This window comes from Kribbella sp. CA-293567, from assembly GCF_027627575.1.
GTDB lineage: Bacteria > Actinomycetota > Actinomycetes > Propionibacteriales > Kribbellaceae > Kribbella.
The window spans coordinates 2,273,615-2,331,285 of sequence record NZ_CP114065.1 but is presented as its reverse complement, the minus strand read 5'-3'; the positions used below and the strand labels follow the sequence as shown (position 1 = coordinate 2,331,285).

The 57,671-nt window shown below is 68.1% G+C and carries 49 protein-coding genes and 3 rRNA genes (2 of these 52 running past the window's edge); 12 read left to right on the top strand and 40 right to left on the bottom strand.

Features of this window, described 5'->3' with window-relative positions:
- On the bottom strand, nt 1–179 hold the 5' portion of the coding sequence (locus tag OX958_RS11260) for an FKBP-type peptidyl-prolyl cis-trans isomerase (protein WP_270137227.1). Its footprint begins 793 nt before the window's first position; the window shows 179 of its 972 coding nt (coding positions 1–179); its start codon is at nt 177–179; its stop codon lies off the left edge, out of view.
- Nucleotides 180–383: 204 nt separating this feature from the next.
- Nucleotides 384–1,745, bottom strand: coding sequence for a Pup--protein ligase (gene pafA, locus OX958_RS11255; protein WP_270137226.1), 1,362 nt, complete (start codon nt 1,743–1,745; stop codon nt 384–386).
- Between the two features lie 273 nt (nt 1,746–2,018).
- On the opposite strand from pafA, the gene OX958_RS11250 reads away from it, so the two are divergent.
- Nucleotides 2,019–2,819 carry a hypothetical protein gene (locus OX958_RS11250; RefSeq protein ID WP_270137225.1) on the top strand — a complete coding sequence of 267 codons (801 nt, stop codon included), beginning with the start codon at nt 2,019–2,021 and terminating at the stop codon, nt 2,817–2,819.
- A 115-nt stretch (nt 2,820–2,934) separates the two neighbouring features.
- Here the strand turns inward: OX958_RS11250 and OX958_RS11245 are convergent, their stop codons facing one another.
- From OX958_RS11245 to ald, 7 genes are all read right to left on the bottom strand, one after another.
- On the bottom strand, nt 2,935–3,687 hold the full coding sequence (locus OX958_RS11245) for a pseudouridine synthase (protein WP_270137224.1): 753 nt from the start codon (nt 3,685–3,687) through the stop codon (nt 2,935–2,937).
- On the bottom strand, nt 3,665–5,260 hold the full coding sequence (gene scpB, locus OX958_RS35275) for an SMC-Scp complex subunit ScpB (RefSeq protein WP_333486507.1): 1,596 nt from the start codon (nt 5,258–5,260) through the stop codon (nt 3,665–3,667). The genes OX958_RS11245 and scpB overlap by 23 nt, the downstream gene beginning before the upstream one ends.
- A 359-nt stretch (nt 5,261–5,619) precedes the next feature.
- A complete protein-coding gene (locus tag OX958_RS11235; RefSeq protein WP_270137223.1) occupies nt 5,620–6,699 on the bottom strand; it encodes a segregation and condensation protein A in 1,080 nt (359 codons plus the stop codon).
- Nucleotides 6,700–6,706: 7 nt separating this feature from the next.
- Nucleotides 6,707–6,994: a hypothetical protein gene (locus tag OX958_RS11230; protein ID WP_442913259.1), complete on the bottom strand. Its 288-nt coding sequence runs from the start codon at nt 6,992–6,994 to the stop codon at nt 6,707–6,709.
- An 86-nt stretch (nt 6,995–7,080) separates the two neighbouring features.
- Complete coding sequence (locus OX958_RS11225; RefSeq protein WP_270139034.1) at nt 7,081–7,956, bottom strand: ParA family protein; 876 nt, start codon at nt 7,954–7,956, stop codon at nt 7,081–7,083.
- Nucleotides 7,957–8,412: 456 nt separating this feature from the next.
- Nucleotides 8,413–9,354, bottom strand: coding sequence for a site-specific tyrosine recombinase XerD (xerD, locus tag OX958_RS11220; protein WP_270139032.1), 942 nt, complete (start codon nt 9,352–9,354; stop codon nt 8,413–8,415).
- Complete coding sequence (gene ald, locus OX958_RS11215; protein ID WP_270137221.1) at nt 9,351–10,466, bottom strand: alanine dehydrogenase; 1,116 nt, start codon at nt 10,464–10,466, stop codon at nt 9,351–9,353. The genes xerD and ald overlap by 4 nt, the downstream gene beginning before the upstream one ends.
- A gap of 523 nt (nt 10,467–10,989) precedes the next feature.
- Here ald and OX958_RS11210 point away from each other — a divergent pair.
- Nucleotides 10,990–11,820 (top strand): LLM class F420-dependent oxidoreductase, encoded by an 831-nt coding sequence (locus tag OX958_RS11210; RefSeq protein WP_270137220.1) that lies wholly within the window; start codon nt 10,990–10,992, stop codon nt 11,818–11,820.
- A gap of 14 nt (nt 11,821–11,834) precedes the next feature.
- On the opposite strand, the gene OX958_RS11205 is transcribed toward OX958_RS11210, so the two are convergent.
- Nucleotides 11,835–12,272 (bottom strand): cupin domain-containing protein, encoded by a 438-nt coding sequence (locus tag OX958_RS11205; protein ID WP_270137219.1) that lies wholly within the window; start codon nt 12,270–12,272, stop codon nt 11,835–11,837.
- 122 nt (nt 12,273–12,394) lie between these two features.
- Between OX958_RS11205 and OX958_RS11200 the strand changes: the two genes are divergently transcribed.
- Both OX958_RS11200 and OX958_RS11195 read left to right on the top strand, forming a co-directional pair.
- Nucleotides 12,395–15,799, top strand: coding sequence for a GH92 family glycosyl hydrolase (locus tag OX958_RS11200; protein ID WP_270137218.1), 3,405 nt, complete (start codon nt 12,395–12,397; stop codon nt 15,797–15,799).
- Nucleotides 15,800–15,827: 28 nt separating this feature from the next.
- Nucleotides 15,828–16,580: a peptidylprolyl isomerase gene (locus tag OX958_RS11195; protein WP_270137217.1), complete on the top strand. Its 753-nt coding sequence runs from the start codon at nt 15,828–15,830 to the stop codon at nt 16,578–16,580.
- Nucleotides 16,581–16,664: 84 nt separating this feature from the next.
- Here OX958_RS11195 and OX958_RS11190 read toward each other — a convergent pair whose 3' ends face one another.
- Complete coding sequence (locus OX958_RS11190; protein WP_270137216.1) at nt 16,665–17,702, bottom strand: saccharopine dehydrogenase family protein; 1,038 nt, start codon at nt 17,700–17,702, stop codon at nt 16,665–16,667.
- Between the two features lie 70 nt (nt 17,703–17,772).
- Here OX958_RS11190 and OX958_RS11185 point away from each other — a divergent pair, with 70 nt between their 5' ends.
- Nucleotides 17,773–18,720, top strand: a complete 948-nt coding sequence (locus OX958_RS11185) for a helix-turn-helix domain-containing protein (protein ID WP_270137215.1) — start codon at nt 17,773–17,775, stop codon at nt 18,718–18,720.
- Nucleotides 18,721–18,725: 5 nt separating this feature from the next.
- Here OX958_RS11185 and OX958_RS11180 read toward each other — a convergent pair whose 3' ends face one another.
- The 13 genes from OX958_RS11180 to OX958_RS11120 form a co-directional block, all read right to left on the bottom strand.
- Nucleotides 18,726–19,376 carry an NUDIX domain-containing protein gene (locus OX958_RS11180; protein WP_270137214.1) on the bottom strand — a complete coding sequence of 217 codons (651 nt, stop codon included), beginning with the start codon at nt 19,374–19,376 and terminating at the stop codon, nt 18,726–18,728.
- Nucleotides 19,373–21,118 (bottom strand): CTP synthase, encoded by a 1,746-nt coding sequence (locus OX958_RS11175; RefSeq protein WP_270137212.1) that lies wholly within the window; start codon nt 21,116–21,118, stop codon nt 19,373–19,375. The genes OX958_RS11180 and OX958_RS11175 overlap by 4 nt, the downstream gene beginning before the upstream one ends.
- A gap of 21 nt (nt 21,119–21,139) precedes the next feature.
- The gene (locus OX958_RS11170; protein ID WP_270137211.1) at nt 21,140–22,165 is read right to left on the bottom strand and encodes a glycosyltransferase family 4 protein; all 1,026 of its coding nucleotides are present in this window, start codon (nt 22,163–22,165) and stop codon (nt 21,140–21,142) included.
- The gene (murJ, locus tag OX958_RS11165) at nt 22,162–23,784 is read right to left on the bottom strand and encodes a murein biosynthesis integral membrane protein MurJ (RefSeq protein ID WP_270137210.1); all 1,623 of its coding nucleotides are present in this window, start codon (nt 23,782–23,784) and stop codon (nt 22,162–22,164) included. Before murJ ends, OX958_RS11170 begins: the two co-directional genes overlap by 4 nt.
- Complete coding sequence (locus tag OX958_RS11160) at nt 23,763–24,575, bottom strand: hypothetical protein (RefSeq protein WP_270137209.1); 813 nt, start codon at nt 24,573–24,575, stop codon at nt 23,763–23,765. Before OX958_RS11160 ends, murJ begins: the two co-directional genes overlap by 22 nt.
- A 1-nt stretch (nt 24,576) precedes the next feature.
- Nucleotides 24,577–25,524 carry a copper transporter gene (locus OX958_RS11155; RefSeq protein ID WP_270137208.1) on the bottom strand — a complete coding sequence of 316 codons (948 nt, stop codon included), beginning with the start codon at nt 25,522–25,524 and terminating at the stop codon, nt 24,577–24,579.
- The gene (steA, locus tag OX958_RS11150) at nt 25,521–26,702 is read right to left on the bottom strand and encodes a putative cytokinetic ring protein SteA (RefSeq protein ID WP_270137207.1); all 1,182 of its coding nucleotides are present in this window, start codon (nt 26,700–26,702) and stop codon (nt 25,521–25,523) included. The genes OX958_RS11155 and steA overlap by 4 nt, the downstream gene beginning before the upstream one ends.
- A gap of 100 nt (nt 26,703–26,802) precedes the next feature.
- Complete coding sequence (gene recN, locus OX958_RS11145; protein WP_270137206.1) at nt 26,803–28,530, bottom strand: DNA repair protein RecN; 1,728 nt, start codon at nt 28,528–28,530, stop codon at nt 26,803–26,805.
- A 3-nt stretch (nt 28,531–28,533) separates the two neighbouring features.
- The gene (locus OX958_RS11140; RefSeq protein WP_270137205.1) at nt 28,534–29,469 is read right to left on the bottom strand and encodes an NAD kinase; all 936 of its coding nucleotides are present in this window, start codon (nt 29,467–29,469) and stop codon (nt 28,534–28,536) included.
- Nucleotides 29,470–29,504: 35 nt separating this feature from the next.
- The gene (locus OX958_RS11135; protein WP_270137204.1) at nt 29,505–30,320 is read right to left on the bottom strand and encodes a TlyA family RNA methyltransferase; all 816 of its coding nucleotides are present in this window, start codon (nt 30,318–30,320) and stop codon (nt 29,505–29,507) included.
- A 16-nt stretch (nt 30,321–30,336) separates the two neighbouring features.
- Complete coding sequence (locus OX958_RS11130) at nt 30,337–31,455, bottom strand: hypothetical protein (protein WP_270137203.1); 1,119 nt, start codon at nt 31,453–31,455, stop codon at nt 30,337–30,339.
- 1 nt (nt 31,456) lies between these two features.
- A complete protein-coding gene (locus OX958_RS11125; RefSeq protein ID WP_270137201.1) occupies nt 31,457–32,014 on the bottom strand; it encodes a phasin family protein in 558 nt (185 codons plus the stop codon).
- Nucleotides 32,015–32,129: 115 nt separating this feature from the next.
- Entirely contained in the window at nt 32,130–33,242 is a 1,113-nt protein-coding gene (locus tag OX958_RS11120) for an HAD-IIA family hydrolase (RefSeq protein WP_270137200.1), read from the bottom strand.
- A 24-nt stretch (nt 33,243–33,266) separates the two neighbouring features.
- Here OX958_RS11120 and OX958_RS11115 point away from each other — a divergent pair, with 24 nt between their 5' ends.
- Nucleotides 33,267–34,430 (top strand): DUF1015 domain-containing protein, encoded by a 1,164-nt coding sequence (locus OX958_RS11115; protein WP_270137199.1) that lies wholly within the window; start codon nt 33,267–33,269, stop codon nt 34,428–34,430.
- A gap of 91 nt (nt 34,431–34,521) precedes the next feature.
- On the opposite strand, the gene OX958_RS11110 is transcribed toward OX958_RS11115, so the two are convergent.
- From OX958_RS11110 to OX958_RS11080, 7 genes are all read right to left on the bottom strand, one after another.
- Nucleotides 34,522–35,397 (bottom strand): hypothetical protein, encoded by an 876-nt coding sequence (locus tag OX958_RS11110; RefSeq protein WP_270137198.1) that lies wholly within the window; start codon nt 35,395–35,397, stop codon nt 34,522–34,524.
- Complete coding sequence (locus OX958_RS11105; protein WP_270137197.1) at nt 35,394–36,257, bottom strand: hypothetical protein; 864 nt, start codon at nt 36,255–36,257, stop codon at nt 35,394–35,396. Before OX958_RS11105 ends, OX958_RS11110 begins: the two co-directional genes overlap by 4 nt.
- An 804-nt stretch (nt 36,258–37,061) precedes the next feature.
- Nucleotides 37,062–37,179: ribosomal RNA gene (rrf, locus tag OX958_RS11100) — 5S ribosomal RNA — on the bottom strand.
- Nucleotides 37,180–37,328: 149 nt separating this feature from the next.
- A 23S ribosomal RNA gene (locus OX958_RS11095) occupies nt 37,329–40,455 on the bottom strand.
- 487 nt (nt 40,456–40,942) lie between these two features.
- Nucleotides 40,943–42,460, bottom strand: a 16S ribosomal RNA gene (locus OX958_RS11090).
- Together the 16S, 23S and 5S rRNA genes form the textbook arrangement of a ribosomal RNA operon.
- 559 nt (nt 42,461–43,019) lie before the next feature.
- Nucleotides 43,020–44,324: a tyrosine--tRNA ligase gene (gene tyrS / locus OX958_RS11085; RefSeq protein WP_270137196.1), complete on the bottom strand. Its 1,305-nt coding sequence runs from the start codon at nt 44,322–44,324 to the stop codon at nt 43,020–43,022.
- Nucleotides 44,325–44,393: 69 nt separating this feature from the next.
- Nucleotides 44,394–45,431, bottom strand: coding sequence for an App1 family protein (locus OX958_RS11080; RefSeq protein WP_270137195.1), 1,038 nt, complete (start codon nt 45,429–45,431; stop codon nt 44,394–44,396).
- A gap of 75 nt (nt 45,432–45,506) precedes the next feature.
- Between OX958_RS11080 and OX958_RS11075 the strand changes: the two genes are divergently transcribed.
- Nucleotides 45,507–46,466 (top strand): LLM class flavin-dependent oxidoreductase, encoded by a 960-nt coding sequence (locus tag OX958_RS11075; RefSeq protein WP_270137194.1) that lies wholly within the window; start codon nt 45,507–45,509, stop codon nt 46,464–46,466.
- On the opposite strand, the gene OX958_RS11070 is transcribed toward OX958_RS11075, so the two are convergent.
- The 8 genes from OX958_RS11070 to argC are packed head-to-tail and all read right to left on the bottom strand — an operon-like array spanning nt 46,463 to nt 54,386.
- Nucleotides 46,463–47,170, bottom strand: coding sequence for a DNA-3-methyladenine glycosylase (locus OX958_RS11070; protein ID WP_270137193.1), 708 nt, complete (start codon nt 47,168–47,170; stop codon nt 46,463–46,465). The genes OX958_RS11075 and OX958_RS11070 overlap by 4 nt on opposite strands.
- Nucleotides 47,171–47,179: 9 nt before the next feature.
- Nucleotides 47,180–48,595, bottom strand: a complete 1,416-nt coding sequence (gene argH / locus OX958_RS11065; protein WP_270137192.1) for an argininosuccinate lyase — start codon at nt 48,593–48,595, stop codon at nt 47,180–47,182.
- A 15-nt stretch (nt 48,596–48,610) separates the two neighbouring features.
- Nucleotides 48,611–49,132, bottom strand: coding sequence for an arginine repressor (locus tag OX958_RS11060; protein WP_270137191.1), 522 nt, complete (start codon nt 49,130–49,132; stop codon nt 48,611–48,613).
- The gene (gene argF, locus OX958_RS11055; RefSeq protein ID WP_270137190.1) at nt 49,129–50,061 is read right to left on the bottom strand and encodes an ornithine carbamoyltransferase; all 933 of its coding nucleotides are present in this window, start codon (nt 50,059–50,061) and stop codon (nt 49,129–49,131) included. Before argF ends, OX958_RS11060 begins: the two co-directional genes overlap by 4 nt.
- Nucleotides 50,058–51,260 carry an acetylornithine transaminase gene (locus OX958_RS11050; protein WP_270137189.1) on the bottom strand — a complete coding sequence of 401 codons (1,203 nt, stop codon included), beginning with the start codon at nt 51,258–51,260 and terminating at the stop codon, nt 50,058–50,060. The genes argF and OX958_RS11050 overlap by 4 nt, the downstream gene beginning before the upstream one ends.
- Nucleotides 51,257–52,165: an acetylglutamate kinase gene (gene argB, locus OX958_RS11045; RefSeq protein ID WP_270137188.1), complete on the bottom strand. Its 909-nt coding sequence runs from the start codon at nt 52,163–52,165 to the stop codon at nt 51,257–51,259. Before argB ends, OX958_RS11050 begins: the two co-directional genes overlap by 4 nt.
- The gene (gene argJ, locus OX958_RS11040) at nt 52,162–53,358 is read right to left on the bottom strand and encodes a bifunctional glutamate N-acetyltransferase/amino-acid acetyltransferase ArgJ (RefSeq protein ID WP_270137187.1); all 1,197 of its coding nucleotides are present in this window, start codon (nt 53,356–53,358) and stop codon (nt 52,162–52,164) included. Before argJ ends, argB begins: the two co-directional genes overlap by 4 nt.
- On the bottom strand, nt 53,355–54,386 hold the full coding sequence (argC, locus tag OX958_RS11035) for an N-acetyl-gamma-glutamyl-phosphate reductase (RefSeq protein WP_270137186.1): 1,032 nt from the start codon (nt 54,384–54,386) through the stop codon (nt 53,355–53,357). The genes argJ and argC overlap by 4 nt, the downstream gene beginning before the upstream one ends.
- A 96-nt stretch (nt 54,387–54,482) precedes the next feature.
- Here argC and OX958_RS11030 point away from each other — a divergent pair, with 96 nt between their 5' ends.
- The 4 genes from OX958_RS11030 to OX958_RS11015 all read left to right on the top strand — a co-directional run bounded on the left by OX958_RS11030 (nt 54,483) and on the right by OX958_RS11015 (nt 56,691).
- The gene (locus OX958_RS11030) at nt 54,483–54,845 is read left to right on the top strand and encodes a hypothetical protein (RefSeq protein ID WP_270137185.1); all 363 of its coding nucleotides are present in this window, start codon (nt 54,483–54,485) and stop codon (nt 54,843–54,845) included.
- Nucleotides 54,842–55,174, top strand: coding sequence for a hypothetical protein (locus OX958_RS11025; protein ID WP_270137184.1), 333 nt, complete (start codon nt 54,842–54,844; stop codon nt 55,172–55,174). The genes OX958_RS11030 and OX958_RS11025 overlap by 4 nt, the downstream gene beginning before the upstream one ends.
- A gap of 63 nt (nt 55,175–55,237) precedes the next feature.
- Nucleotides 55,238–55,789, top strand: a complete 552-nt coding sequence (locus OX958_RS11020) for a carboxymuconolactone decarboxylase family protein (RefSeq protein WP_270137183.1) — start codon at nt 55,238–55,240, stop codon at nt 55,787–55,789.
- Nucleotides 55,786–56,691 (top strand): RNA polymerase sigma-70 factor, encoded by a 906-nt coding sequence (locus OX958_RS11015; RefSeq protein ID WP_270137182.1) that lies wholly within the window; start codon nt 55,786–55,788, stop codon nt 56,689–56,691. Before OX958_RS11020 ends, OX958_RS11015 begins: the two co-directional genes overlap by 4 nt.
- On the opposite strand, the gene cpt is transcribed toward OX958_RS11015, so the two are convergent.
- Entirely contained in the window at nt 56,688–57,221 is a 534-nt protein-coding gene (cpt, locus tag OX958_RS11010; protein WP_270137181.1) for a chloramphenicol phosphotransferase CPT, read from the bottom strand. The genes OX958_RS11015 and cpt overlap by 4 nt on opposite strands.
- A 56-nt stretch (nt 57,222–57,277) precedes the next feature.
- On the opposite strand from cpt, the gene OX958_RS11005 reads away from it, so the two are divergent.
- Nucleotides 57,278–57,671 carry the 5' portion of a GNAT family N-acetyltransferase gene (locus OX958_RS11005; RefSeq protein ID WP_270137180.1) on the top strand. The gene runs 125 nt beyond the window's last position, so only the first 394 of its 519 coding nucleotides appear in the window; its start codon is at nt 57,278–57,280; the stop codon falls past the right edge of the window.

The window sequence follows — 57,671 nt, the reverse complement described above, 5'->3', positions numbered from 1 at the left end:
AGCAGCGCCTTGTCCGGCTCGCCTTCCTTGTGGGTCACGGTCGGCTTCTTGCCGAACTCCTCGGTCACCTTGATCCCGATCTTGCCGAAGTCGCCCCCGGCTTTGGAATCATCGGAGCCGCAGGCGGCCAGGGAAGTCCCCAGCGCCAGTACAGCAACCAGACTCAACAGCTTGCGCACGAACGAGCACCTCGAAAATCTCACGGCTGGGCCACGGCCGATGGCGGGCCCGGCCTGGATACACGGCCAGATGAACTCGCCCACCCTAGCCTGCGCGATCAAGCCGCACGCTGCCACCTCAGTCACCGTTCGGTCACGTCACGCAGCGTGCGGCAGCCACCGGCAGGCCCGATCGACGGACGCTGCCGGTGGCTGCTGCCGGCGTCACATGCTGGCGATGAGCTTTTCGACCCGCTCGTCGTGGGACTTGAACGGATCCTTGCACAGCACCGTGCGCTGGGCCTGGTCGTTCAGCTTCAGGTGCACCCAGTCGACGGTGAAGTCGCGGCGGCGCTCCTGCGCCCGCTTGATGAACTCGCCGCGCAGCCGGGCCCGGGTGGTCTGCGGGGGCACCGACTTGGCCTCGAAGACCCGCAGGTCGTCGACGACGCGGGTGACCGCGCCCTTGCGCTCGAGCAGGTAGTACAGACCGCGGGGACGGTGGATGTCGTGGTAGGCCAGGTCGAGCTGGGCCACCCGCGGGCTGGCCAGACCGAGGTTGTTCTGCTGGCGGTAGCGCTCGATCAGCCGGTACTTGATCACCCAGTCGATCTCGCGCTCGATCCCGGACAGGTCGCCGGACTCGATCGCCTTCAGGCAGCGCTCCCACAGGTTCAGCGCGCGCTCCACCGCCGGCGTCCCGAGCTCGCGGCGGTCGACGAAGTCGCGTGCCTTGGTCAGGTACTCACCCTGGATGTCGAGCGCGCTGGCCTCGCGGCCGTTGGCCAGCCGGACCTCACGCTTGCCGGTCATGTCGTGGCTGATCTCGCGGATCGCCCGGATCGGGTTGTCCAGCGTCAGGTCGCGCATCACGATGCCGGCCTCGATCATCCGCAGTACCAGGTCGGTGCTGGCCACCTTGAGCAGCATCGTGGTCTCGGACATGTTCGAGTCGCCGACGATCACGTGCAGCCGGCGGAACCGCTCGGCGTCCGCGTGCGGCTCGTCGCGGGTGTTGATGATCGGGCGGGACCGGGTGGTCGCGCTGGAGACGCCCTCCCAGATGTGCTCGGCGCGCTGGCTGACGGAATACACCGCGCCCCGCGGCGTCTGCAGCACCTTGCCGGCTCCGCAGATCAGCTGCCGGGTGACCAGGAACGGGATCAGCACGTCGGCGAGCTTGGCGAAGTCGCCGTGCCGGCTGACCAGGTAGTTCTCGTGGCAGCCGTAGCTGTTGCCGGCCGAGTCGGTGTTGTTCTTGAACAGGTAGACGTCGCCGAAGATGCCCTCGTCGTGCAGCCTCTTCTGCGCGTCGACGAGCAGTCCTTCGAGGATCCGCTCGCCCGCCTTGTCATGTGCGATCAGGTCGGTGACCGAGTCGCACTCGCCGGTCGCGTACTCCGGGTGGGAGCCCACGTCGAGGTAGAGCCGGGCCCCGTTGCGGAGGAAGACGTTGCTGCTCCGCCCCCAGGACACGACGCGCCGAAACAGGTACCGGGCCACCTCATCGGGGGTCAGTCGGCGCTGACCGCGAAAAGTGCAGGTGACTCCGTACTCGTTCTCCAGACCGAAGATTCGCCGGTTCACATCACCCACCCTACGACCCTGCTCCGACAATCGGGTCGAGTCACAGGCGCGCCGTCACCGCTTCGTTGTCCGGCAACCTTTCGCGATCGGCACGCATCGAACACTGGGAGTGGTGCTCGGCGACCATCGGGTTACGACGAAGGAGATGCGATGAGGGGAAGCCGCAGAGCGGTCTGGTCGATGGCGGGGTTTTTGAGCGGTGTGGTGCTGGCGGGATCGTTGTCCGTGGTACCGGCGGGTGCGGTGAGTACTGCGGCTGCGTGCAGTCTTTCGGTGGGGGCAGTGACGGCCGGTGGCGATCACCGCTTCCAGGGAGTCACCGCCGGTAAACCGCCCACGGCGAGTGCAGCGATGGTCCGCCCGAAGGACCTCTATCCGGACGGAGCCGCGCGGCTGCCCAGCTCGCTCGGCTTCGAGCCCGTCGTACCGGCCGGAGTGCAGCGAACCGGCATGGTGGCACTCGGGCCCCGGATGTACTACACGAGCTACACCACCGACGGGAACGGCGACGTCGTGCCCGGCTCGGACAGCTTGACGCTGATCGGCGGTGGGTGGACGCAGTACCACCGGTACTTCGAACGCAGCACGTACTCGGACAGCAGCTTCCTCCGGCAGAACACCTACGCCTTGGTGGGCGATGTGATCGCGCGCTGGACGGTCGGCAAGGACGGCTGGCGGTACTACACCACGTTCCCCGGCTTCACGTCGGTGAAGGCGATGACGCTGATCAGCCAGACCCGCACGTACGACACGTTCCTGGCTACCACCAACGGCGGCGCGCTCTACACGATCCGGGTCTCCACGGGAGCTACCGCGCCGGTGGTGAAGAAGGTCCGGGCGTCGACCTGGCAGGCGTTCGACGCCTTGATCGCGGAGAGGTGCGGCTCGCAGGGGACGCTGTTGCTGGGCATCGACCAGGACACCAAGACCGGCTACCTGTACGCCGTCGGCCACGGCAACGGCGCCGCCACGGTGATCCAGGGCCTCGGCAAGGTGCCCGCTACCTTCGCCGAGTCAAACTACTTCCGCTACTTCCTCCACACGCCCGAAGCCGGGCAGTTGTTCGGGGAGTAGTGCGGAGCTGAGCCACTGACCAAGCCCGTTCTCAGCGACCGGGCCGGGCTCGTTCACGCTCGAGCTACGCGAGAACGAGTCCGTTGGTGTGTGGCCCAGGTCCGGTTGATACGGGTCAGAGGCCGACGATGTCGAGCAACTGGCCGAGTTCCTTGCTGTCGAGCTCGCGGAGTTCGCCGGTGTGCAGGTTGCCCCGGCGTACCGGGCCGATCGCCGTACGGGTGAGGCGTTTGACCGGGTGGCCGATCGCGTCGAACATCCGGCGGACGATCCGGTTGCGGCCTTCGTGCAGGGTGATCTGGACCAGGGTGCGGCCCTTGATGCTGGACATCTCGCGGACGGTGTCGGCCTGCGCCGGGCCGTCCTCGAGGTTGACACCGTCCGTCAGGCGGCGCAGCGTGCCCGTCTTCACGTTGCCCTCGACCTCGGCGACGTAGGTCTTCGAGACCTCGTACGACGGGTGCGCGAGGCGGTGCGCGAACTCACCGTGGTTGGTGAGCAGCAGCAGCCCCTCGGTGTCGGTGTCGAGCCGGCCGATGTGGAACAACCGCTCGGACCGGTCCTGCACGTAGTCGGCGACGCAGGGACGGCCTTGCGGGTCGGCCATCGTGGTCACGACACCGCGCGGCTTGTTGAGCACGATGTAGACATGCGCCGTCACCGGCGGAATCCGCTCGCCGTCGACCCGGATCACCGACACAGCCGGATCCACCCGGGTACCGAACTCGGTGATCACCTGCCCGTCCACCTCGACCCGGCCCTGCCCGATCATCTCCTCGGCAGTCCGCCGACTCGCCACACCCGCCTGCGCCAACGCCTTCTGCAGCCGAATCCCACCTTCTTCTTCAGCCACGAGCAGCACTCTCATCCGTCTCACCACGGGCGACACCGTCATCGGTCTCATCCCCGCTCACTTCCACACCATCATCCCCGCCCCCACTCCCACCGCTCACCCCGGCAACCGCTTCGTCCACCCCACCAGCGCTCACGCCATCGACACCCGCTCCACCACCAACCGCTACTTCGTCCAACCCGCCAGCGCTCACGCCATCAACATCCGCTGCGCCAGCAATGGCGTCTTCGTCCAACCCAGCAGCGGTGACGCCGTCGACACCCGCCTCACCAGCAACCGCTACTTCGTCCAACCCGCCAGCGCTCTCGTCGTCGACACCCGCTTCACCGGCCACCGCGTCGTCTTCCCCGGAAGCGCTCTCGTCATCGGCATCGTCCTCGACGGCAACCACATCGTCGACCCCGCCAACACCTACGCCATCGACCTCGGCGCTCTTGTCCTCGACATCCGCGCCACCAGCAACCACTTCGTCTACCCCGCCAGCGCTCACGTCGTCGACACCCGCTCCACCAGCAACCGCTACTTCGTCCAACCCGCCAGCGCTCTCGTCGTCGGCATCACCCTCGACGGCAACCACCTCGTCTTCGCCGCCAACACTCACACCATCGACGTCCGCTTCACCAGCAACGGCTTCTTCGTCTACCCCAGCAGCGCCGACGCCGTCGACATCCGCCTCACCAGCAACCGCTACTTCGTCCAACCCGCCAGCGCTCTCGCCCTCGACACCCGCTGCACCGGCCACCGCTTCGTCTTCCCCGCCAGCGCTCTCGTCATCGGCATCGTCGGCGGCAGGTGCTGGGGCGGGCGGGGCCAAGTCGTTCTCCAGCGGGCCCGCGTCTTCCTCGGCCGGAGCAGACTCGGCGGAGGCAGCTGCCGCCTGCGCGGCCAGCTCTTCCTCCATGTCGTCCATCTCGGGGAGGTACGGCGCCAGTTCGGGCAGGTCGTCCAGGGACTGCATGCCCATCCGCTCGAGGAAGTACGACGTGGTCCGGTAGAGCGTCGACTGCGACTCGGTGTCGGGTCCGGCTTCTTCCAGCAGGCCTCGGCTGATCAGGGTGCGCATCACGCCGTCGACGTTGACACCACGGATGGCGGAGACGCGGGCACGGCTGACGGGCTGCTTGTAGGCGACCACCGCGAGCGTCTCCAGCGCCGCCTGGGTCAGCCGCGACTGCTGACCGTCGAGAACGTAGCGCTCGACGTACAGCGCCGTGTCCTCCCGCGTGTAGTACCGCCACCCGCCACCGACCTCGCGCAGGTCGAACCCCCGCCCCTGCTCGGTGTACTCCTCCGCCAGCCCTTCCAGCGCCGCCTTAACATCCGCGACGACCCGCCCGACCGTCCGCGCCAGCGTGAGCGCCGGCAGCGGCTCGTCGGACACCATCAAAATCGCTTCCAGCGCCCGCCGCATGGTGGCGTCGTCGATGGCGTCCGCAGCCACCACCACGTCCTCGTCGAACAGCGCCTCGACATCGCCCGCAACCGGTACGCCCACCGTCGAAACCCCAGCAGGTACGCCGCCAGCCTCGTCCTCGGCGGCAGTCTCCTCGGAGCCATCGTCGCCGGCAAACGCTGCGGCACTCGACACCTCGTCAGCGGTAGGCGCATCCTCGGAGCCTGCGTCCCCGGAGGCTGCGTCCCCGGTCACTGCGTCATCGGTCGCTGCGTCATCGGTCGCTGCGTCATCGGCGGGAGCATCCTCGGTGGGAGCATCCTCGGACCCTGCGTCCCCGGTAGGAACGTCCTCGGTGGGAGCATCCTCGGTGGGAGCATCCTCGGACCGAACGTCCCCGGTGGGAACGTCCTCGGCGGGAGCGTCCCCGGACGCTCCGTCCCCGGAGGCCGCGTCCTCGGTGGAACCTGCCGCTTCGGTGGTGGTGACCGACTCCAGTACGTCGGCTGTGGCGGCTTCGGACTGCGCCTGGAGGTCGGGGGTCTGGTTGTCGGTCACTGCTCCACCGTCTCGTGCTCCTCCGGCCCGGTTCCGGGCTCGGTGTCTGGCTCGGTTGCGGACTCGGGGGCGACCTCGGACTCCGGCTCGGGATCCGGCTCGGTCAGCAGTTCGCCGGGCTCGAGGAAGTCGGTCTCGTCGGAGACCACCGGGGCCTCGCCCTCACCGTCGGCCGGCGCCGCCACCTCGTCGAACTCGTCGCCCACCGCGATCTCACCGTCGTCGGTCCCGGTCCACCGGACCGTCAGCTCCCCCAGCGGCGTCTCCTGCTCGAACGACACCGCCGCCTCACGGAACAACTCCAGCAGGGCGAGGAACCGGCACACCGTCGTCACCGTGTCCGGCGAGTCCGCCACCAGCAGCCGGAACGTCGTACTGCGCTGCCGCCGCAACCGTTCGATGATCACCGCGGCCTGCTCGCGCACGGTGACGGCCGGCGCGTGCAGGTGCGCCAGCGAAACCCCTTCCGGCACCACCTCCCGCTTCGGCGCCAGCGCCCGGGCCGCGAGCTTCGCCAGCCCTTCCGGGTCGACGCCCAGCAACACCTCGGGCAGCAGGTCCGCGAACCGCGGCTCCATCCCGACCGCGCGCGGGAACCGCTTCGCCTCCTCGGCCATCCGCTGCTGCATCAGCCCCGCGATCTGCTTGAACGCGCGGTACTGCAGCAACCGCGCGAACAGCAGGTCCCGCGCCTCCAGCAGCGCCAGGTCCTCCGCGTCCTCGACGTCGCCCGACGGCAGCAGCCGCGCAGCCTTGAGGTCCAGCAGCGTCGCCGCGATCAGCAGGAACTCCGAGGTCTGGTCCAGGTCCCACTCCGAGCCGAGCGCCTTGATGTAGGCGATGAACTCGTCGGTGATCACCGACAGCGCGATCTCGGTGATGTCCAGCTTGTGCTTGCTGATCAGCTGCAGCAGCAGGTCGAACGGGCCCTCGAAGTTGACCAGGTGAACGTTGAAGCCCTTGCTCTCGGCCACCACCGGCGACTCCGGGTCAGGGATCCCGGGCAGCTCGATCGGTGGCTCCGAAGTCTCCGCGGCGTCGGCCGCGGCTGCTTCGGGAGCCGGGGCATCGCTCATCGCCCGGTCACTCCGGAGCCGCGGCCCGGAGGCGCTGCACCAGCACGGAGTCCGGTCCGTGGTCGACGAAGTCGGCCAGCAGGACGTCGATCGCCTCCCGGACGATCCGGCCGCGGTCGGCCGTCAGGCCGTGCTCGGCCCGCAACGCGAGCCGAGTCTGTTCGAGTCCGAGCAGCTCTTCCTCCGTCACGTACACGGTGATCTTCGTGTCGTGCCGGATCCGTCCACTGGACTTGCGGTCCTCGACGACGGCCGTGCGGGCCCGTCCGTTCGAACCGGGGCGGTCGTCGGACAACGACGATCCGTCAGTGGTGGTGCGCTTCTCGGGTCTGGACTGCCTGGGTGCCGCACCCCCGAACAGCTCGCTGGCACCTGGCAGACTCACCCGGCGGGACAACGCGCGAGCACCTCCTTGGCAAGGTCGCGGTACTGGGTAGCCGCAGAAGAGGACGGGGCGTACGTCGTGATCGGCTCGCCGACGACAGTGGTCTCGGGGAACTTGACGGTACGCCGGATGACGGTGTGGAAGACGCGCTCGTCGAAGGCCTGGACGACCCGGTCGAGCACCTCCCGGGCGTGCGTGGTGCGGCCGTCGAACATGGTGCCGAGGATGCCGACGATCTCCAGCTTCGGGTTCAGCCGGTCCTGCACCTTGCCGATCGTGTCGGTCAGCATCGCCAGCCCGCGGAGCGCGAAGAACTCGCACTCCAGCGGTACGACGATGCCGTTCGACGCGGTCAGCGCGTTCACGGTGAGCAGGCCCAGCGACGGCGCGCAGTCGATCAGGATCACGTCGTACAGCGGGATGATCGGCTCGAGCACCCGCGACAGCGTGTACTCCCGGGCGACCTCCTGGACCAGCTGCACCTCGGCCGCGGACAGGTCGATGTTGGCCGGCAACAGGTCGAGGTTCGGCACCTTGGTGGCCTGGATCACCTCGTCCGGGGTGATGTCGCGCTGCATCAGCAGGTTGTAGACCGAGATCTCCAGGTCGTGCGGCTGGACGCCGAGGCCGATCGAGGCCGAGCCCTGCGGGTCGAAGTCGATCAGCAGCACCTTGCGGCCGGTCTCGGCGATCGCGGCGCCCAGGTTGATGGTGGTCGTCGTCTTGCCGACGCCACCCTTCTGGTTGCACATGGCGATCACCTGCGCGGGACCGCGCCGGGTCGGCGGCAGTACGTCCGGCAGGTCGGGCAGCGGCCGTCCGGTCGGCCCGATCTTGCCGATCGCGCCGTTCGGCTCATTCACAGGGTGCATGTCCTCCGCGGTGAGCTTGGCCGTCGGCCGGGGCATCTCCGCATAGTTACTGGGTGGGGTGACGGTCCGGGGCGGAACCGGGGTCGTCGGTGCTGGTGGCTCCTGTGGTTCGGCGGGTGCCGGGGCAGGTGCCTCGTAGGGTGTCGCGGTGGGCGTGGCGGGCGCCGGGTCAGGGGTCGGCGACATCGGTTCCGTCGACGACGACAGGTGCTGGGTGCCCGGGAATGTCGACTCGTTCATGACTCGTCAAACCTTTCAACCGATACGGGCGATCCCAGCGACTGTAAGCGTGCATTCAAGCACTCTCAACCAGCCACTCCGCAGCGGGGTCGGCCGTCCTTCCGGACACGGGTGATCACTCCGCCAGAGTGACCGACCGTGACGGAATGATTGCACACCGCCGTTGATTTCGGCACATCGGCTCCCGGCGCGTCGGCCGGCCCGGCCGGGCTGCGGTCAGGTGGAGGTCAGCGCCCTCGGGTGCGAGGTCGCGTAGACCTCGCGGAGCTTGTCGACCGTGACCAGGGTGTACACCTGCGTCGTGGTGACGGAGGCGTGCCCGAGCAGTTCCTGGACGACCCGTACGTCGGCGCCGCCGTCCAGCAGGTGGGTGGCGAACGAGTGGCGCAGGGTGTGCGGCGAGATCTCCTTGGCGACGCCGGCCCGCTCCGCTGCGCGACGCAGTACGGTCCAGGCGCTCTGACGGGACAGCCGGCCGCCGCGGGCGTTCAGGAACAGCGCGTGCGACCCCCGCCCGCGCTGCACGAGGTCCGGCCGGCCACGCACCTGGTACGCCGACAGCGCCTCGCGTGCGTACGAGCCGACCGGTACGACGCGCTCCTTGTTGCCCTTGCCGCGCAGGAGCACCGCACCGGCCTCCAGATCGACCTCGTCCACGTCCAGCCCGACGGCCTCCGAGATACGCGCGCCGGTCCCGTAGAGGAACTCCAGCAGCGCAGCATCCCGAGTCGCCAGTACTGCGGGCTCTGCCTCCGCCCCGGCCGCCGCGGCGAGGATCCGGGTGACCTCATCCACCGACAGCGCCTTCGGTAGCCGCTTCGGCGGCGCAGGTGGCTTCACCGAGGTCGCCGGGTCGGTACTGGTCAGGCCCTCCCGCAGCAGGAACTTGTGGAACCCACGGACCGCCACGACGGTCCGGCCCGCACTGGAAGCGGTCAGTGGCGGGTGGTCGGCATCCCCCTCGCGCAGACGCATCAGGAAGTCGCCGACGACGGCCTCGGAGATCCTGCCGAGGCTGTCGATCTCCACACCCGCCAGGTAGGCGTCGTACCGGCGCAGGTCGCGGCGGTACGACGCCAGGGTGTTGGCGGCCAGCCCGCGCTCGACCGTCAGATGGTCGAGGTAGGAGCTGACCGCCCGCGTGATCTCCCGGCTCAGACCAGCACCTCGTCGAGCTTCAGCTGGTCGAGGCCGTGCGCCTCGGCCACCGGCCCGTAGGTGATGTGGCCGGCGTGCGTGTTCAGGCCGAGCGCGAGGCTGTGGTCCTGCTTCAGCGCCTCCCGCCAGCCCAGGTTCGCCAGCTCGACGGCGTACGGCAGGGTCACGTTGGTGAGCGCGTACGTCGAGGTGTTCGGGACCGCGCCCGGCATGTTGGCGACGCAGTAGAACAGCGAGTTGTGCACCTGGTAGACCGGGTCGGCGTGAGTGGTCGGCTTGGAGTCCTCGAAGCAGCCGCCCTGGTCGATCGCGATGTCGACCAGCACGCTGCCCGGCTTCATCCGCGAGACCAGCTCGTTGCTGACCAGCTTCGGCGCCTTCGCGCCGGTGACCAGCACGGCGCCGATCACCAGGTCGGCCTCGAGCACCGCCTTCTCGATCTCGTAGGCGTTCGACGCGACCGTGCGCAGGTGGCCCTGGTAGGTCCGGTCGGCGTCCCGCAGCCGGGCGATGTTGCGGTCGAACAACTGCACCTCGGCCTGCATGCCGAGCGCGATCGCGGCCGCGTTCATGCCCGCGACGCCGGCGCCGATGACGACGACCCGGGCCGAGTGCACGCCGGAGACGCCGCCCATCAGGACGCCGCGGCCACCGCCGTTGGCCATCAGGTGGTACGAACCGGCCTGCGGCGCCAGCCGGCCCGCGACCTCGCTCATCGGCGCGAGCAGCGGCAGTGACCCGTCCGGCAGCTGGACCGTCTCGTAGGCGATCGCGGTGATCCCCGAGTCGATCAGCGCGGTCGTGGTCTCCCGGCTCGCGGCCAGGTGCAGGTAGGTGAACAGCACCTGGTCCTTGCGCATCCGGTGGTACTCCTCGGCCACCGGCTCCTTGACCTTGAGCACCAGCTCGGCTTCGGCCCAGACCTCGTCGGCGGTGGGGACGATCCGGGCGCCCGCCGCGACGAACTCCTCATCGGGGAGCAGCGAACCGGTACCGGCCCCCTGCTGGATCAGCACCTCGTGACCGTTGCGCACGAACTCGTGCACGCCGGCCGGGGTGATCGCCACCCGGTACTCGTGATTCTTGACTTCCTTCGGTACTCCGACCTTCACAACTTGCCCTTCTTCCGTATCCAGGTGACGACTCGGGCTGAATGCTCTCCGAGTCGCAGCGGCCCACATCGTTGTGCTCCGCGGCCCGGGCGTTTCGAGGGGTTGGGAACGCCAGGTCGCTGCCGAGTGTACGACCGCCGGGTTCATACCACCCGACGGGTTGGTCCTGTCCGCCGCCGACGCGCAGGAATGCCGCGTGGCAGTCCCGTTAATCTTTACCGGCCTCTTTCCCGGCGGCTTTTTCTTAACCCGTTCAGCTACTTTCCGGTACCCCGCCGGGAAACCCCTGGAAGTTGATCGCCGAACAAAAACCGTGGTCGCGCACGATGGTTTCCGCCGCCCCGCGCGGCACCCTCGCCGATGGTTGCCCGGGCAACGAACGTTGAGTGCCGGCCCCGGGTCGGGGATGCTTGCAGCTGCCATCGTTGCCAGGTGAGGCGATCCAGGCTGGAATGGTGGTCCGCCCGCTGTTGCCGTTGTTGAACTGTGTCCGTTTTTTCAGGACCGACGAGAGGAGCACGACGTGGCGGTCGATCTGGGACGATTCGGGATCTGGCACCAGGCTGACAAGTGGGGGCCCGAGCTGGCCGCGGGGGTCGAGCAGGCGGGGTACGGCACGCTGTGGCTCGGCGGCTCCCCGCCCGGCGATCTGCGCGACGCGGAGGTCCTGCTCGCGTCCACCACCACGGCGGTGGTCGGGACCAGCATCGTGAACATGTGGAAGGACGACGCGGCCACCGTCGCGGAGTCCTACCACCGGCTGGAATCCGAGCAGCCCGGCCGGTTCGTGCTGGGGATCGGGATCGGGCACCGCGAGCACACCGGCGAGTACAAGACGCCGTACGAGACGATCGTCGACTACCTGGACGAGCTCGACGACGGCAAGGTGCCGGTGGACCGCCGGATGCTGGCCGCCCTCGGTCCGCGGGTGCTCAAGCTTTCCGCCGAGCGGACCGGCGGCGCGTTGCCCTACCTGACCACTCCCGAGCACACCAGGCAGGCTCGCGAGACGCTCGGCGCCGGGGCACTGCTGGCGCCGGAGCAGAAGATCGTGCTCGAGACCGACGACGAGATCGCCCGGGCGGTCGGCCGTGACTACCTGGCGACCTACCTGAAGCTCAGCAACTACACCAGCAACCTCAAGCGGCTCGGCTTCGGCGACCACGACTTCGCCGACGGCGGCAGCGACGAACTGGTCGACGCACTCGTGCTGCACGGCACCGCGGTCGAGATCGCCGAAGGGCTCAAGGCGCACCTCGAAGCCGGCGCCGACCAGGTCGTCATCCAGCAGCTGGGCAAGGAAGGACCGGACCTGCTGCCGGGCTACGAGGCGCTGGCCACGGTGCTGATCTAGCGCAGGATCCTGATTCAGCGCAGGGTGAAGTCGGCGAAGTCGAACCCCGGGGAGACGATGCAGGACACCAGGACCGGCTGATCCCCTGTCGGCCGAGCAGCTTGCCAAGCACCCGCCGGTACTACGGCCTGCGGGTGCTGGCCTGCCTTGACGTCAGGTCCCAGCGTGATGGCCTGCGGCTCGCCCGGGTCGTCCCCCGTGCCGCCGAGTTCCAGCGTCAGCGGCCCACCGCTGTGCCACAACCAGATCTCCGCCGACCGCACCCGATGCCAGCGCGACTCCTCCCCCGGCGCCAGCAGGAAGTAGATCGCCGTCGCACTGGCCCGGTCACCGTCGTACCCGTCGGGCCGGAACGACACCTCCGACCGCCACGTCTCCCGGAACCACCCACCCTCCGGGTGCTGCTCCAACCCCAGCACAGCTGCCAACTCCGGCCGCTCGTCAGTCGCCATGCCCAGACCGTAGCGGGCCGACCGAAATCGGCCGATCTCACGCTCCGGGGTTGCCAGGTAGCAGATCGTCGGCTATCTATTGCTGACAACGATGTCACGCCGCCCGTGAATCGACGTCGAAGGTGGGGAACCCCTTGAAGAAGTCCGCCCTGCGCCGCCGCGCGTCCGTAGTACTGGCTGGGTCCTTGATCGCAGCCGTCTCGCTGACAACCTCAGCACTTGCCGGGCCTAGTCCGGCTCCACCTGGCTCCAGTGGGAAGCCGCAGCCGACCACTGCCACGCCAGACGCCACGCCACCCGGTCTTCGCTCGGCCCAGGCCGTCGGGGCGTCACGGATCACCCAGAGCTCCGCGGACCCGACAGAGCACGTCGACCCGCTCATCGGGACATCCAACCTGGGCAATGTCTTCCCCGGGGCCGTCGCGCCGTTCGGGATGTTCTCCTTCAGCCCAGAGACGAGCAGGGGGAACGCTTACCGCACAGCGGCCCCCGGCGGCTATCTGTACGACGCCACGAGGATCCGCGGCTTCAGCCTGACCCACATGTCGGGCACCGGGTGTGCAGGTGGCTCCGGCGACATCCCCGTCTTCCCGCACGCCGGTGAGGTCATCACCTCTCCTCAGGCCGACGCCAAGGACGCTCTGTACGCCAGCACGTTCTCCCACGCCAACGAGGTCGCCAACCCGGGCTACTACAAGGTGGGGCTCGACTCTGGCGTCACCACCGAGCTGACGGCGAGCACCCGCACCGGCGCCGCCAAGTTCACCTTCCCGGCCGACAAGGCCGCCTCGTTGCTCTTCCGCACCTCGAACTCGCAGGTCGGCAGCAGCGATGCCCAGATCGCGATCGACCCGGCCAAGCGGACCATCACCGGCTCGGTGACCGCCGGCAACTTCTGCGGCTACCTCGCGTCCGTCGGGCGGCGCAGCTACTACACGCTGCACTTCGTGGCCGAGTTCGACCAGCCGTTCGCCAAGACGGGCACCTGGAAGGACACGACTGTCACCCCTGGCAGCACGAGCGCCCAGGGCGGTACGTCGTACGGGGCTGACGGCTGGATGCCCGCCAACAAGGGCTCCGGCGGGTACGTCGGCTTCGACGCCAAGACGGTCAACATGCGTGTCGGCATCTCCTACGTGAGCAAGGAGAACGCCCAGGCGAACCTGCAGGCCGAGAACCCGGCCGGCACCTCGCTGGAGAAGACAGCGGCCGCCACGAAGCAGGCCTGGCGTGACCAGCTGAGCAAGATCGAGGTCACCGGCGGCACGACCGCCTCGCGAACCACCTTCTACACGGCGCTCTACCACGCGCTGCTGCACCCCAATGTGTTCAGCGACGTCAACGGCGAGTACTGGGGCTTCGACCAGAAGAAGCACTTCGTGAAAGCGCCGCAGCAAGCGCAGTACGCGACCTTCTCCGGCTGGGACGTCTACCGCTCACAGGTCCAGCTACTGGCTCTGCTGGAGCCACGCAAGGCCGGTGACATCGCCCAGTCGCTGCTGAACCAAGCGAACCAGAATGGCGGCATCTGGGACCGCTGGACCCACGCCTCCGGCAGTACTGCGGTGATGACCGGCGACCCGTCCGCCCCTGCAGTGGCAGGCATCTACGCCTTCGGCGGCACCAACTTCGACGCCCGCGCCGCCCTGAAGTCGCTGGTGAAGGCCGCAACCGTGCCGACGGCCAAAGACCTCAGCTCGGCCGGCAAGCCGGTCATGTCGATCGGCCAGCGCCCGTCGCTCGACAAGTACCTCGCGCTGCACTACATCCCCACCAAGTCCAACGCGTGGGGTGGCGCGGTCGAGACGCTCGAGGACACCACCGCGGATTTCGCGATCGCCCAACTGGCGCTGAAGACCAACGACGGCCCGACGTACGACAAGTTCCTCCGGCGGTCGCAGTACTGGCAGAACGTCTTCAACCCGGAGAACGGCGGCTACATCCAGAACCGGGACGAGAACGGCGCGTGGCCGGGCTTCGAGCCGTCGACCGGGGACGGGTTCGCCGAAGGCAGCAGCGCGCAGTACACCTGGATGATCCCGCACAACCGGGCCGGGCTCTTCGACGCGATGGGCGGCACGGAGAAGGTCAACCAGCGGCTGGACGCGTTCTTCAAGGACGCCGACGGCAACTGGGCACTGACCAGGGCCGGAGCACTGCACGCCGAGATGGACAACGAGCCGTCCATCAACACTCCCTGGATCTACAACTACAGCGGCCAGCCGTGGAAGGCACAGGAGACGCTTCGGCAGGCCATGAACCAGCTGTGGAACACCACCACCGGCGGCATTCCCGGCAACGACGATCTGGGCGCCATGTCGTCCTGGTACGTCTGGACCGCTCTGGGCCTGTACCCCGAGGTGCCGAGCCGCGCGGACCTGCAGGTGGCCGCTCCGCTGTTCCCGAAGGCGGTCATCCACCGCGAGCGTGGCAAGTCGATCGAGATCAACGCGCCCGAGGCACCCGCGCAGTACGTGCAGAGCTTGAAGGTGGACGGGCAGCCGTCGACCAAGCCATGGCTGGACGAGGACGTGGTGAAGAAGGGCGGCAAGCTCGACTTCGTCCTGGGCGCTACGCCCAACAAGTCCTGGGGCACCGGGCCCAATGACACGCCGCGCTCTTGGCGGACCGGGGAGATCCCCTTCCAGACCTCCACCGACACGAGCCGGGTAGTGGTCGCGCCGGGGACCACCAGCGCTCCTGTGGCCATCAAGGCCCACCGCCTCAGCGGCAAGGCCACCAGCGTGAAGTACTCCGTGACCGCACCCGCCGGACTCACTGCGTCTCCTGCAAGCGGCACCTTCACAGTGGACCCAACCACTGGCATCGGCAGCGCACCAGTGACTATCACCGCAGCCCCCGGTACGCCGGACGGCCGGTACTCGGTCACTGTCGCTCTCCAAGCAGCAGACGGCACCGCACTCCCCCGATTGGGATTCACTGTCGTCGTAGGCGAGCCCAACTCCTTCTCCGTACTCCGCGAAGGCGTCGCGGCCTCAGACGACACTGGCGACCACAACGAAGCCGACTACGACGGTGGTGGCGTCAGCTACTCCCGTCAGGCGTTGGCAGCTGCGGGACTCGCTCCCGGCGCCACTGTCACCAAGGAAGGCCTGACGTTCACCTGGCCCGCAGTACCGGTCGGCGATCCCGACAACGTGCCTGCGGACGGGCAACTCCTCAAGCTGAACCTCCCGGCCGGGGCGACCAAGCTGTCCTTCGTCGGCAGCGCGGTCAACGGCAACCAGCAGGGCACGGCCACCCTGACGTACTCCGACGGCAGCACCGGCCCGGTCGACCTGTCCTTCAGCGACTGGACCCTAGGCGGAGGCGGCGACACCGTGCGCTTCGGCAACCTGGTCGTCGCCACCACGCCGTACCGGAACGAGGCGGGTGGCGGCAAGGACAATGTCACCACCCACATCTTCGCTACTGCCCCGTTCACCTTCCCGGCGGGCAGGACACCGGTTAGCGTGACGCTGCCGAAGAACCGCGACCTGCGGATCTTCACGCTGGCCACCGGCTGATCCCGATCGCCCCAGAAGGAGACCATCGATGAGAGCAACCAGTGTCATCGCCTGCGCGGCGCTGACCGTCGCAGGGCTGCTGTCCACCACCGGTACCGCGCTCGCTCAGCCCACCGCGACTGCGACACCGCAAGCAGCAGCTCCGCCGACGACCACCAACGGCCCGTGCGGCTATGTCGCCACTCCTGACGACCCGTCGCCCCGGCCGGTGTCGCTGCCGCCGGACCCCAAGCGCACCCCGGACAAGGGCATCGTGAAGGTGCTGCTGGCCACCAACCAGGGGCCGATGCTGCTGTCGCTGGACCGGGCGAAGGCGCCCTGCACGGTGCAGAGCTTCCTGCACCTGGCCAAGAGCCGCTTCTACAACTTCACCACCTGCCACCGGCTGACGCTCTACGACACCCTCAAGGTGCTGCAGTGCGGCGACCCGACCGGCACCGGTGAGCGCGGCCCGGGCTACTCGTACAAGGACGAGCTCCCGACCGACCTGCCGAACTGGCCGGGCGACGCCACCGGCACCCGCAAGGTCTACGCCCGTGGCACGCTGGCGATGGCCAACGCCGGCCCGAACACCAACGGCAGCCAGTTCTTCCTGGTCTTCGGCGACTCCCGCCTCCGCCCGGACTACACCGTCTTCGGCTCGGTGGACCGCCTCGGTCTCAAGGCGATCGACCGGGTGGCCGCCGCCGGCGTCAAGCCCACCCCGGAGACACCGGCTCCGGTGGACGGCAACCCCAACCGCAAGACCGACATCCTGCTGGCTCTCCGGCTGAGCCACTGACCGACAGAGCCACTGACAGCGAGCAATACCGAGAACAGCCGCCGGGACCCATCAGTCCCGGCGGCTGTTGTCTTGAGCCGCGGGCTACAGCTTCGGCATGCCGCTGATCGACAGAGTCGGCGTCAAGGACCGGAGGAAATCCTCGGCGCCGAACAGTTGACCGGCGGAGGCGACGCCGATGGTCCGGGTCTGTCCGGCCAGGATGCGCTGGACGGCCTCTACAGCCAGCGGTGCCGTGATGGCGTAGATGTCCTGGCCGTTGGCTGACGTGCGGCGTTCGTCGCCTCCACTGCGGACCACGACGTCCACTACGAACGTCTGGTCCGAGCGGCCCGAGCTGTCGACGGCCGTTGGCTCCGGGGTGTCCTCGTCGGACAGGTCCTTGGCCGCCTCGATCGACATGTACGTGCGCACCTCGGAGACCGTCAGGTGGCTCGGGATCGTCACCACGTCGGTCATGGTGAACCCGGCGATCACCTCTCGCCGCCCCACCGGATCCGGGAAGTCCCAGGCCTGCTGCACCGGCCGCTCGTCGTGGTACTGCAGCTCGCCGTCCCGGAAGCGGACCCGGCGGCCGCCGCGACGGTCGTGGGACACCTGCCCTGCGGTACGGGTGCCGGGGGTCGGGTGCCAGCTGTTCAGGCCGTAGGCGACGTGCACCTCGTCTGCGCCGGCCCACTCGCCCATAGCCGCAGTCGCGAGCAGGTCGCCGAGACCGCCGTAGAAGGCCATCGCCGGTACGACGGCAACGCCTGCCTCACGGGCGGCCTCCGCATAGTCGGCGAACATCGCGACGTTCGCCTCGATCTCCGCCGCGACATCGACGTACGGGATCCTGGCACGCAGTGCAGCCTCGACCACGGGTCCTGCCGTCACCGCGAAGGGACCAGCGGCGTTGATCACCGCTGCTGCTCCGGAAAGCGCCTGATCCAGCGCCTCAGGGTCATCGATGGCGGCTGGGCGAACGGTGAGGCCGTCCCACTCCGCGGCCAGTGTCCTGAGCTTGGCCGCGTCCCGCCCGGACAGGATCGCGGTGAACCCTCGCTGGACGAGTTCGGCGACGATGAAGCGGCCGGTGTGCCCGGTCGCGCCGTAGACCACTACTGCCTTCGCTGTCTGCATAGCTCAACTGTGGCGGCCGACCGGTACTTTCCGTGATGGTCCGAACGACAGCATGCGTACACTTTCGGACATGCACACGATCGCGCTGGCGACCGCCGGCCACCTGCTCCACTTCGAGCTGGGTGTGGCCTACGAGATCTTCCGGACACCTCCGGAGGAGATCGCCCGCGACGACTGGTACGACGTGCTGCTCTGTGGCCCGGGTCCGGTGACGGTCGGCCCGTTCACCCTTGACCCGGAGTACGGACTGGATCGGATAGTCACGGCCGACACAGTGCTCGTGCCCGCGTGTGCCGACGTCGACGTCGCTGCACCGCCGGAGCTGGTCGAGGCTATTCGCGCGGCTCACGACGCCGGCGCCCGAATCGCCTCGCTCTGCACAGGCGCTTTCGCGCTGGGCGCAGCCGGGCTGCTGGACGGCCGGCGCGCCACTACCCACTGGGCGCACACAGCAGAACTCACTGCCCGCTACCCAGCGGCCACCGTTGACCCGGACGTGCTCTACACCGACAACGGCAGCGTGCTGACCGCAGCGGGGAAAGCGGCAGCGGTCGACCTCTGCATCCACCTGATTCACCTCGACCATGGCGCGATCATCGCCAACACCGTTGCCCGCCGGCTGGTCATGCCCCCACACCGGCCCGGCAGTCAGGCACAGTTCGTCGCCACGCCCATGCAGCCAGCTGGCGACCACCTACTGGCCGGCCTGCTCGCCTGGGCCCAGGAACGCCTCGACGAGCCGCTGACAGTGACCGACCTGGCCCGGCAGGCCAACATGAGCCCCCGCAACCTCGGCCGCCAGTTCCGCTCGGTCACCGGCCAGACCCCGCTCCAGTGGCTCCTGACCCAACGCGTACGCCGGGCGCAGGAGCTTCTGGAGGCAACTCCCAACAGCATCGAGTCAGTAGCCGTCGCGACCGGCATGGGCACGGCCACTACGCTCCGCCGCCAGTTCAAGCGAGTAGTAGGTGTCCCCCCAGACTCCTACCGCCGTTCCTTCCGCACCTCCCCCGCCTGACCCGCTCAGTCCTTGGCGGGCCAAGGTGAGTCGGCGGGACGGAGGTTGTCGAAGCCGGGGCCGTTGAGGGCTGCCCAGGCGGCGAGGGCGCCCATGACGAGGATCGGGTTGTGGAGGTCGCCGGCCAGGACCGCGCCCACGACGTCCACCAACGGAGCCCAGACGGTCTCCATGTCCGCTTCCTCGTGGAGGCGGTCGTAGGTCTCGGAGGCCTCCGACAGGTCGCGGGCCAGAAAGATGCGCACGGCCTCGTTGGTCAGGCCGGGCGAGGTGAAGGCGTCCACCAGCACCCGCCAGTCGGCAGCCTTGGTGGCGGCCTCCTCCCAAAGCTCACGCTCGGCGCCCAGCCGGTAGGCCTCCCCCTGTACGTCGAGGAGGCCGGCGGGTGGCTCGAGCAGGCGGTGGCCGACCGGATGCCGGTACTGCCGGACCAGCAACATCCGGTTGTCCTGGTCCAGCGCGACCACCCCGACAGCGCCGGGGTGCACGACCACATCGCGAGTGAAGGTGTCGCCGCCGCCCAGCGGGACGATCTGGTCACGGCGGACCGAGATCACCCGGCCGGTCGAGTGCACCACCTCCGACGACGCGACCTCCCACGACTCCGCCGCATCGGCCAGCCCGGCGCCGAAGCGGAGTACCGGGTGGTCGGTCATCGCGCCTTCGCCGCCTCGACCTTGGCGTCGGCCTTGGCCGCGCTCTTCGCCGCGGGCTTCCCGGCCGGCTTGGTCAGGTCCTCGACCGGCAGCCGCGACTCACGCTGGCGAACCAGGGCGGCCTCGATCAGCCCGGAGAACAGCGGGTGCGGCTTGGTCGGCCGCGAGCGCAGCTCCGGGTGCGCCTGGGTGGCGACGAAGTACGGGTGCAGCGAGCGGTTCAGCTCGATGAACTCGACCAGCTCGTTGTCCGGCGACGTGCCGCTGAACACCAGCCCGGCCGCCTCCAGCTTGTCGCGGTAGGCGTTGTTGACCTCGTAGCGGTGCCGGTGGCGCTCCTGCACCGACGGCGCGCCGTACAGGCTCCGGACGATCGAGCCCTCGGCCAGGTTCGCCGGGTAGAGCCCGAGCCGCATCGTGCCGCCGAGGTCCCCGGCGCCGTCGACGATGTGCTTCTGCTCCTCCATCGTCGCCACCACCGGCTGCTCCGCGTCCGGGTCGAACTCCGACGAGTTCGCCTCCAGCAGGCCGGCCAGGTCGCGGGCGACCTCGATCACCATGCACTGCAGGCCGAGGCAGAGGCCGAGGATCGGGATACCGGTCTCGCGGGCGTAGCGGATCGCGCCGATCTTGCCCTCGATCCCGCGCACCCCGAAACCGCCGGGGATGCAGATCGCGTCCACGTCACCGAGCAGCCGCGCGGCCGCCTCGGGGGTGGCGCACTCGTCGGAGGCGACCCAGCGCAGGTTGACCTTGGCGTCGTTGTCGAAACCGCCGGCCCGCAGCGCCTCGGCGACCGACAGGTACGCGTCGGGCAGATCGATGTACTTGCCGACCAGCGCGACCGTGACCTGGTCGGCGGGGTGGTGCACGACCTTCAGCAGTTCGTCCCAGCGGGTCCAGTCGACGTCGCGGAACGGCAGGTTGAGCCGCCGGACCACGAACGCGTCCAGGCCCTCGCCGTGCAGCACCTTCGGGATGTCGTAGATGCTCGGCGCGTCCGGCGCGGCCACCACGGCCTCGACGTCGACGTCGCACATCAGCGAGATCTTGCGCTTGACGCCGTCCGGGATCGGCCGGTCCGCGCGGCAGACGATGGCGTCCGGCTGGATACCGATCGAGCGCAGCGCGGCGACCGAGTGCTGGGTCGGTTTGGTCTTCAGCTCACCGGCCGGCGCCATGTAGGGCACCAGCGAGATGTGCAAGAAGAAGACGTTGTCCCGGCCGACGTCGTGGCGGACCTGGCGGGCCGCCTCGAGGAACGGCAGCGACTCGATGTCGCCGACGGTGCCGCCGATCTCGTGCAGCACCACGTCGACGTCCGGGCCGGCCATCGCCAGCATCCGGTCCTTGATCTCGTTGGTGATGTGCGGGATCACCTGGACGGTGTCGCCCAGGTACTCACCGCGGCGTTCCTTCGCGATCACCGACGAGTAGACCTGGCCGGTGGTGACGTTGGCGACCTGGGACAGGTCCCGGTCGAGGAAACGCTCGTAGTGCCCGATGTCCAGGTCGGTCTCGGCGCCGTCGTTGGTGACGAACACCTCGCCGTGCTGGAACGGGTTCATGGTGCCGGGATCCACGTTGAGATACGGATCCAGCTTCTGCATGGTGACCCGGATGCCGCGCGCCGTCAGCAGACTGCCGAGGCTTGACGCTGTCAGCCCCTTGCCGAGACTGGAGGCGACGCCACCGGTGACGAATACGTGCTTGGTCTGCTGCCCGAACGAAGCTCTGTCCACGGGCTTTAAGGCTACCTCTTGTCAAGCAGTGGTCGCGACGAGACCCGCGTAGAGATGCAGCAGATTCTTTGCGACTTCGTCCTCGTCCGGCCATCCGGCCGCCAACTTCCCGCCTGCTGTCCGCATAGCGGCCGCTTTCGCCGGATCAGAAAAAACTTCCAGTACGCCGTCCGCGAGCCCCGCCGCGTCGCCCGCGGCAGCCAGAACGGCGCTGTCCTCGACCAGTTCGGGGATTCCGCCGACCGCTGTCGCCACCACCGGTACGCCGGCCTGCACCGCCTCCTGCAGCACCAGCGCCCGCGCCTCCCAGTGCGAGGTCAGCAGGAACACATCAGCCGCCCCCAGCAGATCGGCTACGTCACTGCGGTGGCCCAGCAGGCGTACCGGGAGGCTTTCAGCGTCGATCCTGGCCTGCAGGTTGTCCTTGAGCGGCCCATCGCCCACCACAGCGAACACCACGTCAGGCTGCTCGGCGGCCACTGCCGCTGCAACCGACAGCAGAGTCGGGTAGTCCTTCTGCGGAGCCAGCCGGCCCACTGAGAGCACCAGCGGCCTGTCCCCCACCCCTAACGCCTCCCGCACCTCCGCGGACGGCGTACGGACCTCTGGCAGCGCAGGAGCCGCCACTGGCGCCAGCTGCGCGTCGCGCGCTCCCAGCGACTTGGCGAGCTCCACCAGGTCGCTAGACGCCCCTAGAGTCAGGTCGGCTCCGCGCGCGACCAGTCGCTGCCCCAGCCGCATGACCAGCCCACGAGGCCCAGTAGTCAGTACTGCGTTGTGCCACGTCACCACGAGTGGCCTGAGCTGCGCCCGGTCGCGCAGCGCCGCAGTACCGGCTCGGTAGCCGTGGGCGTGCACCACGTCGCAGCCGCGCAGCCCTGCTGCCTGTACGACGACAGTGGCGTCGCCGAAGTCGAAGTGCTCCGCAGTACCGGGTGGGGCGCAGACGACGACCTCGTTGCCCGCCTCGATGAAGCGCGGCACCAGCGAAGCGACGTGCTGCCCGATCCCGCCCCGGGACTCCGCCAGCAGCAGGCCGATCTTCATGACTTCTCCTCCACAGCAGTTGGCACACCCCGGCGCAGCAGCGCGCGGGCATCCGGCCGGTCCAGTGCGACCGCGACGCCGACGTACACGATCACGACGGCCAGGCCGGACAGTAGCGAGAACACCAGAGCGCTACCCCAGCCGCCGTCCTCAGCAGGAAGCGCAATAAGCCAGCCAGCAGCTCCGGCGAGCACGGCGCCGACCAGTGCGGCAAGGGTCGCGCGGAGCAGACCGTCGAGCACTCGGGGTCCGGCCAGCCGGCGCAAGACCACCAGCAGCGCGACCGCTCCACCGACCATGCCGACCGACATGGCCGCCGCTAGGGCACCCACTGCGTCCAGCCCGTCCCAGCGCAGTGTCAGCAAGACACCCGCGACAGCGACCGCCAGCCAAGCCGCACCCGTCACCACGGCGACCTGGCGACCAGCGTGACGGGCGTAGAGCACGCGGCCGACATGCATCAACAGTCCGAAGGCGATGATCGCCGGGGCGAAGGCCACCAGACCGTTGGCCAGCGAGGAGGCTTGTGCGTCCTGCACCCGCCCGTCGTTGTAGGCAAAGATCCGGGCCACCGGAACCGCCGTACCCACCAGCAGCGCAGCGCCTGCGCCGCCGGCCAGCATCACTGCCCGGTTGGAGGTCGCCGCGAACAGGTCGAAGGCCGCCGAGTCGCGGGCGTCGAAAGCCGCCGCCAGGCGAGGGAACACGGCCGTGGTGATCGGCACCGCCAGTACGGCGTACGGGAGGAGGTAGATCGCGTTGGCCCAGGTGTAGACGGCGATGCTGCCGGCTGCGCCCCGGTGGTTGGCCAGGTAGGTGGTGACGACGAAAGCCAGTTGCTGCGCGACCAGTACGGCGAGACCTGCTGCTGCGAGCTTGCGCAGTACGGGGCCGACGCCTGGGTCCAGGCGAAGAGTCGGCCTGATCGGCAGGCGCAGCAGGAGCATGGGCACGAGCACTGTGAGCGCCAAGGCGAAGACGCCGGCCGTCGTACCCCAGGCGAGGAGGTCAGCGGCTCCGCGGGATGCCTGGTCGGCAACGGGAGCTGCTGCGGCGAAGAGGAAGTAGGTGGCGACCACTACGAGACTGGAGATCAGCGGAGCCACAGCACCGGCGGCGAAACGCTTGTGGGACTGCAGCACGGCAGTCGCCACCACAGCGATCGCATAGCCGAAGACCTGTGGCACGAAGATCAGCAACATCCTGGTCGCGGTGCCGGTGGAACCGCCGCACTCCGGCCCCGCGTCCAGCATCGCCGAGGTGTACCGGGAGGCGAGAAGCCAAGCCAGCAAGGCGAACGGGGTCAGCAGGATCAGCGACCAGGTCAGCAGCGCGCCGATGATGCGCCCCTGCGCCGCCCGGTCGCCACGAGCCACCGGCCCGGCCAGGACCGGGATCACCGCACCGGCGAGCGCTCCACCGACGACGATCTCGAAGACGACGTTCGGCAACTGGTTCGCCGTCGCGTACGCGTCGGCCAGACAACCGGCGCCCACCGTCTTGGAGAACACCAGCCACCGGCCGAACCCGACCACCCGCGCCAGAACGGTGACGCCTGCAACCAGCAAGGCGGCCCGAGCGATCCGCCCGCCCGTGCTCACCGGGGCCGTCGGCCCCACTGGTCGATCTTGTCCAGCACCGGGGTGTTCGCGATCACCTTGGTGAAGCTGACCTTCTCGCTCGCCAGGTTGAGCGCGACCACGGCACCCAGAGCCAGCACCTTCAGCGGTCGCGGCAAGGCCGACGCCAGCGCCGTGCCGGTGATGGCGCCGAGCCCGTTGGCCCCGCAGTCACCGAGCATCGAACGCTCGCCGAGATCCGACGGAGCGGCCGCGGCCGCGGCGCCGATCACTGCGGCGGCGGGGCCACCGGCGACCAGCGCGACCGGTGCGCTGACCGCCGTGATGCCCTTCAACGCGCGGCCCGGACGCAGGTCCAGCAGGTTCGCGAGGTTCGCCGTACCAGCGATCAGGGCGCCGTCGGTGAGGATCTCGACCGCGGCACCGAAGCCCTTCGTACGCCGCGGCAGCAGCGCGGCCGCAGCCAGGCCGGCGGCGCCCACCCCGAGGATCTTCACCGCGCCGCTCGTCACCTCGCCACGACGCAGCGCGGTCAGATGACCGCGGAAACCCTTGGTATCGGTCGCACCGGCAAGATCGTCGTACGCACCGACCGCCCCGGACACCGACCCCGCCAGCAGAGCCGCGGCCTTGACCCGGCCGTCCGACCGGCTCGCGGCCACACCTGCCAGCGCACCCAGCACCGCGACGGGACCTTCCAGCAGCGTGACCGTCTCGCCCCGGTGGTTGGTCCGCTCGAACGGCGCCCGGTTCTCCTTCGGCAGCTTCGCCGACGCGCGCTCCAGCCCGGCCGTCGCGGCAGCAGCGATCACCGCACCCAGCAGACCCATCTCAGTTGCTGCCCTTCACCATGTCGGCCGACGGCGCGACGCCGTTCTTCGCATCGACCCCGCCGTACTGCCCGGCCTTACCGCCGGCCTGCTCGGCCAGCGCGAAGACGACCGTCATCTGACCGCTCGGGAGGTCCGCGGCGTCGACCGAGGACAGGCCCTTGGTCGCGTCGGAGTCACCGCGCAGCGCCTTCAGCAGCCCGCCGTTCTGCGCCGAGGCGGGCATTCCGGCGACCACGACGCCGGCGCTGGCCGCGTCGAGTCCCTCGGCGAAGTCCACCGCGTCGTTGTACGACGAGTTGTCCGGGGCCGGCGTCGGCGGCTTGGCGGCGACCACCACGATCAGGCTGCCGCGGTCCTTCGGCGTCGGCTTCAGCGAGATCAGCTTGGCGCTGGTCAGGCCGTTGATGATCTTGGTCGACTCCAGGTCGACGGTCTTGGCCTCTTCCCTGGCCGCCACGCCGCGGGCCAGGATCATCCCGGCGCGCTGGTAGGTGTTGCTCTCGGCCGGGAACTGCAGGTCGCTGGTGACCAGATCGTTCACCAGCGGCTCGACCAGCTGACGCTGGCCCGGGTCGAACAGCTTGCTGTCCAGCGAGACGCGGGTGGTGACCTGGCCACCGGCCTGCTCGATCGACTCGACGATCGCGTTCGTCATGTCGCCGGCGGCGTTCGGCATGGTGACCAGCACGATCCGCTTGTTGGTCAGCTTGCCGTCGGTCAGCCCCGCGGTCACCTTGGCGACGTAGTCGTCGCGGTACTTGTCCAGCGCCTTGGCCTGCAACAGCTGCTCGCGCTGGTCCTCGACCGTGGCCCGGTCCTTGTCGGCCTGGGCCTGGACCAGGTCGCTGCCGGCGCCCTTCAGCGGTCCGGCACCCAGCACCACACCGGCGCCGAGGGCGAAGAAGATCGCCACGATGGAGACGATGTGATAGCGAAAGTCGATCACGTGAACAGCTCCCGGATCCAGTAGACAAAGTCGTTCCAGCGCGCCCGCAGGATCGACCACAGCACGTCGTCGGCGCCGATGGCGACCATCGCCACCCCGAGCGCGAACAGGCCGGCCGCGATCAGCGCGACCACCTGGAGGGTCGACACCCGGCTGCGGTAGAGCCGGCCGACGCCCTTGGCGTCCACCAGCTTCGCACCGACCCGCAGCCTGGTGATGAAGGTGCTCGCCATCCCGGAGCGCCCCTTGTCCAGGAACTCCACCAGCGAGTTGTGGGTGCCGACCGCGACGATCAGCGAAGCACCCTTGGAATCGGCCAGCAGCATCGCGACGTCCTCGCTGGTGCCGGCGGCCGGGAACTCGATCGAGTCCACCCCGAGCCGCTCCATCCGCTCCGAGCCCGGCGCGTGGCCGTTGCGGTAGGCGTGCACGACCACCTCGGCGCCGCACCTGAGCGTCTCGTCGGTGACCGAGTCCATGTCGCCGACGATCAGGTCGGGGACGTAGCCGTTCTCCACCAGCGCGTCGGCGCCACCGTCGACACCGATCAGCACCGGCCGGTACTCGCGGATGTACGGCCGCAGCGCGACCAGGTCCTCGCGGTAGTCGTAGCCACGGACCACGATCAGCACGTGCTTGCCGTCCATCGGCGTGTGCACGGCCGGTACGCCGATGCCGTCCAGCAGCAGGTCGCGCTCCTGGCGCAGATACTCCAGCGTGTTGGCGGTGAAGGCCTCCAGCTGGGTCGACAGCCCGGCGCGGGCGTCGTCCATCAACTGGGCGACGCTCTCGCTGTCCTGGTTGACGCCCTTGGCGACGACTTCCTCACCGCGGTACAGGATGCCGTCGTGCAGCCGGACCCGCTCGCCCTCGTGCAGCACCGAGAAGACCTCGCGGCCGACCCCGTCGACCAGCGGAACCCCCGCCTCGACCAGGATCTCGGGGCCGAGGTTCGGGTAGCGGCCGCTGATCGAGTCGGCGACGTTGACCACCGCCGCGACCTTGCAGTCGACCAGCGCCTCGGCGCTGACCCGGTCCAGGTCGACGTGGTCGATCACCGCGATCTCGCCCGGCTTGAGCCGTTTGGTGAGATTCTTGGTACGGCGATCGAGCCGGACCACCCCGGCGGTCCCGGGCAGTTCAGGTGGGCGTGCTCTCCGCAGACTGGGCAGTTTCATCGCTTACTCATCCTGCCATGTCAAGAGCCTTCCCCCCGCCTTTTGGGCGGCCACCTCCCCGGCGACGCGGCAAATCATCCTTTCGAACCACACCCGGTGGTCAGGACTTCTTCTTCTTTCTGCCCTTACCGTGACGCTGCGCGGCCAGCGCCAGCAGTTCCTCGGCGTGCGCCTGGGCGGCGTCGGAGTTCTCCAGGCCGGCCATCATCCGGCTGAGCTCCTTCAAACGCGCGTCGTCGTCCAGCGCCACCAGACCACTGGTGGTGACCGAGCCGTCGTCGCTCTTCAGCACCACCGCGTGACGGTCCGCGAACGCGGCGACCTGCGGCAGGTGCGTCACCACGATCACCTGCGCCTTCTCGGCCAGCTTCGCCAGCCGCTTGCCGACCTCGACCGCGGCCCGGCCACCGATCCCGGCGTCGATCTCGTCGAACACCAGCGTCGGCACCTTGTGCGTGTCCGACAGGATCACCTCGAGCGCCAGCATCACCCGCGACAGCTCACCGCCCGAAGCCGCCTTCTGCAGCGGCCGCGCGGGGCTTCCCGGGTTCGCCGCGAAGCAGAACTCGGTCTCGTCCGCGCCGAACGGCCCGGGGGTGCTCTCGTGGATCTCCACCGTCAGGGTCGCGTGCGGCATCGCCAGCCCGCTCAGCTCCTCCGACACCAGGACGCCGAGCCGGCCCGCCGCCTCACGGCGCGCGGTGCTGATCCGGTCGCCGAGATCCTTCAGCTGCGCGCGAAGCTCGGTCAGCTCCGCGGTGAGCTGCTCGACCCGCTCGTCGCTGCCTTCCAGCTCGGCCAGCCGGACCGCGGACCGCTTGGCCCACTCCAGCACTTCCTCGACGGTCCCCTGCTCGGCCCCGTGCTTGCGGGCGAGCGCGGTCAGCAGCGCACGCCGCTCGCTCACCACCGAGAGCCGGGCCGGATCGGTGTCCACGTCCGCGGCGTACGACGAAAGCTCGCCGGCCAGGTCGGCGGCGAGGTAGCCGAGCTCGCTCGCGCGGTCGGCCAGCTCCGCCAGTTTCGCGTCGTGCTCGCGCTCGCCGTCCAGGGCCTGCTTCGCCAGTGACAGCAGACCGAGCACGTCACTCGGCCGGGTCGACTCCAGGTCCTCGGAGGCCAGCGCGTCGGCCGCGGTCGTGGCCGCGGTCCGCAGGCCGTCGGCGTACGCGAGTCGCTCCTCCTCGGCCGCCAGCTCGACGTCCTCACCCGGGATCGGCTCGGCCTTCGCGATCTCCTGCAACCCGAAACGAAGCAGATCCGCCTCGGCCAGCCGGTCGCGCTCACGGGTGGTCAGCTCGGTCAGCTCGGCCTCGACCTCCCGGTGCCGCCGGTACGCCGTGGTGTACTCCCCCAGCGGAACCAGCACCGGCTTGCCCGCGAAGGTGTCGAGCGTCTCGCGCTGCTTGGCCGGCTGCAGCAACCGCCACTGGTCGGCCTGACCGTGGATCGCGACCAGGTCACCGGTCACCTCGGCCAGCACCGAGACCGGCACCGAAGCGCCGCCCAGGAAGGCCCGCGACCTTCCCTCGGACGACAACTCGCGCGCGATCAGCAGCTCGTCGTCGTCCAGCTCGCCGCCCCGGTCCTCGGCCTGCTGCACGATCGACCTCGGCACGTTGCTCGCGCGCCCCTCGACCCGGGCCCGCCGCACGCCGTGCCGCACCAGCCCGCTGTCGGCCCGGCCGCCCAGCAGCATGTTGACGCCGGTCACGACCATCGTCTTACCGGCCCCGGTCTCGCCGGTGACCGCGGTGAAGCCCGGATCGAGCTCCAGCGTGGCGTCCTCGATCACGCCCAGTCCGGTGATGCGGATCTCCGAGAGCATGTGCTACTTCTCCTCTTGGTCACTGCGGTCGCGCTCGGCGCGTCCGCGCCAGCCGAGCACCGGTAGATCGAACTTCGCCACCAGCCGGTCGGTGAAGGACGCCTCGTGCGCCCTCGCCAGCCGGACCGGCATCTTCCCGCGCCGGACCTGGATCACGGCGCCCGGCGGCACCTCCACCATCCGCCGGCCGTCGCACCACAGCACCCCGCGCCCGTGCCAGGCCGCGATCAGCTCGATCGACAGCTGCGAGGTCGGTGCCACCACGATCGGGCGGGAGAACAACGCGTGCGCGCTCAGCGGAACCATCAGGATCGCCTCGACCTCGGGCCAGACGATCGGGCCACCGGCCGAGAACGCGTACGCCGTACTGCCGGTGGGCGTCGCGACCACCACCCCGTCGCAGCCCCAGCGCGACAGCGCCCGGCCGTCGACCTCGACCATCACCTCGAGCATCTTCTCGCGGGCCGCCTTCTCCACGCTGGCCTCGTTCAGCGCCCAGGTGTCGAAGATCAGCTCGTCGTCGTGCCAGACGTCGACCGCGAGCGTCATCCGCTCCTCGACGGTGTAGCTGCGCTCGACCACCACCTCGACGATCCGCTCCAGGTCGTCGCGCTCGGCCTCGGCCAGGAAGCCGACATGGCCGAGGTTGACCCCCAGCACCGGCGTACCGTGCGGGCGGGCGAGTTCGCAGCCGCGCAGGATCGAGCCGTCGCCACCGAGCACGATGATCAGCTCGACGTCCTGGGCGGCCTTGGCGGGATCCTCGGCGATCTCGACCGGTTCGAGCTTCATCGCCTCGAACTCGTCGGTGAGCAGCCTGACCAGCAGACCGGCGTCGGTCAGCAACCGGTGCGCCTCACGGGCCACGTCGACGGCCAGCTCACGGCCGGTGTGCGTCACCAGCAGCACGCGCCGGGGCTCTGGCGCCGGGTCAACCACGGGGTCCTGCCCTTCACCGATGGACGCAGCAGCAGTCACTGCGGGCCGCTCTCGATGGCGGTCCGGAGCATCGTCTCATCGAGGGGCGGGGCCGTACGCCGTATCCACAGGAAGTATTCGACATTTCCTGACGGACCGGGCAACGGACTGGCCGCCACGCCGGCCACGCCCCAGCCCAGACCGGCCGCCTTCGCGGCCACGCCACGGACGGCGTCGGCCCGCAGTACCGGGTCACGGACGACGCCGCCCTTGCCCAGCCGCTCCTTGCCGACCTCGAACTGCGGCTTGACCATCAGCACCAGGTCGCCCTCGGGGTCGACCACGGCCAGCAGCGCGGGCAGCACGATCGTCAGCGAGATGAAGCTGAGGTCGCTGACCACCAGCTCGACCGGTTCGCCGCCGATGTCGTCCAGGGTGAGCGTGCGGACGTTGGTGCGGTCCATCACGGTGACCCGCTCGTCGGTCTGCAGCGCCCAGACGAGCTGGCCGTAGCCGACGTCGACGGCGATCACGCCGGCCGCGCCGTTCCTGAGCAGGACGTCGGTGAACCCGCCGGTGGACGCGCCCGCGTCCAGGCAGCGGCGGCCCTTCACCTGTACCTCGCTGAACGCGGCCAGCGCGCCGACCAGTTTGTGCGCGCCTCGCGACGCGTACCCCGGGTCGTCAGTCTCGGACGTGTCGACCAGGATCGCCGCGTCCGTACCCACGCCCGTAGCCGGCTTGGTGGCCACCGTCCCGGCGACCTTGACCTTGCCCGCCAGCACGAGTTCGCTGGCCTGATCCCGCGACCGTGCCAGCCCACGCCGTACCAGCTCGGCATCCAGCCGGGAGCGCTTCACTCCTTTAGCCATGGACCCTCGCGGTCACTCAACTCCGGTCGCCACGGTCGGCGTCCGCCTCCACCAGAGCACTCTGCAGCCGCTCGTGCAGATCCGCGTAGACCTCGGCATGCTCCTCCACCGGCCGCTCCCGCAGCTCGTCCAGCCGCGCCATAGTCTCCTCGACCAGCGGGTGCAAACCGTCTTCCCGCTCGTCGCTGACAGCAGTCGCTGCGGTGGTCGCAGGAGTCGCCGCTGGAGCAGGAGTTGCCAGGCTCGGAGCCGCAGGAGTCGGTGCCGGAGTCGCTGGCTGCGGAAATGTCTGCGGCCGCGGGAACGCCTGACCAGGAGTCGGCGCGGCAGGCCGCGGACTGGCAGGGGCATCGGATCGCGAGTACTGCGAGCCGTCCGACCGCGACTGCTCCTGCGAGCCAGCTCGCGAGTACGGCGACGTCTCCGCCTGCGAGTGCTGGGTGCCTGGCCGAGCGTGCTGCTGAGCGTCGGCTCGCGAGACCAGGCTCTCCGGCCGCGACTGCTGCTGCGCCTCCGGTCGCGCGTGCTGGCTCTCCGGCTGCGACTGCTGCGGCGAACCGGCTCGCGAGTACGGCGACGTCTCCGCCTGCGAGTGCTGGGTGCCTGGCCGAGGGTGCTGCTGAGCGTCGGCTCGCGAGACCTGGCTCTCCGGGCGCGACTGCTGCTGCGCCTCCGGTCGCGCGTGCTGGCTCTCCGGCTGCGACTGCTGCGGCGAGTCGGATTGCGGGTGCTGGTGTGCAGGGGCGCTCGGTAGGGGACTTGCTGGTTGTTCAGGCTCGTCGTACGACTCCTCCGGACCGTCGTCCACGAAGGAGTGCCGGGTCGGCTCGTCGAGGGAGGCCTCGAAGGCTTGCTCGGTGTCGTCCGCCGTACCGAAATCCGGTTCCGGCTCAGGAGTGGGATCGCCGTAGACCGTGAAACCGGCCAGCAACGGATCAGTGTGCGGGCGGCCCTGCAGCGTCGGGTTGACCCACGCGCTCGGGCGATCGGGCTCGTACCGCGAACCGGTCCGCGAGTCCGGACCGGGCTCGGCGTCGTAGTCGGGTTCGCTGCTCTCGCCGGGCTCGGGCACGTGCCCTGGCTCGACGTCGGGGTCGACCGCCGGGGGGAACTGCTCGCCGGGGTAGTCGGTCACGTCACGCCTTCTTCGCCGGGGCCTTCTTGGCCGTCTTCTTCGCCACCGTCTTCTTGGCGGCAGACTTCTTCACGGCAGCCTTCTTCGCCGGCGGCACCGCGACGGCGGCTTCCTTGACCGGCGGCACCGCGACTGCCTTCTTGGCAGCGGCCTTCTTCGCCGGAGCCTTCTTGACCGGCCCGTCCGTCGAGGCCGGAGCCGACGCCGTGGCAGCGAAAGTCGCCGCCACCAACGCGTCGTTGGCATCGGCCAGCTCGCGCTCCAGCCCGTCGACCCGCCGGCTCAGCGCCGCGACCTCCTCGGACCGGACGAACCCGAGCCGCGCCACCGCGCCCTCGACCTCGTTGGCCACGATCGCCTGCAGCAGCTGGCGATTGCTCTTGCTGGTGGCAACGATCTCCTCGGCCAGGTCGCTCACCTTGGTGGTCACACCGGACGTCAGCGCGTCCGCGCCGCTCTGCTGCAGCAACGCCTTCGCGGCCTGCTGGGCCCGCTGCTTCGTCACCTCGGTCAGACCGTTCGCGAGCTGAACGTAGCCACGCAGTGCATCCATCACCATGAGAGAAACCTCCGTTGATCTCGGCCCTGCTCCGCCACCCCGGTCAGGCCTGGTACCAGCAACGGTATCGCGCCCGTCCCGCATTACCAGCCCACCCATGCCTGCAGCAAGAGGGCTATTTGCTCAGACCCACCCGGTGCAACGCCTCGTCGATCGTGATCGACCCCGGCTCCGGCGCCCGCTTCGGCAACGGCCGCCGCGCCCGGGACGCGCCCTTGGCCGCCGTCTTCGCAGCCGGCTTGGCCGGTGCGTCCACCGCGGCCCAGGTCGCCGACAGGATCGCCCGCAGTCCGTCGTACGGTTCGCCCTCACCGGTGACCGCGACTGCCCCGTCGACGACCGAAGCGGTCCAGCCCTCGCACGTGTGCTTGGCGCCGTCGACCGTCACGCCCGGGTGTTTCTCCCGCAGCGCGCCGAGCCCAGCCCCGATGTACGTCGGCCGCTCGTTCTTCGGCGCCGCCGCCAGATCATGCGCATCGTGTACGCCGGTAGCGACCCACAGACTCGCGATTCCCACGGCGTGCGCACCGGCGATGTCGGAGTCCAGCCGGTCCCCGATCATCAACGGGTTCTTCGCCTCGAGCCGCTCGATACTCGTCTCCAGCAACGGCGTCTCGGGCTTGCCCGCCACGATCGGATCCACCTCGACCGCGGCCCGCACGGCCTGCACCAGCGTCCCGTTGCCCGGCGCCTTGCCGCCTGCCGTCGGGATGGTCAGGTCGAGGTTCGTCGCGTACCACTTCGCGCCCTCGTTGATCGCGTGCGCGCCGTCCGCGAGCATCACCCAGTTCACGTCCGGGTGGAAGCCCTGGACCACGGCGACCGGATGCGCGTCGCTGCTCCGGACCGGTCGCAGTTCGTACTCCTCCAGCGCCGAAAACAGCCCCTCGCCACCGACCACGAGGACCGGTGAACCCTTCGGGAACTCCTTGGCGATCAGCTTCGCCGCCGCCTGTGCGGAGGTGACGACGTCGTCGGCGATCACGTCCAGCCCGAACGACGCGAGGTGCTCGGCGACCACCGAGGCCGGCCGGCTGGCGTTGTTGGTGATGTACCCGATCCGCAGGCCGTCCTTGGCCGCCTTGCGCAGGTTCTCCGGTGCGTCCGGCACGGGGTCCGGGCCGACGTACACGACGCCGTCCAGGTCCAGCAGCGCTACGTCGTACCGGCCGGCGAGCGGTTCGTCACACGGCGACAGTGGAGCGGGCGATTCCGGTGCCTTGGTCATGCTTCCCCCCGTACGATCTGGCCCATGTCAGATGTGTCCGCCGGCGTACTGCGGCTCGAGCCGCTGCGGGCCTGGCGCTTCGTCGCGGGCAAGGTGAGCGCACTCGGCGCGGTCACCTCGCCGCCGTACGACGTACTGGAACCCGCTATCGTCCGGCGGCTGACTGACTCTGATCTCCACAACATGGTGAGGCTCATCCTTCCACGCGATCCCGAGCTCGGTCCCGGCCGGTACGACGAGCCCGCGCGCAGGCTGGCCGACTGGCAGCATCGGGGGGTGGTGATCCAGGACCGGACGCCCGCGCTCTACGTGTACGAACAGCAGTTCCAGGGCGCCGTGCTGTGCGGTCTCGTCGGATCCCTCGGGCTGGATCCCGCTCGTCGGGTGGTGCTGCCGCACGAAGACGTGATGCCGCACTGGGTCGACGACCGGTTGGAGCTGATGGAGGCCACGGACGCCGATCTGGAACCGATCCTGCTCGCCTACAACGGCGGCCGGGTGGCCGGTGACGCCGTCGACGAGGCCCGGACGGGTGAGCCGTGGCTGGTCGCCGACACCGAGAACGGCGCGCATCACCGGATCTGGCGCATCGATGATCCCGAGACCCTCAGCGGTATCGCGAAGGAACTGGCGGCCCACGAGGCGCTGATCGCCGATGGTCACCACCGCTACGCGGCGTACCTGGAACGCAATCGGCGCGAACCGGGTCGTGACGGCACACAAGTCGGCCTGGCCATGCTGGTCGACAACAACCGGCACCCGCTGACGCTGGACCCGATCCATCGCGTCGTACCGGGGCTGACCCTCGAGGTGGTGTCTTCCCGCACGCCGTCCGGCTGGCAGGTGCTGCCTGGCCGAGTGGAGGGCGTGCCAGACCGCATCGCCATCACTGACGGGACCTCCTGGGTGACGTTGCAGTCCACGGAGGGGCAGGTGACTCCGACGGTTGCCCTGCTCCATCAGGAGCTGCTGCCGGCTTGGGGGGTGCCTACTGATGAGGTCACCTTCCACCACGCGCTTGCTGACGCAGTAGCTCTCGCCGGGCCACAGCAGGCGACCGTGGAACTGGTGGCGCCTCTCCTGGATCAGGTGCTCAACTCGGCTGTGCGCGGAGTCGTGCTGCCGCAGAAGGCGACCTCGTTCGGCCCCAAGCCGCGGGTAGGCCTGCTGTTCCGGATGCTCAGCTAGTTCCTGGACAACGACGAACGGCCCGGGCAGGCAGCAGATTTCTCCACCACCCACCCGGGCCGTCCCAGTCGGTCAGCCGGCTGAATCCGCCCTACGACTTCTCACCGTTCTCCGGCACCTCGGCGTCATCGGCGTCATCGGCGTCATCGGCGTCATCGGCGTCATCGGCGTCATCGGCGTCATCGGCGAGGAGGGTCTCGTCCTCGTCCGCCGTGTCAAGCTCCGACTCGTCGTCCGCGACCAATTCGTCGTCGTCGGTCAACTCGTCCGAGTCGTCCTCCGCCGCGTCGGTGTCGTCACCGAGCACCTCGACGATGACGTCGTCCTCGTCCTCGTCATCCAGATCGGTGAACGTCAGCCCCTCCAGCTCGGCCGCACGCTCAGCCGCACCGGTCGAACCATCCTGATCCGCACCAGCCGCCCGGTGGAACCAAACCAGCGCGTCCTCGGTCCGCCCAGCCTCCGCCAGCGCATCGGCGTACGCATAACGCAGCCGCGGCAACCACTCCGCGCGCGTCCGCTTCGTCAGCTCCGGAATCTCCAGCGTCTGGATCGCCGCCGCCGTCTGCCCCATGTCACGCCGGGCACCGGCCGCCACGATCAGCATCTCGATCTGCGAACCCTCTTCCAGATCGATCACCTGCTTCTCCCGCGACAACGCCAGCGCCTTCTCCGGCCGGCCGAGCGCCCGCTCGCAGTCCGCCATCGCCGGCAGCACCTCGTGGTTGCCCGTCATCCGCCGTACCGCACGGAACTCGGTCAGCGCCTCGTCGTAGTGCTCGGACAGGTACGCCGTGATCGCCACAGCTTCCCGTACGCCGCCCAGTCGCGCCGCCAGCCGCCGCGCCGTCTTGGCGTGCGCGTAAGCAAGCTCCGGGTCGTTCTCCAGCAACTGTCCGGACGCCACCAGGTGCTGCGCGACCAGGTCGGCCAGCGTGCGCGGCAACGACCGAAGCTCGGCCTTCACGCCACGGTCAAGCTCCGCACCGGTGATACCGGCCGGGATGACCGGGTCGTCCTTGCGCGGACCGACTCTCTCTTCGTCGTCCCGCCCGACGCCACGTCCACCGCGCTCCCGCTCGTTCCGCCCACGGCCACCGCGCTCCTCGCGACGAGGCCCGGACCGGTCATCACGACGCGGCCCACGGTCGTCCCGCTGCGGCGCCGCACTCTGGTACCCGGTCCGCTCGTCACGCCGCGGCACAGAGCCGGTGCGGTCATCGCTCCGCGGCCCGGTCCGCGCACCACCCTTGAACCCGGTCGGCCGCCCATCGCGCGGCGGCACACTCCGCTGCCCACCCTGGTATCCACCAGTCCGCGGCGCACTCCGGTCATCCCGCCCAGCACCACGAGGCGCCCCACGGTCATCGCGCCGAGGCGCACTGCGCTCGTCACGGCTGTACCCACCACGGTCGTCACGCTGGGGCGCACTGCGGGGCGCACCACGGTCGTCACGGTTGTACCCGCCACGGTCATCGCGCTGCGGTGCACTGCGGGGCGCACCACGGTCGTCACGGTTGTACCCGCCACGGTCATCGCGCTGCGGTGCACTGCGGGGCGCACCACGGTCATCGCGGTTGTACCCCCCACGGTCGTCCTGACGCGGCGTGCTGCGGTCATCCCGCCCGTAGCCACCCCGGTCATCACGACGCGGAGCGCTACGGTCGTCACGACCGGCGCCACCACGGTCATCGCGCCGAGGCGCACCACGGTCGTCACGGTTGTACCCGCCACGGTCATCACGCTGCGGCGCACTGCGAGGCGCACCACGGTCATCGCGGTTGTACCCGCCACGGTCATCGCGCTGCGGCGCACTGCGGTCGTCACGGTTGTAGCCACCGCGGTCGTCGCGGCGCGGGGCGCTGCGGTCGTCGCGGTTGTAGCCGCCACGGTCGTCTCGCGGGGCACCACGATTGTCGCCGCGCGGCGCGGAGCGGCCGTCGGAGCCTAGACCCGAACGGCTGTCGCGGTTGTACCCACCACGGTCATCACGCTGCGGCGCACTGCGGTCGTCACGGTTGTAGCCACCGCGGTCGTCGCGACGCTGCCCACGGTCGTCACCACGCTCCGGCAACTGCCCACGGAACGGATCGCGACCCGGGTCACCCTTGTCGTCCCAGCGCGTGTTCCGCTTGGGAGCCGGCTTGTCGTCCCGCCGCGGCCCACCGCCGTAGCCGCCACCGCCGGCACCACGCGGGCCACCACTGGAGCTACCACCACGAGGACCACCGGTCGACCCACCACGAGGCGCCCCAGAAGAGCTGCCACCGCGCGGACCACCGGATGAACTACCGCCGCGGGGCCCACCCGAAGAACTGCCGCCGCGAGGCGCACCTGACGAGCTGCCGCCCCGAAAACCGCCGGAGCCCGATCCTCCGGAGCTGGATCCACCAGAGCTCGACCCGCCGGAGCGAGGACCTCCAGTGCTTCCGGACCGTCCACCGCCGGCACGACCCGATCCGCCGGACGAACCACGGCCAGAGCGATCGCCCGGGCCAGAGCGGGGGTTGCGAGGTGGCGTAGCCACGGTGACTCCTATCGGTCGTACGAGAAAAAACGGCGCTCAGACAAAAGTACAGGCACATGCATTAAGGGCCACCCAGTGGATGGGTGGCCCTTAACAGTGTGAATGTCCGGCGACGTCCTACTCTCCCACGACCTACCGGTCGCAGTACCATCGGCGCTGTCAGGCTTAACTTCCAGGTTCGGAATGGAGACTGGGTGTTTCCCTGACGCTATGGTCACCGTAACTCTATAGAAATATCAACCAACCACACCTCGTCACCGTGCTCACCCGTACTGGGTGGGCCGGGCTGGGGTTGACCGTATTCCGGGAACCGTATAGTGGACGCAAACTTCTTTTCGCAGCAGTCTGTTGCCAACCATTGGTTGGGTGTTTGAGACAAGCCCTCGGCCTATTAGTACCAGTCAGCTCCACACCTTACGGTGCTTCCACCTCTGGCCTATCAACCCAGTGGTCTACTGGGGGCCTTACCCGATTAACTCGGTGGGAGACCTCATCTTGAAGCGTGCTTCCCGCTTAGATGCTTTCAGCGGTTATCACTTCCGAACGTAGCCAACCAGCCGTGCTCCTGGCGGAACAACTGGCACACCAGAGGTTCGTCCACCCCGGTCCTCTCGTACTAGGGGCAGCTCTTCTCAAGTCTCCTGCGCGCGCAGCGGATAGGGACCGAACTGTCTCACGACGTTCTAAACCCAGCTCGCGTGCCGCTTTAATGGGCGAACAGCCCAACCCTTGGGACCTACTCCAGCCCCAGGATGCGACGAGCCGACATCGAGGTGCCAAACCATCCCGTCGATATGGACTCTTGGGGAAGATCAGCCTGTTATCCCCGGGGTACCTTTTATCCGTTGAGCGACGGTGCTCCCACATGCCACCGCCGGATCACTAGTTCCGACTTTCGTCCCTGCTCGACATGTCTGTCTCACAGTCAAGCTCCCTTGTGCACTTACACTCGACACCTGATTGCCAACCAGGCTGAGGGAACCTTTGAGCGCCTCCGTTACCTTTTAGGAGGCGACCGCCCCAGTCAAACTACCCACCAGGCACTGTCCCTGATCCAGATAATGGACCGAAGTTAGACAGCCAGAACAACCAGAGTGGTATTTCAACGATGACTCCACCCGAACTGGCGTCCGAGTTTCACAGTCTCCCACCTATCCTACACAAGTTGTACCGACCACCAATACCAAGTTGTAGTAAAGGTCCCGGGGTCTTTCCGTCCTGCTGCGCGTAACGAGCATCTTTACTCGTAATGCAATTTCGCCGAGTCCATGGTTGAGACAGCGCCCAAGTCGTTACGCCATTCGTGCAGGTCGGAACTTACCCGACAAGGAATTTCGCTACCTTAGGATGGTTATAGTTACCACCGCCGTTTACTGGCGCTTAAGTTCAAAGCTTCGCCGGCCTAAACCAGCTAACCTGTCCCCTTAACGTTCCAGCACCGGGCAGGCGTCAGTCCGTATACATCGAATTACTTCTTCGCACGGACCTGTGTTTTTAGTAAACAGTCGCTTGGGCCTGGTCTCTGCGGCCATCAACGCTTCCGAGAGCAAGTCTCGTCACGCATCCGGCCCCCCTTCTCCCGAAGTTACGGGGGCATTTTGCCGAGTTCCTTAACCATGGTTCACTCGATCGCCTTGGTATTCTCTACCTGATCACCTGTGTCGGTTTGGGGTACGGGCGGCTCTAACACTCACTACGAAGTTTTTCTCGGCAGCATGGGATCATCCACTTCCCCTCAACGGGTCCGCCTCGGTTCTCAGGCTATATGAGACACGGATTTGCCTATGCCTCGCCCTACCACCTTGCCCGCGGATCAGCTTGCGCCTACCATCGCCGCGGTTGGACTGCCCTCCTGCGTCACTCCTTAGTGCACCTAATACCAGTTCGGGTCAACGACTCCACCAATCAACCCGAAGGTCTCATGGCTTTGTGGTCTTAGCATCACCAGGTTCGGTCGGGTCGTGTTAATGCCGGTACGGGAATATCAACCCGTTGTCCATCGACTACGCCTGTCGGCCTCGCCTTAGGTCCCGACTTACCCAGGGCAGATTAGCTTGACCCTGGAACCCTTGATCATTCGGCGGACGGGTTTCTCACCCGTCATTCGCTACTCATGCCTGCATTCTCACTCGTGCAGCATCCACAACTAGATCACTCTGCTGCTTCACACGCTGCACGACGCTCCCCTACCCATCCACACACCTGGACACCAATCAAGTCGGTGCCGAGTACAAATGTGAATGCCACAGCTTCGGTGGATTGCTTGAGCCCCGCTACATTGTCGGCGCGGAATCACTTGACCAGTGAGCTATTACGCACTCTTTCAAGGGTGGCTGCTTCTAAGCCAACCTCCTGGTTGTCTGGGCAACTCCACATCCTTTTCCACTTAGCAATCGCTTAGGGACCTTAGCTGGTGATCTGGGCTGTTTCCCTCTCGACGACGGAGCTTATCCCCCGCCGTCTCACTGCCGCGCTCTCACTTACCGGCATTCGGAGTTTGGCTGATTTCGGTAAGCCGGTAAGCCCCCTAGACCATCCAGTGCTCTACCTCCGGTAAGAAACACGCGACGCTGCACCTATATGCATTTCGGGGAGAACCAGCTATCACGGAGTTTGATTGGCCTTTCACCCCTATCCACAGGTCATCCCCCAGGTTTTCAACCCTGGTGGGTTCGGTCCTCCACGCGGTCTTACCCGCGCTTCAACCTGCCCATGGATAGATCACTCCGCTTCGGGTCTAGAGCATGCGACTAAAGCGCCCTATTCAGACTCGCTTTCGCTACGGATACCCCTCACGGGTTAACCTCGCCACATACCACTAACTCGCAGGCTCATTCTTCAAAAGGCACGCCGTCACACCCACACAAGGTGAATGCTCCGACGGATTGTAGGCAATCGGTTTCAGGTACTATTTCACTCCCCTCCCGGGGTACTTTTCATCTTTCCCTCACGGTACTAGTCCGCTATCGGTCACCAAGAAGTATTTAGGCTTAGCGGGTGGTCCCGCCAGATTCACACGGGATTTCAAGAGTCCCGTGCTACTTGGGAAAACACTCGGAAGTCACTGTCTTACGCCTACGGGGCTGTTACCCACTACGGCTCAACTTTCCAGAAAATTCGACTTCAACAGTGATTTATAACTCCCTGACCCCACGGCATTAAGGCCTGAATGCTCCCACAACCCCATGTACGCAACGCACGCCGGCTATCACACGCACATGGTTTAGCCTCATCCGCTTTCGCTCGCCACTACTCACGGAATCACTATTGTTTTCTCTTCCTGCGGGTACTGAGATGTTTCACTTCCCCGCGTTCCCTCCAGAACCCTATGTGTTCAGGCACTGGTAACTGGCTTTAGAGTGCCAGCTGGGTTTCCCCATTCGGACACCCCCGGATCACAGCTTGGTTGCCAACTCCCCGGGGCTTATCGCAGGCTCCTACGTCCTTCATCGGCTCTTGGTGCCTAGACATCCACCGATTGCCCTTAGTAGCTTGTCAAAAAAACAACAAAAACAACTACTGAAGATGCTCGCGTCCACTATACAGTTCTCAAAATACGGGCAGGAAAACCAGCCCTACATCACCACTACCCTCGGACAATCCTCGCAAAGGGAAAACCCACCCCTACAAGCATCACCACCAGGAGTTTGGTGAGAGCCGGCCCCAGCCACACAGCTACACCCAGATCCGCAAAGATACAGGTAGTAGTAGTGACCCAGAAAAACCAGTCCAAGAAAACCCGAAGGTTCCCATGGCCCGATTCTTCAGGACCCAACAGCGCGCCTCGGCCACTCACCCAATCCTTGCCTCTGTTCCACGCTCACTTCCCCGAAGAGAAGATCGCAGTACTAAGACACTCAGACGAGTTCCTGGCCTAATGGTCAATGTTCCACATTCCGAAGCATCATCGCCCTGGAACGGATGTCCAGGAAACGACGAGTAGACAACCACACTCTTACGAGCCATGGCTGTCAATGCTCCTTAGAAAGGAGGTGATCCAGCCGCACCTTCCGGTACGGCTACCTTGTTACGACTTCGTCCTAATCGCCAGCCCCACCTTCGACGGCTCCCTCCACAAGGGTTAGGCCACCGGCTTCGGGTGTTGCCGACTTTCATGACGTGACGGGCGGTGTGTACAAGGCCCGGGAACGTATTCACCGCAGCGTTGCTGATCTGCGATTACTAGCGACTCCGACTTCATGGGGTCGAGTTGCAGACCCCAATCCGAACTGAGACCGGCTTTTTGGGATTCGCTCCACTTTGCAGTTTCGCAGCCCTTTGTACCGGCCATTGTAGCATGCGTGAAGCCCTGGACATAAGGGGCATGATGACTTGACGTCATCCCCACCTTCCTCCGAGTTGACCCCGGCAGTCTCCTATGAGTCCCCACCATAACGTGCTGGCAACATAGGACGAGGGTTGCGCTCGTTGCGGGACTTAACCCAACATCTCACGACACGAGCTGACGACAGCCATGCACCACCTGTATAGGACCCTTACGGACCCCCCATCTCTGGAGGATTTCCCTATATGTCAAACCCAGGTAAGGTTCTTCGCGTTGCATCGAATTAATCCGCATGCTCCGCCGCTTGTGCGGGCCCCCGTCAATTCCTTTGAGTTTTAGCCTTGCGGCCGTACTCCCCAGGCGGGGCGCTTAATGCGTTAGCTGCGGCACGGAGGACGTGGAATGTCCCCCACACCTAGCGCCCAACGTTTACGGCGTGGACTACCAGGGTATCTAATCCTGTTCGCTACCCACGCTTTCGCTCCTCAGCGTCAGGTAAGGCCCAGAGAGCCGCCTTCGCCACCGGTGTTCTTCCTGATATCTGCGCATTCCACCGCTACACCAGGAGTTCCGCTCTCCCCTGCCTACCTCTAGTCTGCCCGTATCGGAAGCAGGCTCGGAGTTGAGCTCCGAGTTTTCACTCCCGACGTGACGAACCGCCTACGAGCCCTTTACGCCCAATAATTCCGGACAACGCTCGGACCCTACGTATTACCGCGGCTGCTGGCACGTAGTTGGCCGGTCCTTCTTCTGCAGGTACCGTCACTCTCGCTTCGTCCCTGCTGAAAGAGGTTTACAACCCGAAGGCCGTCATCCCTCACGCGGCGTTGCTGCGTCAGACTTTCGTCCATTGCGCAATATTCCCCACTGCTGCCTCCCGTAGGAGTCTGGGCCGTGTCTCAGTCCCAGTGTGGCCGGTCGCCCTCTCAGGCCGGCTACCCGTCGACGCCTTGGTAGGCCATTACCCCACCAACAAGCTGATAGGCCGCGAGCCCATCCCCCACCGCCAGAACTTTCAACCCCGAGCCATGAAGCCCGAAGTGATATCCGGTATTAGACCCCGTTTCCGAGGCTTATCCCGAAGTGAAGGGTAGGTTGCTCACGTGTTACTCACCCGTTCGCCGCTCGTGTACCCCCGAAGGGGCCTTACCGCTCGACTTGCATGTGTTAAGCACGCCGCCAGCGTTCGTCCTGAGCCAGGATCAAACTCTCCGTTGAAATCTATATGTAACCCGCCTCCAAAGAGGCGAGGAACAGACTACTTTGAGTGACCCTTTGATATCTCAGAAACAATCAAACTGACTTGAATCATAATTTCTCAAAGGAATCCGAACACAAACAAAGAACAACCCCCACCAAGAAACCAGATAGGCCCCTGATGAAAAAGATCGCCCAATGCCGTGAAACGGGATAAAACAAATTTCGGCATTGACTTTCGGCACGCTGTTGAGTTCTCAAGAATCGGACGCACACCGCGTCGATGACCTCTCGGCCAGGACTCCGGGGCAACCTGCGCTACTTTACCGGACCAGATCAACCGAGTCAAGACTCAGATTTTTCCGATCCGTACCCCGCATCAGAGGCTACCGACCCGGATCAAAGACACGGTGCGGCTCAGCTACTCTGGGGGCTTCGGAGCGACCGGCCGCTTGCGCGTCCCGCACTCGCTCCAACAAGAAGAACATTACGTGGCGGACAGGTAACCGGTCAAATCGGATCCCGGAGGCCTGAATCACAGGGCTGTAATTTGCCTCCGGCACCCGCTTCATGGCATAGCTCAGTCCGCGGCCGACGAGGTCAGCACGCCGGCGAACGAACGCTTCCCGCGCCGCAGTACCAGCACACCCCCGGGCAGCAGATCCTCGCCGGTAGGGACGTACTCGGGATCGCTGACCTTCGCGTTGTTCAGGTACGCGCCACCTTCGGAGATCGTCCGGCGCGCGGCGGACTTGCTGGCCACCAGCTCCGAGAGCACCAGCAGGTCGGTGATGGTGGGCATCTGCTCGTCCGGCTTGAGCTCGTAGTGCGGCGCCTCTCGCAGCGCTGCCACCAACGTCGACCCCTGCAGAGCCTGCAACTCCGACTGGCCGAAGAAGGCCTTGGCCGCGAGCTTGACCTGCTCGGTCTCCTCGGCGCCGTGCACCAGCGTCGTCACGTCCTCCGCCAGCAACCGCTGGGCCTCCCGAGCATGCGGGCGCTCGGCAGTCGCCTCCTCGAGCGCCGCGATCTCCTCGGCCGTCCGGAAGGTGTAGAACCGCACCAGCTGCATCACGTCACGGTCGTCGGTGTTGAACCAGAACTGGTAGAACGCGTACGGCGAAGTCAGCTCACGGTCCAGCCACACGGTCCCCGACTCGGTCTTGCCGAACTTGGTCCCGTCCGCCTTGGTCACCAGCGGCGTGGCCAGGGCATGAGCCTTCCCGCCGTCCGAGCGCCGGATCAACTCGACCCCGGCGGTCAGGTTCCCCCACTGGTCACTGCCACCGGTCTGCAAGGTGCACCCGTGGCGCCGGTAGAGCTCCAGGTAGTCCAGGGACTGCAGCAGCACGTAGCTGAACTCCGTGTAGCTGATTCCCTGCTCCAGCCGGGCCTTCACCACCTCCCGCCCGAGCATCCGGTTCACCGGGAAGTGCTTGCCGATGTCGCGGAGGAAGTCGAGCGTGTTGAGGTCCTTGGTCCAGTCGTAGTTGTTGACCATCCGGGCCGGGTTCGGCAGCGACTGGTCGAAGTCGACGAACCGCTCCACCTGGCCGCGGACCTTCTGCACCCACTGCTCGACCAGGTCCCTGGGGTTGAGCACCCGCTCGGCCGACTCCTTGGGGTCACCGATCAGGCCGGTGGCGCCGCCGACGAGCCCGATCGGGTTGTGGCCGGCCAACTGGAGCCGCCGAAGCGTCAGCAGCTGCAGCAGGTTGCCCATGTGCAGACTCGGCGCGGTCGGATCGAACCCGACGTACGAGGTGATGGGTCCGGCGGCCATCGACGCACGGAGCGCGTCCGGGTCGGTGGAGTGCGCGATCAGGCCACGGCTCTCCAGGTCGTCGAGCACCTGGGTGCGGCTAGCGGTCCCGCTGTCGGTCACTTGTCTCTCCTCGTGTCACGTCAGATCACGACAAGTGTCCTGCACCAGCCCCGGCCTGCGGGCGCGGGGTCAGCCTGACTCGGGCCGCGACAGTACTGCGCGCAGCTGGGCGACCAGTGCGTGTCCGTCGGGCCCGTGCACCGTCGCGGCCGTCGGGCGATGGGGATCGTGAGCGCCAGGGTCCGGGTTCGGCAGAGGCAGACCGTGGGACAGCACCTGCTCGGCAGGCGTCAGCTGACGGATGCCGATGGCGCGTACGTGATCCGGGTGCGTCTGGGCGAAGTCGCCGTACAACTGCGGATCGTGCTGCCCGTCGTCGCCGACCAGCACCCACTTCACCTGCGGGAACTCGGCGGCCAGGCGGCGCAGTGCCGTGCTCTTGTGCTCGCGCCCGCTGCGGAACCAGCCCGTGTTGGTCGGTCCCCAGTCGGTCATCAGCATCGGTCCGGCGGGATAGCCGTGCCGGTCGAGGAACCTGGTGAGCGTCGGTGCCGTGTTCCAGGCGCCGGTCGACAGGTAGAAGATCGGCGCACCCGGATGGTCGGCCAGCAGTTCGGCGTACATCTCCGCCATGCCCGGCACCACTCTGCGCGCCTGCTCCTCGCGGACGAAGGTGTTCCAGGCCGCGATCAGTGGCCGCGGCAGCATCGTCAGCATCACCGTGTCGTCGATGTCGCTGACCAGACCGATGGTGGCGTCCGGGTCGGGCACGAAGACCTTCCCCCGCGCCTGCCGCTCGCCGTGCACGCCCAGACTGACCTCATGCCAGCCGGGCGGCAGCGCCACCGGCACGCTGAGGTCCACGAAGCCGCCACGGTCAGTGGTGGCCTCGAAGGTCTCGCCGGCCACAGTGACCGACACCTGTACGGCGGTCGCCGGCGCGGTGACGAAGACCCGCCAGCCACGGACCACCTGGTCTTCGTCGTACCGGGGCTGGTTGCGCGGGTCGCGGCTGAGCACGACCCGGGCCAGCACCCGGGTGAACTCCGGAGTGCCGTAGCCGACGTGCGGAATGATCCGTTCCCGCCAGCCACGGCGGCGCAGGAGAACCCCGATTCCGACGTTGAACCAGTCCTCCAGGCGGGAGGAGTAATGCGGACGGGCCATGTCCGAAACCTACCCGTTCACCGGGCCTGTACGCGCACCGGGCGGACTGTCCCCGGCGACCTTTACAGTCTCGACATGACTCAGACCTCCGCAGCTCTCGGAATGTGCTTCCCGCGGACCTACCCGGCCGCCCTGGTCACCGACGTCGCCCGCCGTCTCGACGCCGGCGGCGCGGACGAGCTGTGGCTGATCGAGGACTGCTTCTACACCTCCGGTCCCTCGCTGGTCGCGGCCGCCCTGACAGCGACCGAGCGGCTCACCTGCGGGCTCGGCATCGTGCCTGCCGTCGCCCGGACCGCGGCCATCACCGCGATGGAGTTCGCCACGCTCACCGCGCTCGGCCCGGGGCGGTTCCTCCCCGGCATCGGGCACGGCGTGCAGGCGTGGATGGGGCAGATGGGAGTCCGGCCGAAGTCGCCGCTGACGGCGCTCGACGAGGTGACCACCGCGGTGACCCGGCTGCTGGCCGGCGAGAACGTGACGATGCAAGGCCAGTACGTCGTCCTGGACGATGTGCAACTCGATGCGCCGCCGGTCATGCCACCGCCGATCCTGCTCGGCGTCCAAGGGCCGAAGTCGCTCGCTCTGGCCGGCCGGATCGCCGGTGGCGTCGTGCTCGCGGAGCCGGCCAGCCCGTCGTACATCAGGGCGGCGATCGAGCACGCCGGTGCACCGGAGAACTTCGAGGTGGCGGTCTTCAGCGCGCTCTGTGTCCGTAACGACCGCAAGTCGGCGTACGAGTGGACGGCGCCGTGGCTGGCGGGGCTGATCGAGGCAAAGAGCCCGGCGCTGCCGCCGCTGCCGTTCTTCGACGATCTGGTCAAGCTGCACGGCGAGAAGGGTGCCGACGGACTCGCCACGATGCCGCAGGACTGGTGGCAGGAGATCGGGCCGATCGGCACTCTCGACGATGCCGCCGAGCACATCGCGGCGGTCGAGGCGGCCGGTGCTCAGCACATCGCGCTGTTCCCGGACCCTGACGTCGAGCACGGTCTTCCTCAACTCGACTATGTGCTGGAGCTGGCCAACCGCTAGACGCGTTTCTTGGGCATGTGCGGCTTGTACGGCGAGACCGTTGGGTCGCCGGGGATCCAGAAGCGCCAGGGCCAGTCGGGTGCGTCGCGCAGGCCTACCCGGGGGCCGGTGGCCGGGGCGCCGTCGAAGCCTGGGCCGGGCAGCAACTGGACTGCTGACCCGCGGGCCAGCAGGTCGATGCCGTTGGATTCGCGGGCGATGCCTAGAGCGACACACATGCGGGCGGGGCCGCGGGCGAGATCCCGGTCAGGATGCGGCTTGACGCGGGGTGTCGAGGCAGGTGTTGCGAGCAGCGGGTCGGGTCGGCCTGCGTCCGTTACTCGCGGCTTCGCCGCATCGTGCGGTGGCGGGGTAGCGAAGCCTCGTCTTTCCCGGGCCAGCTCGATGCCTTCGACTACCTCGCCGGCTCGCAGCAGTACGGCGGACGGCTTGCCGTCCGGGCCGGCGACGACGTTCATGCAGAAGTGCATGCCATAGGTGAAGTAGACGTAGAGATGACCCGGCGGGCCGAACATCACCGCGGTCCGCGGGGTCTCACCGCGGTACGCATGCGAGCCGGGGTCGTTCGCGCCGTCGTACGCCTCGACTTCCGTGAGGCGTACGGCGACTGTGCCCTCGTCCGTGGTCCGGCGCAGCATCATGCCGAGTAGCTTGGGTGCGACGTCCAGGACGGGACCGGCCAGCAGGGTACGGCGTACGGGCATGCAGGGACTTTAGGCGAGACGCTCCGCGTGGGAGGCAGCCCGGTCACGCAGTTCGGCGAGCTGCTCCGCCACCCGGACGCCCGCCGTACCGCCGCGGCCGTTGCGGGAAGCAACCGAGCCCTCGACGCTCAGCACCGAGCGGACCTCAGGCGTCAGCTCCGGCGAGATCGCCGCAAGGTCCTCGTCGGAGAGGTCCCACAACTCGATGCCGCGCTTCTCACAGGCCTGGACGCAGGCCCCGGCGACCTCGTGTGCCACCCGGAACGGCACCTTCTGCCGGACCAGCCACTCGGCGATGTCCGTCGCCAGCGAGAAGCCCTGCGGTGCCAGCTCCTGCAGCCGCTCGGTGTTGAAGACCAGCGTCCGGATCATCCCGGTGAACGCGGGCAGCAGCACCTCGAGGGTGTCCACGGAGTCGAAGACCGGCTCCTTGTCCTCCTGCAGGTCGCGGTTGTAGGCGAGCGGCTGCGCCTTCAGCGTCGCGAGCAGCCCGGTCAGGTTGCCGATCAGCCGGCCGGCCTTGCCCCGAGCCAGCTCGGCGATGTCCGGGTTCTTCTTCTGCGGCATGATGCTCGACCCGGTCGAGTAGGCGTCGTCGAGCTGGACGAAACCGAACTCCTTGGTCGCCCAGATGATCACCTCTTCGGCCTGCCGGGACAGGTCGACGCCGAGCTGCGCGGTGACGAAGGCGAACTCCGCGACGAAGTCCCGGGCCGCGGTGCCGTCGATCGAGTTCGCCGACGAGTTCGTGAAGCCCAGCTCGGTCGCGACGAACTGCGGATCCAGCCCCAGCGAGGACCCGGCCAGCGCCCCCGACCCGTACGGCGAATCGGCGGCCACCCGCGCGTCCCACTCGGCCAGCCGGTCGAGGTCGCGGATCAGCGGCCAGGCATGCGCCATCAGGTGGTGCGACAACAGCACCGGCTGCGCGTGCTGCAGGTGCGTGCGACCCGGCATCGCGACGCCGAGGTGCTTCTCGGCCTGCTCGGCGATCGTGTTGACCTGGTCGAGGACCAGTGCGCTGATGATCCGGCCGTGGTCGCGCAGGAAGCTCTTGAAGAGCGTCGCCACCTGGTCGTTGCGCGACCGGCCGGCCCGCAGCCGGCCACCCAGCTCGGCCCCGAGCCGCGCCAGCAGCCCGTGCTCCAGCGCGGTGTGCACGTCCTCGTCGTCCTCAGCCGGCCGGAAAGCACCGGAGAGCACGTCGGCGAGCAGTTCGTCGAGCCCGGCGAGCATCTTGGTGAGGTCCTCGTCGGAGAGCAGCCCCGCTCGGTGCAGCACCTTCGCGTGCGCCTTCGACCCGGCGATGTCGTACGGCGCCAGCCGCCAGTCGAAATGCGTCGACTTGCTCAACGCGGCCAGGGCATCGGCCGGCCCGCCCGCGAACCGGCTGCCCCACAGGACCGAACTCTCACCAGAACTCACAACGACAACATCCTTTCAGGAATCACTGTTCGCGCCGCTGCGGGCAGCGAGGCTCAAGAATCTGACAGCCAGGGCTTCTCCCCCGGCCGGGTCCCGCGACACCACCATCACGGTGTCGTCGCCGGCGATGGTGCCGAGTACGTCGTCCAGTCCCACGTGGTCGATCGCCGACGCGAAGTACTGGGCCGCACCCGGCGGGGTTCGCAGGATCACCAGGTTGGCGCTGCCCTCCGCCGAGACGAGCAACTCGGAGGCGACCCGGCCGAGCCGCTGCTCGAAAGCGGCAGCCTCACCGGCTCGCGGCGTACGGTCACCACCTTCACCCGGTACGGCGTACACCAGTTGCCCGGCCGAGTCGCGGACCTTCACCGCGCCGATCTCCACCAGGTCACGCGACAGGGTGGCCTGCCCGACGACGAGGCCGGCGTCGGCCAGCAGCTCGGCCAGTTCGGTCTGCGAGCGCACCGGCTGCCGCCCGAGCAGGTCGACGATGCGCTGCTGCCGCGCGGTCTTGGTGGTCGGCACAACCACGCTCATGAGCTGAAGTTCCTTGCCAGCAGCCAGGACAGCAGCGCCTTCTGCGCGTGCAGCCGGTTCTCCGCCTCGTCCCAGACGACCGACTGCGGACCGTCCAGGACGGCCGCCTCGATCTCTTTCCCCCGGTACGCCGGCAGACAGTGCAGCACGATCGCGTCCGCGTTCGCCTTGGCCACGAGTTGCTCGGTCACCGCATACGGAACGAAGGGCGCCTCGCGCTCCGCCGCCTCGGCCTCCTGCCCCATCGACACCCAGGTGTCGGTGGCTACGACGTCAGCATCCACCACTGCTTCCAGCGGATCGGAGGTCCACGCCGCCGACCCACCGGTGGTGGCCGCGATCTCCGCCGCCTTCGCGAGCACAGCAGCGTCCGGCTGGTACTCCGCGGGTGAAGCGACCACGACATGCATGCCTGCGGTCGCGCCGCCGAGCAGGTAGGAGTTCGCCATGTTGTTGGCACCGTCGCCGAAGAACACCAGCTTCAGCCCGGCGGTCCGGCCCTTGTGCTGCCGGACGGTCAGCAGGTCCGCGAGGATCTGGCACGGGTGGAACTCGTCGGTCAGCGCGTTGATCACCGGCACCCGCGAGGCACCGGCCATCTCCTCGATCCGTACCTGGCCCGACGTCCGCCAGACGATCGCGCCGACCTGCCGGTCCAGCACCCGCGCGGTGTCGGCGATCGGCTCGCCCCGGCCCAGCTGCGAGCCCTGCGCGTCGATGATCAGCGGCGTGCCGCCGAGCTCCGCGATCCCGACCGCGAACGAGATCCGGGTCCGGGTCGAGGCCTTGTCGAACAGCACCGCGACGGTCTGCGGTCCGCTCAGCGGCTGGTGCCCGAACCGATCGCGGGTCAGCTGCTCTGCCAGCGTCAGGACCTCGTCCTGCTCGACCGGACTCAGATCGTCGTCCCGCAGGAAGTGCCTGGTCATCCGACCTCCACCTGATCGAGCAGCGCCGGCAGCGCGGCGACGAAACTGTCGGCGTCAGCCTTGCTGAGGATGTACGGCGGCGCCAGTCGCAACGCGTCCGGAACCGGGTTGTTCACGATGAACCCGGCCTCCAGCGCGAGCGCGGCCAACTGGCCGGAGACCGGCTGGGTCAGCTGGATGGCGAGCAGCAGGCCGCGGCCCCGGACCCCGGAGATCAGCGGGTGCCCGAGTGCCTCGACGGCCGACACCAGATGGTTGCTGACGGCATTCACGTTGGCCAGCAGGTCGTCCCGCTCGATCACGGTCAGGACGGCGAGACCCGCGATCGCCGCGACCGGGTTGCCCCCGAAGGTGGTGCCGTGGTTGCCGGGCTGCAGCAGCTCGGCCGCTGCGCCGAAGCCGAGGCAGGCGCCGATCGGGATTCCCGCGCCGAGCCCCTTGGCCAGCGTGACCAGGTCGGGCGAGATTCCGGCGGCCTGGAAGGCGAACCAGTCGCCGGTCCGGCCGACCCCGGTCTGGATCTCGTCGATCCACAGCAGCGCGCCGTGCTGGGAGGTGATCTGCCGGGCCGCCTGGAGATACCCGTCCGGCGGTACGACGACGCCGTTCTCGCCCTGGATCGGTTCGAGCACCACGGCGGCGGTCCGGTCGTCGACCGCTGCGGCGAGCGCGGCCACGTCGCCGTACGGGACGAAGGTGACGTCACCGGGCAGCGGCGCGAACTCCTCGCGGTAGGCCGGCTTCCAGGTGATCGCGAGCGCCCCCATCGTCCGGCCGTGGAAGGCGCCGACGGTGGAGACGATCTTGGTCCGGCCGGTCTTGCGGGTGATCTTGAACGCGGCCTCGTTCGCCTCGGTGCCGGAGTTGGTGAAGAACACCTTCCCCTCGGCCTCGAACAGCGACAACAGCTTCTCGGCCAGCGCGATCTGCGGCGCGGAGGCGAAGAAGTTGCTGACATGGCCGAGGGTGGCGAGCTGGCTGGTGACGGCGGAGACCACGAACGGGTGGGCGTGCCCGAGGCAGTTCACCGCGAGGCCGCCGAGCAGGTCGAGGTACTTCTTGCCGTCGGCGTCCCACAGATGGGCGCCCTCGCCGCGGACCAGCACGCGCTTGGGCGCGCCGAAGGTGTTCATCAGGGACTGCGAGTAGCGCTCGGCGAGCGCGCTCTGCGTGCCGTCGACGGTGAGCAGTTCGGTCATGACGGGATCACCTGGGTTCCACTTCCGGCGTCGGTGAAGATCTCGAGCAACAGCGAGTGCGGCACCCGGCCGTCGATGACGGTGGCCCGGGAGACGCCGGACTGGACCGCGCGCAGGCAGGCTTCCATCTTCGGCACCATCCCCGACGCCAGCGACGGCAGCAATTCGGCCAGTTCGGCGGCGTCGATCTGGGTGATGATCTCCTCGCTCTCCGGCCAGTTGCGGTAGAGACCGGCGACGTCGGTCAGCACGACCAGCTTCGAGGCGCCGAGCGCCACGGCCAGCGCGGACGCGGCGGTGTCGGCGTTCACGTTGTGCGCCTGGCCGTCCTCGTCCGGTGCGATCGTGGAGACGACCGGGATCCGGCCGGCGTCGATCAGGTCGATCACGGCCTCCGGGCGGACGTCCACGACGTCGCCGACCAGGCCGATGTCGACCGACTCGCCGTCGATCATCGCGCCCCGCCGCTCGGCGGTGAACAGCCCGGCGTCCTCACCGGACATGCCGACGGCGAACGGGCCGTGGGCGTTCAGCAGCCCGACCAGCTCGCGGCCGACCTTGCCGACCAGGACCATGCCGACCACGTCCATCGCCTCGGGGGTGGTCACCCGCAGGCCGCCGCGGAACTCGCTGTCGATGCCGAGCCGGGCCAGCATGTCGCTGATCTGCGGGCCGCCGCCGTGTACGACGACCACCCGGACACCACAGTGCCGCAGGAACACGATGTCGGAGGCGAAGGCCTGCTTCAGTTCGTCGTCCACCATCGCGTTGCCGCCGTACTTCACCACGATGGTCTTGCCGTGGAACTCCTTCAGCCAGGGCAGTGCCTCGGTCAGGACGGCGGCCTTCTCGACCGCGCTGGCGTGGCTGTTGCTGGCCGCCGGCTTGGACTCGGTGGTGGTCACGACGAGTACGCCGAGTTCTCTTCGACGTACGCGTGCGAGAGGTCGGTGGTCAGCACGGTGGCCGACGCGTCGCCCGCGTGCAGGTCGATCACCACGTCGATCTCCAGTCCGCTGAGGTCGGCCTCGGAGCGGTCGACGCCCTTGCCGCCGGCGACGCAGATCGCGGCGCCGTTCAGGGTGATGTCGAGCAGCGCCGGGTCGAAGGCGGTCGGCGCGTTGCCGACGGCCATCGCGATCCGGCCCCAGTTCGGGTCGGAGGCGAAGAAGGCGGTCTTGCAGAGGTTGTCCTCGGCAACGATCTTGGCGGCGGCGACCGCCTCGGCCTCGGTGGCCGCGTTCCGCACGGTGATGCTGACGTGCTTGGTGGCGCCTTCGGCATCGGCCTGCAACTGCTTGACCAGATCGCCGGCCAGCGCGATCAGCGCCGCCTCGAACTCGGCGGCCGGGACCGTCACACCGGAGGCGCCCGAGCTGAGCAGCAGCACGGTGTCGTTGGTCGACGTACCGCCGTCGACGTCGAGCCGGTTGAAGGTCCTGCCGACCGCGTTGCGCAGTACGTGGTCGAGGTGCGGCTGGTCGACGATCGCGTCGGTGGTGATCACCGAGAGCATGGTCGCCATGTTCGGCGCGCACATCCCGGCGCCCTTGGCGAAGCCGCCGATGCTCCAGCCGTCGGGGTGCCGCAGCACCGCCTGCTTCGGCACGTTGTCCGTCGTCATCACCGCGGTCGCGGCCGACAGACCGTGCTCCGCGGTGGCGCCGAGGGCATCGACCACGGTCTTCAGACCGGGCAGCAGTTTGTCCATCGGCAGCCGCTCACCGATCAGGCCGGTCGAGCAGACGCCGATCTCGACCGCGCCGGTGCCGAGGATCGCGGCCAGCTCCTCGGCGGTCTTGTGCGTGTCCTGGAACCCCTCGGGGCCGGTGCACGCGTTGGCTCCGCCGGAGTTGAGGACGACGGCCTTCAGCTTGCCCGCGGTCAGCACCTGCTGCGACCAGAGCACGGGAGCGGCCTTCACCTTGTTGGTGGTGAAGACACCGGCCGCCACGTCGTCCGGGCCGTCGTTGACCACGACGGTGAGGTCCGGCTTGCCGGCGGGCTTGATCCCGGCGATCACCCCGGCCGCACGGAAGCCGGCCGGCGCGGTGACTCCGGCGCTCCGATCGACCTGGTTGTGCACGGCTGCGGTCACGGGGCTACTCCTACGAGGGGAAGGGCCAGCGTCTCGTCGAGACCGGCGGCCAGGTTCATGCACTGCACGGCGGCGCCGGCGGTGCCCTTGGTGAGGTTGTCCATCGCCGCCACGATCACTGCGCGGCCGGTGCGCTCGTCCAGCGTGACCTGCAACTGGACGGTGTTGGCACCGAGTGTCGACTGGGTCTGCGGCCACTGCCCTGCCGGCAGCAGGTGCACGAACGGCTCGTCCTGGTAGGCAGCCTCGTAGGCCTGCCGCAGGCTTTCGGCCGTAGTACCGGCGGTGACGGGTGCGCTGCAGGTGGCCAGGATGCCGCGCGCCATCGGGGCGAGCACGGGGGTGAACGAGACCGAGATGGGCTGGTCGGTGACCGGCCCGAGGTTCTGCTCGATCTCCGGCGTGTGCCGGTGCACGCCGCCGACGCCGTACGCCGTGGCGGAGCCCATCACTTCCGCACCCATCAGATGCGTCTTCGCGGCCTTGCCCGCTCCCGACGTCCCGCTGACTGCGACGACCACCAGCTGGCCGGGGTCGACCAGACCACCCTGCACTGCGGGGAGCAGCGCGAGGGTCGAGACAGTCGGATAGCACCCCGGTACTGCGACCCGGTTCGTGCCGCGCAGCTTCTCGCGTTGACCGGGCAGTTCGGGCAGTCCGTAGGGCCAGTGCCCGGCGTGCTTACCGCCGTAGAACTCCACCCAGGCCTCGGCCTCGACCAGCCGGAAGTCCGCGCCGCAGTCGATCACGGTGACGTCCTCACCGAGTTGCTCGGCGATTCCGGCGGACTGCCCGTGCGGCAACGCCAGGAACACGACGTCGTGACCCGCGAGAGTTTCCGCGGAGGTCTCGACCAACGTGCGCCCGGCGAGAGGCAGTAGGTGTGGATGGTGGAGGCCCAGCGCCGTACCGGCACTGCTGCCGGCCGTGAGTGCTCCGATCTCGACCTCCGGATGCGTGGAGAGCAGCCGGAGCAGCTCTCCCCCGGCGTATCCACTGGCTCCGGCGACCGCGACCCTCAAACTCATGTGAATGAGTATGTCAGATACCGAATGAATATCCAACCCGGTATCCCGGTAGAACCACTCAGGCGGCGGGGCGGCCGGCCCGCCAGGATCATCGCTATGGACAGCTACCGACCGCCGGCGACGCCCGAACTCGAGAACCGGCGCACCACAGCAAGCTACCGGGTCTTCTTCGGCTGGCTCGGCCTGGAGGTCCTCGCCTATGCACTCGCGGCGGTGTTCGCCTCCGACGAATCCGACACCGGATGCACTGGCCTGTGCTTCACCGACCAGGAGATGCTGGTCTTCCTCGCGATGTTGGTCGGAGCGTTCGTGCTGGGAGGTCAGGTGATCGTCGGCATGCTGCTGACCAGGTCCTTCCACCGCCATCGCCTGAATCCTTTCGCGGCCGGCACCGCGTCCTACTTCCTCACCGTCCTCCTCGCCGCCGTCGTACTCGTCTCCCTCGCGGTTGTTCAGTGACGGCGAAGCTGCCGCGCAGCGCGGTCACGTTGCTGTCTTGCGTCGTACTCGAGGGTGTCGTGTACTTCGTCTGGCTGCTGACCAGCTCGAAGGTGGAGCCACTTGGCTGCGACGACCACTGCCTGAGTGGCCGGGACATCGCGGCCGGCTGGGGACTGCTGGTCATCGCGCCGCTGGCTGCCGGCCAACTCCTCTTCGGTGGAGTCACAGTCGCGTTGACGGCCCGCAAGGGGGACAGGAGTGTCTTCGCCGGGCTGCTCGGCTTCTTCGCCGGTACTGCGCTGACGTTGCCGATCTTGTTCTTCGTCTACTACCTGCAGTCATCGTGACCGGCGTCACGTCACAAGTGCCGGCTTGCCGCGTGTCCGAAGGGGGACACGAAGGAGGCGGAGATGGCGCGGATCGGGCTGGAGCATCGGCGGACGGCGTTCGTCCGGGTGGTGGAGTGGTGGAGCAAGCGGCGGTACGGGCAGGTTCCGGATCCGGGAAAGGTCGCGCTGCACAACCGGCGGGTGCTGACCTCGACGATGATGCTGGAGTTGTCGGTGACCCGGTGGAAGGCTCTCGATCCGACGCTCAAGGCGCTGGCGACGATGGTGACGAGCGGGCGGATCGGGTGCAGTTGGTGCCTGGACTTCGGATACTGGGAGTACCACCACGCCGGCATCGACCAGGCCAAGCTGCGGGACGTGCCGCGATGGCGGGACAGTGAGGTCTATACGGAACTGGAGCGCGCGGTGATGGAGTACGCCGAGGCGATGACGGCGACACCGCCCGAGGTGACCGACGAACAGGTCGATCGGCTCAAGCGGGACCTGTCCGACGCCGCGCTGGTGGAGCTGACCGCGCAGGTCTCGCTGGAGAACCTCCGGTCCCGCACCAACGCGGCGCTGGGGCTCACCAGCCAGGGCTTCAAGGAGTACTGCGAGTTGCGGCCGACGTGACCTCCGACGAGCAACTGGCTGCCGAGTTCGACGAGCATCGCGCGGTGCTCGTCGGAGCGGCGTACCGGGTGGTGGGCAGCGTGGTCGACGCCGAGGACGTCGTTCAGGAGACTTGGTTGCGGTGGTCGGCCGCCGAGCGCGGAGCTGTTCGGGACGTCCGGGCCTACCTGATCCGGATCACGACGCGCCTGGCGCTGAATCGGCTCCGGCAGCAGAAGGCCCGGCGCGAGCAGTACGTCGGACCGTGGCTGCCAGAGCCGATCGTCTCGACCCGCGCCGAGAACGATCCCGCCGCCGTGGCAGAGGTCGCCGACTCGGTGTCGATGGCGATGCTCGTAGTACTGGAGACGCTGTCGCCGCTGGAGCGAGCAGCCTTCGTACTGCGTGAGGTGTTCGACCTGCCGTTCGCGGAGATCGCCGGCACGCTCGGCCGGTCGGAGTCCGCCGTCCGGCAGCTCGCTCACCGGGCCCGGGAGCACGTGCATGCCCGGCGCCCCCGGCATCGCGTCGACAGAGCACGGCACACGGAGGTCACCAACCAGTTCCTCAGCGCTGCCTGGTCGGGTGACCTGGCAGGCATGGTCGCGTTGCTCGCTCCCGACGCGGTACTGGTCAGCGACGGCGGCGGCATCAAAAAAGCCGCCCTCCGGCCCCTGCTCGGCCCGGACAAGATCTCCCGGTGGGCGATCGCATTGCTGGGGCCTGGCCAGCCGGCTCGCGATTTCGAGCTCCGCTCGGCCGAGCTGAACGGTGAGGACGCCTTCGTCTTCTACGACGGCGACGAGGTCGATAGCGCGGGTTTCCTGGAACTCGACGACAGCGGCCGGATCGCCCACTTCTACGTCGTCCGCAACCCGGAGAAGTTGACCGCTCTCCCCCGCCTCAGCGAGTTGCCGGGCTAACGCACGTGGGCGGCGATGGCGCGGGCGCAGTCAATCGACTCCGTCGTACCGGTGTCGACCTCGAGGTCGTAGACGACTCCTTCGTGGACCATCGAAGCCTGCGACTCGGCCATACCGCCGGTGCGGTCGCCCCGCGCGATCTCGCGTCCGGCCGCGATCTCCGGCGCGCAGCGCACTCCTACCCAGAGCACCTGCAGGCCAGCCAACTGGGCGCGCACGCGTTCCTGTGAGGCGGCGCCGTTCAGGAAGACGTCGTCGAACACGATTCGCGCTCCGGCCCTGGCCATCGCGGCGACCCCGGCCATCCACGCGGCCTCGAGCTCGCGGAATCCCGCGCCGACCTCGACCTCGCCGTGCTCGCCGAACGCGATTCCGGTCCCCGAGTCCAGCAGCCCGGGCGGCAGCGCGTCGACCAGGTCGTCCACCCCGAGGCTGATCCACGGCTGCGGCAGCAAGGCCTTGAGGCAGCGCGCGATCCCCGTCTTGCCTGAGCTCGATCCGCCGTTCAACACGATCACCTGGGTGGACATCCCACCGATTCTGCCAGCTAGGCTTCCTGCAAGTCAGTCGCATCTAGGAGGCCTCGGTGAAGTACCTGGTGATCGGTCCGGACGACGTCACGGACCCGGGACTGCGAGCCGATCTGCTGGACGCCTGGATCGCCGCGACGGACGCCGGCGGCAGCGTCGGCTTCACCGCCCCGGCTCCCGTGCACCTGGTCGCGGAGACTCTCGACCTCGCGCTCGACCGGGTTGCCGCGGGCAAGGACCTGCTCGGCGTCCTGCACAACGGCGAGCGGTACGTCGGCATGGGTCTGCTGGTCGACCAGGAGACCGCGCTCTGCCTGCACTGGCGCACCGTGCTGCGAGTGATGGTGCATCCGAAGTACCAGGGTGACGGCGCCGGCCGGATCCTGATGGAGGGACTGCGGCAGTCCGCGGAGGAACTCGGGCTGGAGCAGTTGCAGCTCACCGTCCGCG

Excerpts from the sequence above, each read along its gene's own strand:
- OX958_RS11245 (WP_270137224.1), bottom strand. The coding sequence starts at position 3,687 with ATGAGAGTGCTGCTCGTGGCTGAAGAAGAAGGTGGGATTCGGCTGCAG.
- OX958_RS11235 (WP_270137223.1), bottom strand. The coding sequence starts at position 6,699 with ATGAGCGATGCCCCGGCTCCCGAAGCAGCCGCGGCCGACGCCGCGGAG.
- OX958_RS11225 (WP_270139034.1), bottom strand. The coding sequence starts at position 7,956 with ATGCACCCTGTGAATGAGCCGAACGGCGCGATCGGCAAGATCGGGCCG.
- OX958_RS11205 (WP_270137219.1), bottom strand. The coding sequence starts at position 12,272 with ATGGCGACTGACGAGCGGCCGGAGTTGGCAGCTGTGCTGGGGTTGGAG.
- OX958_RS11195 (WP_270137217.1), top strand. The coding sequence starts at position 15,828 with ATGAGAGCAACCAGTGTCATCGCCTGCGCGGCGCTGACCGTCGCAGGG.
- OX958_RS11190 (WP_270137216.1), bottom strand. The coding sequence starts at position 17,702 with ATGCAGACAGCGAAGGCAGTAGTGGTCTACGGCGCGACCGGGCACACC.
- OX958_RS11185 (WP_270137215.1), top strand. The coding sequence starts at position 17,773 with ATGCACACGATCGCGCTGGCGACCGCCGGCCACCTGCTCCACTTCGAG.
- OX958_RS11180 (WP_270137214.1), bottom strand. The coding sequence starts at position 19,376 with ATGACCGACCACCCGGTACTCCGCTTCGGCGCCGGGCTGGCCGATGCG.
- OX958_RS11170 (WP_270137211.1), bottom strand. The coding sequence starts at position 22,165 with ATGAAGATCGGCCTGCTGCTGGCGGAGTCCCGGGGCGGGATCGGGCAG.
- OX958_RS11160 (WP_270137209.1), bottom strand. The coding sequence starts at position 24,575 with ATGGGTCTGCTGGGTGCGGTGATCGCTGCTGCCGCGACGGCCGGGCTG.
- steA (WP_270137207.1), bottom strand. The coding sequence starts at position 26,702 with ATGAAACTGCCCAGTCTGCGGAGAGCACGCCCACCTGAACTGCCCGGG.
- recN (WP_270137206.1), bottom strand. The coding sequence starts at position 28,530 with ATGCTCTCGGAGATCCGCATCACCGGACTGGGCGTGATCGAGGACGCC.
- OX958_RS11135 (WP_270137204.1), bottom strand. The coding sequence starts at position 30,320 with ATGGCTAAAGGAGTGAAGCGCTCCCGGCTGGATGCCGAGCTGGTACGG.
- OX958_RS11125 (WP_270137201.1), bottom strand. The coding sequence starts at position 32,014 with ATGGTGATGGATGCACTGCGTGGCTACGTTCAGCTCGCGAACGGTCTG.
- OX958_RS11120 (WP_270137200.1), bottom strand. The coding sequence starts at position 33,242 with ATGACCAAGGCACCGGAATCGCCCGCTCCACTGTCGCCGTGTGACGAA.
- OX958_RS11115 (WP_270137199.1), top strand. The coding sequence starts at position 33,267 with ATGTCAGATGTGTCCGCCGGCGTACTGCGGCTCGAGCCGCTGCGGGCC.
- OX958_RS11080 (WP_270137195.1), bottom strand. The coding sequence starts at position 45,431 with ATGGCCCGTCCGCATTACTCCTCCCGCCTGGAGGACTGGTTCAACGTC.
- OX958_RS11075 (WP_270137194.1), top strand. The coding sequence starts at position 45,507 with ATGACTCAGACCTCCGCAGCTCTCGGAATGTGCTTCCCGCGGACCTAC.
- OX958_RS11070 (WP_270137193.1), bottom strand. The coding sequence starts at position 47,170 with ATGCCCGTACGCCGTACCCTGCTGGCCGGTCCCGTCCTGGACGTCGCA.
- OX958_RS11060 (WP_270137191.1), bottom strand. The coding sequence starts at position 49,132 with ATGAGCGTGGTTGTGCCGACCACCAAGACCGCGCGGCAGCAGCGCATC.
- argF (WP_270137190.1), bottom strand. The coding sequence starts at position 50,061 with ATGACCAGGCACTTCCTGCGGGACGACGATCTGAGTCCGGTCGAGCAG.
- OX958_RS11050 (WP_270137189.1), bottom strand. The coding sequence starts at position 51,260 with ATGACCGAACTGCTCACCGTCGACGGCACGCAGAGCGCGCTCGCCGAG.
- argC (WP_270137186.1), bottom strand. The coding sequence starts at position 54,386 with ATGAGTTTGAGGGTCGCGGTCGCCGGAGCCAGTGGATACGCCGGGGGA.
- OX958_RS11030 (WP_270137185.1), top strand. The coding sequence starts at position 54,483 with ATGGACAGCTACCGACCGCCGGCGACGCCCGAACTCGAGAACCGGCGC.
- OX958_RS11020 (WP_270137183.1), top strand. The coding sequence starts at position 55,238 with ATGGCGCGGATCGGGCTGGAGCATCGGCGGACGGCGTTCGTCCGGGTG.
- cpt (WP_270137181.1), bottom strand. The coding sequence starts at position 57,221 with ATGTCCACCCAGGTGATCGTGTTGAACGGCGGATCGAGCTCAGGCAAG.